At 68.1% G+C, this 41975-nt stretch carries 43 protein-coding genes; 35 read left to right on the top strand and 8 right to left on the bottom strand.

From position 1 onward, the window contains the following. Window positions 1-176: 176 nt before the first annotated feature. The 17 genes from RT051_RS07505 (at window position 177) to RT051_RS07425 (ending at window position 14106) form a co-directional block, all read left to right on the top strand. On the top strand, window positions 177-527 hold the full coding sequence (locus RT051_RS07505) for a head-tail connector protein (RefSeq protein WP_313074463.1): 351 nt from the start codon (window positions 177-179) through the stop codon (window positions 525-527). Window position 528: 1 nt separating this feature from the next. Beyond that, on the top strand, window positions 529-864 hold the full coding sequence (locus tag RT051_RS07500) for a head-tail adaptor protein (RefSeq protein WP_313074460.1): 336 nt from the start codon (window positions 529-531) through the stop codon (window positions 862-864). Next, entirely contained in the window at window positions 857-1411 is a 555-nt protein-coding gene (locus RT051_RS07495; RefSeq protein WP_313074458.1) for an HK97-gp10 family putative phage morphogenesis protein, read from the top strand. The genes RT051_RS07500 and RT051_RS07495 overlap by 8 nt, the downstream gene beginning before the upstream one ends. Then, window positions 1408-1779 carry a hypothetical protein gene (locus RT051_RS07490; protein ID WP_313074455.1) on the top strand — a complete coding sequence of 124 codons (372 nt, stop codon included), beginning with the start codon at window positions 1408-1410 and terminating at the stop codon, window positions 1777-1779. Before RT051_RS07495 ends, RT051_RS07490 begins: the two co-directional genes overlap by 4 nt. A gap of 25 nt (window positions 1780-1804) precedes the next feature. Next, window positions 1805-2011, top strand: coding sequence for a hypothetical protein (locus RT051_RS07485; protein WP_313074452.1), 207 nt, complete (start codon window positions 1805-1807; stop codon window positions 2009-2011). A 33-nt stretch (window positions 2012-2044) separates the two neighbouring features. Then, window positions 2045-2974, top strand: a complete 930-nt coding sequence (locus RT051_RS07480; RefSeq protein WP_313074450.1) for a phage tail tube protein — start codon at window positions 2045-2047, stop codon at window positions 2972-2974. A gap of 85 nt (window positions 2975-3059) precedes the next feature. After that, window positions 3060-3380 (top strand): hypothetical protein, encoded by a 321-nt coding sequence (locus RT051_RS07475; RefSeq protein WP_313074446.1) that lies wholly within the window; start codon window positions 3060-3062, stop codon window positions 3378-3380. A gap of 83 nt (window positions 3381-3463) precedes the next feature. Then, the gene (locus tag RT051_RS07470; protein WP_313074444.1) at window positions 3464-3790 is read left to right on the top strand and encodes a DUF1799 domain-containing protein; all 327 of its coding nucleotides are present in this window, start codon (window positions 3464-3466) and stop codon (window positions 3788-3790) included. A 2-nt stretch (window positions 3791-3792) separates the two neighbouring features. Beyond that, entirely contained in the window at window positions 3793-8748 is a 4956-nt protein-coding gene (locus tag RT051_RS07465; protein WP_313074442.1) for a phage tail length tape measure family protein, read from the top strand. An 11-nt stretch (window positions 8749-8759) separates the two neighbouring features. Beyond that, entirely contained in the window at window positions 8760-9728 is a 969-nt protein-coding gene (locus RT051_RS07460; RefSeq protein ID WP_313074440.1) for a hypothetical protein, read from the top strand. Then, complete coding sequence (locus RT051_RS07455; RefSeq protein ID WP_313074437.1) at window positions 9725-10756, top strand: hypothetical protein; 1032 nt, start codon at window positions 9725-9727, stop codon at window positions 10754-10756. The genes RT051_RS07460 and RT051_RS07455 overlap by 4 nt, the downstream gene beginning before the upstream one ends. Before the next feature lies 1 nt (window position 10757). After that, entirely contained in the window at window positions 10758-11747 is a 990-nt protein-coding gene (locus RT051_RS07450) for a hypothetical protein (RefSeq protein WP_313074435.1), read from the top strand. 7 nt (window positions 11748-11754) lie between these two features. Beyond that, on the top strand, window positions 11755-12276 hold the full coding sequence (locus RT051_RS07445) for a DUF4376 domain-containing protein (protein ID WP_313074432.1): 522 nt from the start codon (window positions 11755-11757) through the stop codon (window positions 12274-12276). Between the two features lie 72 nt (window positions 12277-12348). Continuing rightward, window positions 12349-12762, top strand: coding sequence for a hypothetical protein (locus tag RT051_RS07440; RefSeq protein WP_313074429.1), 414 nt, complete (start codon window positions 12349-12351; stop codon window positions 12760-12762). Next, window positions 12759-13091, top strand: coding sequence for a hypothetical protein (locus tag RT051_RS07435; RefSeq protein ID WP_313074426.1), 333 nt, complete (start codon window positions 12759-12761; stop codon window positions 13089-13091). Before RT051_RS07440 ends, RT051_RS07435 begins: the two co-directional genes overlap by 4 nt. A 5-nt stretch (window positions 13092-13096) precedes the next feature. After that, window positions 13097-13552 carry a D-Ala-D-Ala carboxypeptidase family metallohydrolase gene (locus RT051_RS07430; protein WP_313074424.1) on the top strand — a complete coding sequence of 152 codons (456 nt, stop codon included), beginning with the start codon at window positions 13097-13099 and terminating at the stop codon, window positions 13550-13552. Continuing rightward, the gene (locus tag RT051_RS07425) at window positions 13552-14106 is read left to right on the top strand and encodes a hypothetical protein (protein WP_313074422.1); all 555 of its coding nucleotides are present in this window, start codon (window positions 13552-13554) and stop codon (window positions 14104-14106) included. The genes RT051_RS07430 and RT051_RS07425 overlap by 1 nt, the downstream gene beginning before the upstream one ends. Before the next feature lie 193 nt (window positions 14107-14299). On the opposite strand, the gene gloA is transcribed toward RT051_RS07425, so the two are convergent. Together gloA and RT051_RS07415 are read right to left on the bottom strand one after the other, a co-directional pair. Continuing rightward, window positions 14300-14743: a lactoylglutathione lyase gene (gloA, locus tag RT051_RS07420; protein ID WP_313074419.1), complete on the bottom strand. Its 444-nt coding sequence runs from the start codon at window positions 14741-14743 to the stop codon at window positions 14300-14302. Window positions 14744-15061: 318 nt separating this feature from the next. After that, window positions 15062-15409, bottom strand: coding sequence for a metalloregulator ArsR/SmtB family transcription factor (locus RT051_RS07415; protein ID WP_313074416.1), 348 nt, complete (start codon window positions 15407-15409; stop codon window positions 15062-15064). Window positions 15410-15500: 91 nt separating this feature from the next. Here RT051_RS07415 and RT051_RS07410 point away from each other — a divergent pair, with 91 nt between their 5' ends. From RT051_RS07410 to RT051_RS07365, 10 genes are all read left to right on the top strand, one after another. Beyond that, window positions 15501-16598, top strand: a complete 1098-nt coding sequence (locus RT051_RS07410; protein WP_313074414.1) for an efflux RND transporter periplasmic adaptor subunit — start codon at window positions 15501-15503, stop codon at window positions 16596-16598. Window position 16599: 1 nt separating this feature from the next. Continuing rightward, a complete protein-coding gene (locus RT051_RS07405) occupies window positions 16600-19863 on the top strand; it encodes an efflux RND transporter permease subunit (protein WP_313074411.1) in 3264 nt (1087 codons plus the stop codon). A 76-nt stretch (window positions 19864-19939) separates the two neighbouring features. Next, on the top strand, window positions 19940-20302 hold the full coding sequence (locus RT051_RS07400; RefSeq protein ID WP_313074409.1) for a carboxymuconolactone decarboxylase family protein: 363 nt from the start codon (window positions 19940-19942) through the stop codon (window positions 20300-20302). A 55-nt stretch (window positions 20303-20357) separates the two neighbouring features. Beyond that, window positions 20358-21821 carry a TolC family protein gene (locus tag RT051_RS07395; RefSeq protein ID WP_313074406.1) on the top strand — a complete coding sequence of 488 codons (1464 nt, stop codon included), beginning with the start codon at window positions 20358-20360 and terminating at the stop codon, window positions 21819-21821. Window positions 21822-21912: 91 nt separating this feature from the next. After that, window positions 21913-22512, top strand: coding sequence for a class I SAM-dependent methyltransferase (locus RT051_RS07390; RefSeq protein ID WP_313074403.1), 600 nt, complete (start codon window positions 21913-21915; stop codon window positions 22510-22512). A 47-nt stretch (window positions 22513-22559) separates the two neighbouring features. Next, window positions 22560-23942 (top strand): FAD/NAD(P)-binding oxidoreductase, encoded by a 1383-nt coding sequence (locus RT051_RS07385; RefSeq protein WP_313074400.1) that lies wholly within the window; start codon window positions 22560-22562, stop codon window positions 23940-23942. 43 nt (window positions 23943-23985) lie between these two features. Beyond that, window positions 23986-24348, top strand: coding sequence for a hypothetical protein (locus RT051_RS07380; RefSeq protein ID WP_313074397.1), 363 nt, complete (start codon window positions 23986-23988; stop codon window positions 24346-24348). A gap of 64 nt (window positions 24349-24412) precedes the next feature. Beyond that, complete coding sequence (locus RT051_RS07375) at window positions 24413-24622, top strand: DUF2892 domain-containing protein (protein WP_313074394.1); 210 nt, start codon at window positions 24413-24415, stop codon at window positions 24620-24622. A gap of 30 nt (window positions 24623-24652) precedes the next feature. Beyond that, window positions 24653-25033: a rhodanese-like domain-containing protein gene (locus RT051_RS07370; protein ID WP_313074391.1), complete on the top strand. Its 381-nt coding sequence runs from the start codon at window positions 24653-24655 to the stop codon at window positions 25031-25033. A gap of 47 nt (window positions 25034-25080) precedes the next feature. Continuing rightward, window positions 25081-25287, top strand: coding sequence for a DUF2892 domain-containing protein (locus RT051_RS07365; protein WP_313074388.1), 207 nt, complete (start codon window positions 25081-25083; stop codon window positions 25285-25287). Here the strand turns inward: RT051_RS07365 and bioB are convergent. Continuing rightward, window positions 25262-26314 carry a biotin synthase BioB gene (bioB, locus tag RT051_RS07360; protein ID WP_313074385.1) on the bottom strand — a complete coding sequence of 351 codons (1053 nt, stop codon included), beginning with the start codon at window positions 26312-26314 and terminating at the stop codon, window positions 25262-25264. The genes RT051_RS07365 and bioB overlap by 26 nt on opposite strands. Here bioB and RT051_RS07355 point away from each other — a divergent pair. Further along, window positions 26313-26582, top strand: coding sequence for a hypothetical protein (locus RT051_RS07355; protein WP_313074383.1), 270 nt, complete (start codon window positions 26313-26315; stop codon window positions 26580-26582). The two genes, bioB and RT051_RS07355, sit on opposite strands and share 2 nt — an antisense overlap. Before the next feature lie 116 nt (window positions 26583-26698). Here RT051_RS07355 and RT051_RS07350 read toward each other — a convergent pair whose 3' ends face one another. Then, window positions 26699-28099, bottom strand: a complete 1401-nt coding sequence (locus tag RT051_RS07350) for a PLP-dependent aminotransferase family protein (protein WP_313074381.1) — start codon at window positions 28097-28099, stop codon at window positions 26699-26701. Between the two features lie 293 nt (window positions 28100-28392). Between RT051_RS07350 and gabT the strand changes: the two genes are divergently transcribed. The 7 genes from gabT (at window position 28393) to RT051_RS07315 (ending at window position 37013) form a co-directional block, all read left to right on the top strand. Further along, entirely contained in the window at window positions 28393-29694 is a 1302-nt protein-coding gene (gene gabT / locus RT051_RS07345; RefSeq protein WP_313074378.1) for a 4-aminobutyrate--2-oxoglutarate transaminase, read from the top strand. An 81-nt stretch (window positions 29695-29775) separates the two neighbouring features. Further along, window positions 29776-30852: an ABC transporter ATP-binding protein gene (locus RT051_RS07340; RefSeq protein ID WP_313074376.1), complete on the top strand. Its 1077-nt coding sequence runs from the start codon at window positions 29776-29778 to the stop codon at window positions 30850-30852. Between the two features lie 72 nt (window positions 30853-30924). Beyond that, window positions 30925-31965, top strand: a complete 1041-nt coding sequence (locus RT051_RS07335; RefSeq protein WP_313074373.1) for an ABC transporter substrate-binding protein — start codon at window positions 30925-30927, stop codon at window positions 31963-31965. A 30-nt stretch (window positions 31966-31995) separates the two neighbouring features. Then, a complete protein-coding gene (locus RT051_RS07330) occupies window positions 31996-33255 on the top strand; it encodes an ABC transporter permease (RefSeq protein WP_313074369.1) in 1260 nt (419 codons plus the stop codon). Window positions 33256-33270: 15 nt separating this feature from the next. Then, window positions 33271-34104 carry an ABC transporter permease gene (locus tag RT051_RS07325; RefSeq protein WP_409520569.1) on the top strand — a complete coding sequence of 278 codons (834 nt, stop codon included), beginning with the start codon at window positions 33271-33273 and terminating at the stop codon, window positions 34102-34104. Window positions 34105-34178: 74 nt separating this feature from the next. After that, window positions 34179-35672: an NAD-dependent succinate-semialdehyde dehydrogenase gene (locus tag RT051_RS07320; protein WP_313074367.1), complete on the top strand. Its 1494-nt coding sequence runs from the start codon at window positions 34179-34181 to the stop codon at window positions 35670-35672. 93 nt (window positions 35673-35765) lie between these two features. Then, entirely contained in the window at window positions 35766-37013 is a 1248-nt protein-coding gene (locus RT051_RS07315) for a CaiB/BaiF CoA-transferase family protein (RefSeq protein ID WP_313074364.1), read from the top strand. A gap of 60 nt (window positions 37014-37073) precedes the next feature. On the opposite strand, the gene RT051_RS07310 is transcribed toward RT051_RS07315, so the two are convergent. From RT051_RS07310 to RT051_RS07295, 4 genes are all read right to left on the bottom strand, one after another. Then, window positions 37074-37544 (bottom strand): VOC family protein, encoded by a 471-nt coding sequence (locus RT051_RS07310; protein ID WP_313074362.1) that lies wholly within the window; start codon window positions 37542-37544, stop codon window positions 37074-37076. Between the two features lie 61 nt (window positions 37545-37605). Further along, the gene (locus RT051_RS07305) at window positions 37606-39654 is read right to left on the bottom strand and encodes an acetyl/propionyl/methylcrotonyl-CoA carboxylase subunit alpha (RefSeq protein ID WP_313074360.1); all 2049 of its coding nucleotides are present in this window, start codon (window positions 39652-39654) and stop codon (window positions 37606-37608) included. 28 nt (window positions 39655-39682) lie between these two features. Then, window positions 39683-40540 (bottom strand): restriction endonuclease, encoded by an 858-nt coding sequence (locus RT051_RS07300; protein WP_313074357.1) that lies wholly within the window; start codon window positions 40538-40540, stop codon window positions 39683-39685. Between the two features lie 24 nt (window positions 40541-40564). Beyond that, window positions 40565-41975, bottom strand: a 1411-nt coding sequence (locus RT051_RS07295; protein WP_313074354.1) for an acyl-CoA carboxylase subunit beta, incomplete at its 5' end; no start/stop codon positions are given.

The following is a 41975-nucleotide window of genomic DNA, read 5'->3' as shown; positions in this document are numbered from 1 at the left end:
CAGGCGCCGCAGCACACCGCCAGCGCCGGCCCCGCCGAAGCCGGCGCCGCCGGCCCGCAATCGGCACAGCAGGCCGGCCCGTCCGATGCCCTTGCGCTCGCTGACGCCCAACAGCCCGGGCCCGGCGGCGCCAGTGCCGCGGCTGACCCTGCAGCGCCGGCCGAGGCACCCTGACCATGCCCGCCCCGCAGATCGTCACGCTTGAGCAGGCCAAGGCCCATCTGCGCATCGACGGCACCGACGCCGACGACGACATCCGCCTCAAGCTGTCGGCCGCCACGCAGATCGCCACCACCTACCTCGACCGCGCCGTGTACGCCACCCAGCAGGAGCTGGACGCCGCCGTGCTGGCAGGCACCGCGGGCATCGACCCGCTGGTGGCCACCGACATGGTGCGCGCCGGCATCTTGCTGATCCTGGGCGACCTGGACGCCAACCGCGAGGACGTTGTGGCCGGCACCATCGCCACGCGCCTGCCCACCGGCGCCCGCGCCTGCCTGCTGCCGCTGCGGCGCATGGGGGCGTGACATGCGGGCCGGCAAGCTGCGCGACCGCATCCGCATCGAGGAGCGCACCGTTACCCGCGGCGCCTCCGGCGGCATCAAAACCGCCTGGGCGACGTACTGGCAGTGCTGGGCCCAGCGCCGCGACATGAGCGGCAGCGAGCGCAGCGCCAGCAGCGCCGCCGGTGGCCAGGTGGCCGTGGCGCGCGTCGAGTTCTTGCTGCGCGAGCGTGCCGGCATCTCCACCCAGATGCGCGTCGTGGACGGCACGCAGCTGCTGGGTATCACCCACGTCAAGCCACTGGCCGACTACCCCGGCTGGATGGTCCTCACCTGCGACACAGGGCTCAACGATGGCTAAGACTGAGATCCTCGGCATTGGCGACATGCAGCAGCGCTACGGCCGCGTGCGCGACGCCATACGCACCCGCACCAGCCGGCGCATGCTGGTGGCCGCGGGCAACGTGCTCAAGCGCAAGGCCAAGGCCATCGCCCTGGCCAACGGCTCGCGGCGCACCGGCGCCATGGTCAAGAACATCGCCATCAAGCGCGAGACCGCCGCACCCCCCGGCACCGAGCAGTACCACCTGGGCGTGCGCCACGGCCGCAACCTGAGTGCCAAGGCCCGCAGCAAGGGCGAACGCCTGGCCGTCAACGGGCGCGGTCGCATCGTCAAGCGCTACGCGGACGATCCGTACTACTGGCGCTGGGTCGAGCTGGGCCACAACGTGGTTCCCCGCAAGGCCGCCAACGGCAGCACCAGCCTGCGCCAGCGCCGCAAATCGCCCACGCACACCGTGCCTGCCAAGCCCTTCATCGCGCCGGCGCTGGAGCAGGGCAGGGCCGAAGCCCTGCAGGCCATGAACGAGCGCCTGCAGCAGGACCTGGACAAGGACGCCGGAGGATGAGCACCGCCACGCTGCACCAGCAAATCACCGACGCCCTGGCCGCCGTGTTCGGCAACACCTGGGCCATCGAGCTGCCGCCCGATCCCGCGTACCCCGCCGTCGTGTTCGACGTGGACAGCGAGCCCGAGCCGGCCTGGTGCGCCGGCGGCGGCTACATGCAACACGACATCAACGTGGTCGCCGTGGCGCGCGACCTGGACGAGCTGGACGCGCTGCTGCCCCTCGATGGCGGCGGCACCCTGCGCCCCGCGCTGCAGGCGCTGCCCGCCTATCAGTGGGAGGAGGCCTGCGGCGACGCCGACTACGAGCCCGACCCGCAGCTCTACGCCCGCTTTCTCACCGTGCGCCTGCGCACGCCGCGCTACTAACCCCCCTCTCCACCGAAAGGCCACCATGCCCAAGACCACCACCGCACCCGCGGCGGACGGCGGTGTGCACACGAGTGCACAGCCCGCGCCCGCCGCCGCCAAGCCGGCCCGGCCGGTCAAGCCCGCGCACCACCAGCCCACGCCCCCGCGCCAGCGCGACGAGCACACCGGCCTGGGCGGCAGCTACGTGCGCGACCTCGCCACCGGCCAACGCCGGCGCGCCGCCCCCTGAAGCCCACCACCCAACCGGAAAGGACACCCCGCCATGAAGTCCATGAAAAAGATGCTGCTGCTGGCAGTCATCGAAACCACCAGCGGCGACGACGCCAACCCCACCGCCGCGGCCAACGCCATCATGTGCCGCGCCCTCATGCCCGAGCCCATCACGGCCGAGCAAGTCAGCCGCGACCTGATCCGCCCCTACAAGGGCAACAGCGGCAAGCTGGTGGTGGGCGTGCACCGCAGGCTCACCTGCGAGGTCGAGCTGGCCGGCAGCGGCGCCGCCGGCACCGCGCCCGCCTGGGGCCCGCTGCTGCAGGCCTGCGGCTTTGCCGAGACCGTCACCGCAGGGCAGGATGTGACGTACGACCCCGTGAGCGAGGGGGAACCTACCCTGACCCTGTACGGCTACCTGGACGGCATCCTGTTCAAGCTCACGGGCGTCAAGGGCAACGTTACGTTCACCCTCAACGCCAAGGCCATTCCGGTCATGCAGTTCGAGTTTCTGGGCGCGTACTCCCCCCCCACTGACACGCCGCTGCCCACGGGTGTGGACTACAGCGCCTTCCAGCAACCCAAGACCGTGGGCAAGGCCAACACGCCCACGTTCAGCTTCCACGGCGTGCAGGCCTGCACGTCGGCCTTCTCGATCGCCTGGGGCAACACGCAGGCCTGGCGCGAGCTGATCAACTGCGCCGGCGCACGCAGCCCGGACCGCCAGCCCACCGGCAACGTCACCATGGAGCTGCCCAGCATCGCCACCAAGAACTGGGCCGAGGTGGTGCGCGCAGGCACTACCGGCGCCATGAGCCTGGTGCACGGCGTCACCCCCGGCAACATCATCGAGCTGGCCGCGCCCAACATCCAGTGCAACCCCTTCAGCCTGCAGGACGACCAGGGCATCGCCATGGTCGCCATGCCGTTCGACGTCAACCCGCTGCTCGGCAACGACGAGCTGAGCATCGTCGTTCGCTGACCCCCCGCGCCCCGCGCGCCCTCCCAGGCCCACCCGCAACGGTGGGCCTTTTGTTTTCCGCCATCACCATCGACAGGAGCCATCCATGTTCATCCTCGCCCCTTCCGAAACCTTCAAGGCCAAGGTCACCGTCAACGTCGCCACCAAGTCCGGCACCTGGCGCGAAGAGTCGTTCATCGGCATCTTCAAGCGCTCCGACGATACCGAGCGCAAGCGCCTGCTGGAGCTGCCCAACACCGAGCTGCTGCGCGAAAAAATGGAGGGCTGGGAGATGGTGGACGAGCAGCGCCAGCCCGTGGAGTTCAACGAAGAAAACTTTGAGGCCTTCCTGAAACTGACCGGCGCCGTGCGCGAAGCCGCCACCACTTACTGGAAGCACAACGTAGGCGCCAAGGAAAAAAACTGATCGCGGCGGCGCGCTTCTGGGCTGGCGAGCGCGCCGAGGATGACTCTGCGCGCTTCGCCCCCGACGAAAGCACCTTGCAGGCCATGCAGGCTTTCGGTGCGCCGCAGCACGAGATTGATCGTGTGCGTGCGCAAATCGAGCGCGCCGCCCTGCCCAAGACCGGCGACACCTTCGGCGTGCACGCCGACAACCAGCGTGTCGTGGCCGCGTTCGTCTCCCTGCGGTCGCAATGGAGTTACGCCGGCATGCTGGCCCAGCGCACGGGCCTGCAGTACGCCGGCGTCAGCGCCTGGTTGCGCGAGAGCGTGCGCCGCACCGACCACCGTCGCGAGATCTTCGCCGGCCTGCAACTCATGGAGCATGCCGTGCTCGCTTATGACGCCGAACAACGGCAAAAAGAAGAAGGGTGACCATGTCCGCTCTCGGCTCTCTCGTCGTCAAGCTCGCGCTGGAGCACGCGCAATTCACCCAGGGCCTGGACAAGACCGAGCAGGCCGCCCTGGCCAGCGCCAAGAAGGTGCAGGACGCCTACGACAAGATGTCCAAAATGGTGGAGAAAAGCACCAGCTCCATCAAGTCGGCCATCGTCGGCGTTGTGGCGGGTGCTGCCTCCATCGCCACGCTGGCCGCCTCGTTCAACCGCATTCGCCAGGAGACCGTCAACGCCGAGCGCGAACAGGCCCAGCTGTCTGCCGCCCTGAAGTCCACGGGCGAGGCCGCCGGCTACAGCCAGGACCGCCTCAACGCCATGGCCGCCGACTTGGCCAAGTCCACCACCTACTCGGCCGGCGCCATCAACCAGGCGCAGACCCGCCTGCTCAGCTACACCAACATCGTGGGCGAGCAGTTCCCGCGCGCCCTGCGCGCGGCCATGGACATGGGCACCCGCCTGGGCATGGACCTCAACCAGTCCATGGAGAGCGTGGCCAAGGCCCTGGACAAGCCCAGCACCGGCATGCAGTCGCTGCAGCGCCAGGGCTTCAAGTTCTCCGAGTCGCAGATCGAGATGGCGCGCGCCCTGGAGGCGAGCGGCCGCCTGGCCGAGTCTCAGGCCATCGTGTTTGCCGAGCTGGAGTCCAGCTACGGCGGCGCGGCCGAGGCCGCGCGCAACACGCTAGGGGGTGCGCTGGAGGCGGTGGGCAACACCATCAATGACCTGATGACGGCCGACAGCGCCAGCGTGCCCGCGCTGCGCCAGAGTGTCGAGGACTTCAACACCCTGCTGCAAAGCGAGTCCACGCGCAGCGCCTTTGCGTTCTACGTGCAGCTGATGGTGGACACGGCCGGGGCGGCCGCCAGGCTGGGCGTGGCGCTGGTGGAGCTGCGCAACGGAGGCATGGGCGGCCTGCTGGGCGCCGCCACGTCGGGCAATGCCGCGTCCGAGTTGGTGGACGTGGAGCGCAAGCTAGCGCAGCTGCGCGCCGACTCTGCCACGCTCGATCCCTCGAAGAGCCTGCGCAACAAGATCAACGAGCGGCTGTTTGGTGACCACTTTGACCTGCAGCTTCAGATCGGCTTACTGGAAAGCCAGCGGGATGTGCTGTCGCGCAACGTTGCCGCGGCTGACGGGCTCGCAAACTCGTACGAAGCTCTGGCGACGGAGAACGATGCGTTGCTGGCGTCCCTGTCGGGCACTACCAAAGCCGTCGAGCAGCAAGGCAAGGTCGTCGGCCTGACTGACTCGTACCTCAAGAAGTACGGCACCGCTGCCCAGAAGGCCGCCATCGAGATCGCGGAGTGGAAGGCCAAGCTGGGCGAGGCCTTCACGCCCGAGATGGAGGCCAAGATTCGCGCCGCCTACGCCCAGCAGGGCAAGGGCGCCAAGGACGCCAAGAAGGCCGTGGACGGGCTCATCGAGAGCATCGACAAGCGCGCCGCCCAGTACGCGGCTGAGCTGTCGGCGGGTGAGCGCCTGGCCGAGGGCGAGCGCCTGGCCGTCGACGTACTGGAGCAGCTGCGCAGCGGCAAGGTCAAGGTGACCGCGGCCGAGGCTGAGCTGATCGGTAAACAGCTCGAATCCATGCTCGCGCTGGAGAAGCAGACGCAGGCTCAGCAAGAAGCCATCAAGGTTTCGCAGGCCGCGGCCGCCGCGCGCAAGAAGGAAGCCGACGGCATCGAAGCGTGGATGCGCTCGCAGCAGGAAGCCGCAGCCGCGTCCCTGAAGTCCGTCAAGGACCGCGTCCAGGGCCTGCAGGAAGAAGAGCAGGCAGCCGAAATAGCCCGCTCGCTCAACATCACGTTGGCCGAGGCAATCGAACGCGTCGCCCTGGCGCGCATGAAGGAAAAGCAGGCCGGGTTCTACAAGGACAGCGAGGGCTGGAGAGAGCTGCAGCGCGAGATCGAAGAGCGCGAGAAGCTGATCGGCCTGCTGGGCAAGAAGGGCGTGCGCGAGCGCGAGCAAGCCGCTTGGGTGGACTTATTCACCAGCATCGACCGCACCGCCCACGACGTGTTCGTGGACGTGGCCAATAACGGCGTGGGCGCGTTTGAGCGCGTGGGCAAGACCATCAAGGCCGCGGTGCTGGATGTGTTGTGGCAGCTGGTGGGGCGCCGCTGGCTGATCCAGGTCGGCACGAGCGTCTTCGGCAGCAATTTCGCCACAGCTGCCAACTCGGTCGTCGGGGCGCAGGGTGGCGGCATTCTGGGCCTGGCCAACAACGCACAAAGCGCGTACTCCATGTACGGCGCCCTGTCGGGCTACAGCAGCGGCGTCAATACCCTGGCGGGCTGGATGGGCGCGGGCTCCACTGCGGGCGCCTCTGCTCTGTCGCTGGGCTATGCCAATGCGGTAGGGGCCGTGGGCGGGGATGCCCTGGGCGCGCTGATTGCCGCCAACGGCAGCTGGGGCGGTGTGGCTGCGGGGGGTGCAGCTGCGGGCACGGCAGCGGGCACGGCAGCCGCTGGTGCGGCAGGCGGTGCTGGGGCGGGCAGTGCCCTGATGGCTGCCGCGCCCTACGCCGCGGCGGTGGTGGCCGTGATGGCTGCCTTCGGCTTTTTTGGCGGCACGGAAAAACGCGGCAGCGGCGTCTACGGCACCCTGGGCCGCCCGGGCGGCGTGCACAGCTTTGACCTGATGCGCGAGGACGGCTCCCTGTTTGGTGGCCCGACCTATTACACCGATGACATGGGCGTTGCCCCGCAGGACGAGTACCTGCAGCGCTCCTTCGGGGAAGCCAAAAAACACCTGGGCGGGTTCGCGCAGTCCCTGGGCCTGGCGACCGACTCGCTTGAGGGCTTCACTACCCAATTTGGCAACGACGGCGTGCACCCGGACGTCGGCCTGCGAGGCCTGCGGTTTGACGACTTGTCCGAAGCCGAAGTCGCCAAGAAAATCCACGAGGCCCTGGACACGGCGAGCAACGCCATCGCCCAGCAGCTGATTGGCACGTGGACCACCGTCGTGACCGACACCGCTCGCGAATGGAATGGCAGCGAGGACATTGCCCAATGGTTCGCTGACATCACATCAGGGGCCGCGTACCAGCGCCAGGTCTACACCCCCAGCGAGTACGCCCGCGAAGGCGAGCAAGCCATCGACACGCTCACGCGCCTTGCTACGAGCTTGCAAGCGGCCAACGGCATGCTTGGCATGTTCGGCCAGTCGTTGTACGAAGCGTCCCTTGCCGGCGCCGATGCGGCCAGCCAGCTGGTGGACGCCTTCGGCGGGGCCGAGCAGATGGCCCAGGCCGGGAATATGTACTTCCAGACGGGCTACTACTCGGCAGAAGAGCGGCGTGAATACGCCCGCCGCATGCTTGAGCAGCAGCTGTCCGTCGTCGGCGTGGCGATCCCCGACATCGCCGCCGAGGGCGCGCGGCAGATGTACCGGCAGCTCGTGGAGGCGCAAGACCGGAGCACCGAATCCGGCCGTCGTGCGTACGCGATGCTGCTGCAGCTGTCGGGGGCGTTTTCGGAGATCGTCACCAGCGCTGAGCAGGCTGCAGCAGCCGCGCAGCAGCAAGCCGAGGCAGCAGCAGAGGCTGCACGCCGCCAGGCCGAGGCAGTCATCAACCAGCGCGACGGCCTGCAAGCCCAGCTTGATCGAGCATTGGGCAACACGGCGGCTTTGCGTGCCCGGGAACTCGCTGCGCTCGACGCGAGCAACCGAGGGCTGCAAGAACGTATCTGGGCCGTGGAAGATGCCCGCGCCGGTATCGACCGCGCCATGTCCGCGCTGGAGCGCTCCGTTGCCGCGCGCCGCGAGGTCCTGGAGGAGGCGGCGGGCGAGATGCGGGCCGTCTTTGACGCCGTGCGCTCGGGTGCCAAGTCCTTGCTGGGGGATGTCGAGTCCCTGGCGCGGCACAACCTGCAGTCGGGTGCGGACTACATCGCCCAGGCGCTGGCTGCAGCTGAGCGCACGGGCTACTTGCCCGACGCCGGCGAGCTGGCCGAGGCCATTGACGGCGTGCAGCAGGGCTTGACGAAAGAGGTGTACGCAACCCAGGCCGAAGCGGATTACCAACGCCTCGTCGTGGCCAACCGCCTCAAGGACCTGGAGAGGATCAGCGGTGACCAGCTCACCGAGGCGGAGCGGCAGCTCAAGGCCCTGGACGGCATCCTGGACAACGCCCGCGCGCAGATCGACGCGCTCTACGGTATCGACAGCAGCGTGCAGTCCGTGGAGGCTGCCATCGCACAGCTGGCGCAGGCGCTGACGCAGGCCAAACAACTCGGGATGGGCGGCGCAGGTGCCCTTGGGCCCCTGCAGGAGCGTTACGGCAACGCCATTGCCACGGCCATCGGGGGCGACCCGATGGCCAAGTACAGCATGTACAACGCCATGCTGCACGACGGCGTGGGGCTCAATGACATCCGCGCCGTGGTCGAGAGCATGGCGGGCGTGCAGACGGATGAGGACTGGACGTATTTGGCGCAGGCAGCGGCTGTGGTGTCCACGACCATTGACAGGTTGCCGAAGATTGCCCAAGGCACACCTCAAGACAAGGCGGTGCACTACCAGCATCTGGTCGATGTTGGTCTGACCGATGCGCAGATCCGCGCCAGTGTGGAGTCCACGCTCGGAGCGCAGAGCAGCGCCGACTGGGACTACCTCAAACACCTGGCGGGCGTGCCTGGCTTTGCCAGCGGAGGGCTGCACGCCGGCGGCTTGCGGGTGGTGGGTGAGCGCGGCTGGGAGCTGGAGGCCACGGGCCCTGCGCGCATCTGGAACCAGGAGCAGCTCGCCGGCGCGTTGGGAGGGCGTGACAACTCGCGTATGGAGCGCCTGATCGAAGCCCTCACCGCCGAAGTGCAGCGCCTGTGCGCGCGAGTGGAGGAGGGCAACACCAACACCGGCGATACCGCTGCGCTGCTGGGCAGCGTGGTGCGGGGCAACGCGTTGACCACGCAGCCCGCACCCGTCTTCTAGGACTTCACCGCATGTACTACATCGAACGCATCCCCATCACCGACGCCAGTTTCCTGGCTGGCAGCATTGCCGAGCCAGCGGCCGAGGAGCCGGAATGGGTCAGCGGCGGCACCTACGCCGTGGGTGACGAGCGCTCGCGCTCGGGGCTGCACCGGGTGTACCGCTGCGCCGCGGCGCGCTCGCCCAGCAGCACGCCGCCCAGCAGCACGCCACCCGAGCAGGACCCTGCGGGGTGGGTGGACATGCGCCCCACGCGCCGCTGGCTGCCCTTCGGCCCGATGCTGCGGCCCGATGGCCGGCTGGTGTACCAGAACATCCCGCTGGAAAGCACCACCGAGGACCTGCAATACCGAGTGCGCGCGCGCTACGCCAGCGCCGTGGCACTGTTCGGGCTGCGCGGCGGCGCCTGGCGCGTGGCCGTGCATCGCCCAGGCACGGCAGAGCCGCTGCAGGTGCGCACGGGCTCGCTCAAGGAGCCGGCCACCGGCTACTGGGACTACGGCTTCGGCCAGCGCCGCACGCGCGACAGGGTGCTGATCACCGACCTGCCCATCTACGCGGATGCGGAGATCTGCATCACTGTGCAAGGGGGCACAGGCCAGCTGCGCCGCATGGTGCAGTGCGAGATCGGGCGGTTGCGGTTCATCCCTGGCGTGCACTGGGGCGGCGTGGTGTACGGCCTGCGTCGCAGCCCCAAGGCCTGGACGCACCGCCGCGACGAACCCGATGGCAGCACCTCGGTGTTGATCTACGGCACCGGCTACGACATGTCGGGCACGGTGGAGCTGTCAGGCAAACAAGAGGACAACGCCCTGGTCCAGCTGCGCGCCTTGCTCGGGCGCGGCGCTGCCTACGCCCCGACGCTGGCCACGGGCTATGCCCAAAGCCTGGTGTTCGGCGTACTCAAGAGCGCAGACGTGGCGCGCGAGGGATATATGCACACCACGGCAGATTTTCAGATCGAAGGACTACCCACATGACCGATATTGTCGAGCCCATCCCTATTCCGCCTGGCCCGCCGGTGCCCAATTCCGCCGACGACGAGATCAGCTTCGACCTGCAGTACGAAGCATTTTTAGCGTGGCAGAAGGATGTGCTGCAGCCTGGTGCGAACGTGCTGGCGGCCGCAACCCAGCAAAACGCCGCGGCGACGCACGAGCTGGTGCAAGCCGCCGCGCAGACATTGGCAGACACGCAACAGGTCAAGACACAGGCCCTGGCGCAAACCAAGGCGATTGCCGACCAGGCCGTGGCCGATACCAACGCCATCAAAAACGCCGCAGCGCAATCGGCATCCCAAGCCGCCGACAGTGCCGCTGCAGCGCAGGCCGTGGCCAATTTTGTGGGGCCGTGGTCGGAGTTGTCCGGTGCCGTTGCCAAAGGCTCGACGACCTACCACGCCGGCAGATTCTGGGTGTCGCTGCAGGCCATCCCCAGCGCTTCCGCCGCCGAGCCCGGAGTGTCGCCTGCCTGGGCAAAAACGGGCGGTGGGATTGATTCGCTGGCCTACGACAGTCGCGCCCAGTTTCGCGGCCGTGCGGGCGCCAGCGGCGACCTCGTGCTGGTCGATGGCCTGGGGCTGTTTGCCTGGGAGACGGGCAGTGATGAGCCGGATGACGACGAAAGCTGCTTTGCCGCTGCAGCAGGCCGCTGGCTGCTGGCCGCGGCTCACCCCGACCTGCTGGCCGCCTGGAGTCTGCCCGACGACGAGATCCGCGAGAGCGCGTTCAGCCGCGCCGCCGCTGGACAGCTCTTGCGTGCCACCGCGTCGTGCGCGTTGTCATCGGTAGCTGCCACGGCGCAGGCCCGCTTCCCTGCGTTCTTGCCCGGCGCACTGCCCGGCCAGGCGGTGCTGGCCACGCCCCTGGCCGCGCTCGATGCGCGCCTGGCCGTCACCGCCCGCGTCAGCGCCGCCGATACCGTCACCGTCACTTTGTCCAACCCATCCGCTGCTGCTGCCTCAACGATTGCAGCGCAGTGGCAAATCACCGTTTTCAAGGAGTCCTGACATGCCCCTCGTACGCGCCATGCGCTTGATCAACGCCCTGGAGGCCGGCACGCTCAACAGCGCCGGGCTGCAGGCCCTTCTGACCAGCGACCCCACACGGCTGAGTGAGCTGTCCGTGATGTACGGCATGCGCGGCCAGGCGCGGCGGATCATCAACAGCCATTCGGCGTTTACCACGTTGCTGTCCAGCAGCGCGTCGCTGAATCACCTGCTGGTCCATCCGACGCTGATGGCAGAGATCAAAGCCAATGCATCGGCCTACAACGCTCTACTGTCCAGCGATACAAGTCGCGCTAAGCTGTATGCCGCCCAGGCTGGGCTGGACCCGCAGGCGTATAGCAGCGTGGCAGGACTGTTGGATTGGGCGCTGTCCAGCCCCAGTCAGCTGAGCCAGGCGTTGCGGTCTGAGGGCTTGTTCCTTGATCTGCTCAGGATGCCTGCGCGCATGTCCGTCATCGATGCATCAGCGTCGCTGCGCGCGACGGTGTACGGGGGTGCCCTGGGGGGAGGCTACCTGGGGTGCGTGGTTACGGCAGAGGATGGTCGGTATGCGGTCATCCAGGCACCCAAAATCGGCGGAGAAAACGCCAGCGTGCAATGGAAATTGACCAACACCACCTCTCTTACTTCCAGCAATACCTACTTCGGTTTGCCTATAGCCGAAGCCTTAAACGACGCGCAGCACCCGCTTTTTCAGTGGTCGCGCAGCTTAACGATCGGTGGCTACATCGATTGGGCGCCGCCCACGGCGCCGGTTCTCCAGCTCCTGCTAGACCGGATGCGCCCAAGCGTCGCAGAAAACGCCTTGTTCAAGGTCGGTGGCGCACAAGCGTACGAAGCTGGGAATTACTGGGCTGCATGCCCCGAACGCGATGCCTCCGATTACGTCCAGGGTGGCGCGCCGTTCGTGAACTCATTGTCCGGCGCCTGGAGCTACTCTTCCCGGGATCAGTTGGCTCGGGCTCGCGCAGTTCGCATGATCAAGCTGTGAGGCAGGCATGAAACTCATCATTCAGGGCGATCGCATCGTCGCCACCGCCACCAATGACTATGCGGGCCCGGATGCCTGGGTCCAGGCGCCGGAGGATTTCGACGCCAAGCGCATGGACGAATACCGCGTTGCAGACGGCGTAGCGGCGCTGCCCACGTCACCTGTCCTGGATCTGCAAGGCACAAAGGACGTCTTGACTGCGCGTGCCACAAGTCTGCGCTGGCAGCACGAAACCGGCGGCCTGACGCTGCCCAATGGCGGGCGCGTGGCCACGGGCGTCGAGGACCAAAACCGCATCACGTCGGTGATCGCCAACGCCGAGCTGGCTGGTGTCGCTGAGGTGGATTTCAAGGCGCCGTCCGGGTGGGTCACGCTGACCTTGGCCGAGATCAAGGCCATCGCCGCGGCCATCGCCCTGCATGTGCAGGCATGTTTTTCGGCTGAGCGCGCGCACCACGAGGCCATCGCCATGCTGGCCGATCTGGCGGCTTGCGACGCATACGACGTGAGCGCCGGGTGGCCCGTATGAACGTTTCACGACACCACGCCCTACAGCCCGCGCCAGCGGGTTTTTTTACGCCCATACCAGCCGGAGCTGCCAATGCCTGAGCCCACGACCACAGCCGCCGGCGTGGTCACCGTCGCCACCGCGGCCGTCTCCACTTCGGTGCTGACGGCTTTCGGCGTGCCACTGGGACTGCGGGTGGATCTGCTGGTGGCCGGCTTCGCTGGCTCGCTGGTGGCCATCATCTTGCTCAACACCGTGCCCGGCACGGGCGACACCTGGCCCGTGCTGCTGCGCACCACGTTGCGGCGCATGGCGGTGGCGTTCGCCTCCAGCCTGACGGCGGGCTACCTCACGCCGCTGGCCATGTTGTTGGCGCAGGTGCCCGAGTCATTGCTGCTGGGCGGCGCGTTCGCGGTGGGCGGCGGCGCACAGCAAGTGCTGATGTTTGTCATCCGGCGCCTTGCGGGGCAACCCATGGCGCCCGCCACGGGGGAGGCCTCGCCATGACCGCCTGGCTGCAATTCATTCACGCGCTGGCCGGCCTGGTGGTGTTGGCCGAGGCCCTCAACAAGCTGGAGCGCACCACGCCGTGCCGCCCGGGCCTGGGCGCGCGCGAGCGCACCACCGAGTGGCTCAAGGCCATTGCCTGGTTGCTGCTGGCCCTGGGCGGCGGCGGCGCGCTGGCCTCGCCCCTGCTGCAGCACCTTTCCGCCGCGCCGCGCACTGCTGGCGTGCTGGTGGTGCTGATGCCCTTGCAGGCCCCCACGCTGCAGGACGTCTGCATCGTCCTGGGCTTTGCCGTCCTGATCGTCCGCACCCGCGTCAAAGAGGGATAGACACCATGCAACTGACCCCGCATTTTTCGCTGGCCGAGCTGACGGCCAGCAGCACTGCCCGCCGCCTGGGACTGGACAACACGCCCAGCCCGCAGGCCACCGTGCAGCTGCAGCACCTGGCCGAGCTGCTCGAGCGCGTGCGCGCGCACCTGGGCGCGCCCGTCATCGTCACCAGCGGCTACCGCTCGCAGGCCGTCAACCGAGCCGTGGGCGGCGTGGCCACCAGCGACCACGTGCAAGGCAGGGCGGCCGACGTCGTCGCGCCCGGATACGGAACGCCGCTGCAGATCGCGCGTGGCCTGGCGCCGCTGGTGGGCGCGCTGGGCATCGGCCAGCTCATCTACGAGCACGTGGGCGGCAAGGCCTGGGTGCATCTGTCCACGCGCGTGCCGGACAGGCCTGTCAACCGCGTCATCACCATCAGCAACGCCGGCACGCAGCTGGGCATCCAGGCTGCGTAATGGCCAAGGCCCTCTACACCTACGCGGCCACCGCCCTGGTGACCGCCGCACTGGCCAGCGCCGGCGCCTGGCGCGTGCAGGAATGGCGCTGGCAGGCCAACACCGCGGCCGCCACAAAAGAGCGCCAGGCGGCTGAGGACGAGGCGCGCGAACTGCGCGAATCCGACGCGCGCCAGCAGCGCCAGCTGGCCGCCCGCAAGGTCGGCGAACACGCGGCCGCTCTGGCCGGGCTCAACAACCAACTGGGAGATGCACGTGCGCGCATTGCAAAGCTATCTGATCGCCGCTGCCTCGATGCTGGCACTGTCGGCATGCTCAACGCCATCGGCAAACCTGCCTCGCCAAACTTGGGCCTGCGAGCCCCTGCCGGCCGCGCTGCGGGGTCGGCCGCAGCCGCTGCCGGACCTGCGGACGACGCCGGCGGCTACGCCAGCGAACGCGACGCGGCCGAGCACATCGCCACCTGCCGCGCCCGGTATGCCGAGCTGAGCGGCCAGCTCAATCAGATCCTCGACATTGAGGACGCCCGCGATGCGCGCCGCGCCGCACCCTGAAGGTCGCCAGGTCGCCAGCGGACCCACCAGCGCCCGCCGGTCGCGTCAACTGGACCAGCGCCTGCGGCGAGACCAGCGCGAGCTGGCCCGGCAGCTGCAGAAGAGGGCGGCGCGTGAGTTGTGTCCCATCAACGATGATGGCCCCCTGCCGCGCATCGATTAGCGCGGCGCAAGGGCACGGCGCCAGTTATTCTTATGAGCGCAATGGATCAGATTCGGCGGCGCTTTGGCGGCTACTTTCGTAAGCTGTTGATTCCCTTTGTATTAATTCAATCTTGTAGCCATCGGGGTCGGTGACGAACGCGATCACCGTGCTGCCGCCCTTGACCGGGCCGGCTTCGCGCGTGACGTTACCGCCCGCAGCCTTGATGCGTTCGCAGGCGGCATAGGCGTCGGGCACGCCCAGGGCGATATGGCCATAGGCGCTGCCCATGTCATAGCTCTCGGTGCCCCAGTTGTAGGTCAGCTCGAGCTCGGCCTGGCCGGGGTTGCCGCCGTCGAAACCGAGAAACGCCAGCGAGTATTTGTATTCGGGGTTCTCGGACGTGCGCAGCAACTGCATGCCGAGCACCTGGGTGTAGAAGTCGATGGAGCGCTGGAGATTGCCAACGCGCAGCATGGTGTGGAGAAATCGCATGGAACGCATTATCCCCAGCGCCGCGCACACCCGAAAAAGGCCCGGTTAAAGGCCTGAAAGAGGCCTTTCCCAGGGAAAACAGCGGATTTGACAGGCCCGGGCAAGCCGGGAGGACTGGAATCGTCGGGTTTTGGTGGATATTAGGAATACGATGTATATTATGTAAAATATAAGCCGCGTTTTCTGCTTTCGGTGCCCCTTCGTGCGCCCCGCCCACGCTTGCCGCTCCAGGTTTTCCAGGCGCTGGATGCTGCAGCCCAGAACTTTGACGCCGCAGCCTTGAGCAAGACGCGGCCGTTGACCTCAGCGCATCTTCGTTCACGAAATGTCCGGCCGCGGATGAAACATGGCGCGCTCCTGCGCCTGCTGGGCGAACTTGCGTGCCAGGCTGTCGCAGACCAGGTCGCACAGCGCATAGATCGTCTCGTCGGCAATGCGGTAGTACACGCTGGTGCCGCGGCTTTCGCGCGCCACCAACCCCTGGCCGGCCAGCAAGGCCAAGTGTTTGGAGGTGTTGGCCGTCGTGCAGCCGCAACTGCGGGCCAGCTCCCCCACATTGCGCTCGCCCGCGCGCAGCAGATTGATCAGGTTCAGCCTCGTGGGCTCGGACAAGGCCTGGAAATACGCGGCGACATGCTCCAGGGCTTCTGGTGGAAGTTCCTTCACTCGGCCGCCCTCCTAAATGGATGGATGTGGTGCATGGCAGACATTCTAAAACTTGTTTGACTATTCAACTATTTAGTTAAACAATAGGATCATGCCCTTCCTCATCATGCCCCTGCGCCTGTCCCGAACGCCGCCTCTGATACTGGCCGTCGTGCTCGGCCTGCCGGCTTTGCCGGCCAAGGTGGATGCCTCCGCCGGAGAGTTGGCTTCGGCAGTAGTGCAGCCTGCTGGCTCCGGCAGCCTGCACAGTGCCGACGGCGTGATCGAGCCCGTTCGCGACACATCCCTTGCCGCCCAGGTGTCGGGGGCCGTGGTGCAGCTCCAGGTACGAGTGGGCGACCGTGTGCGAGAAGGCCAGGAGTTGCTGCGCCTGGATGCGCAAACCATCCGCCAGAACGCTGCTGCCCGCGCTGCGCAGGTGGACGCCGCCCGCTCCCAGGCACGGCTGGCCGACAACGAATTGGCGCGCCAGAAGCAGCTGTTCTCCCGTCAGTACGTCAGCCAGGCCGGCCTGGAGCGCGCCCAGGCCCAGGCGCAGGCCGCCCACGCGCAGGTGCGGGCCTTGCAGGCCCAGGCCGGCGCTGCCGCCGCGCAGGCCGGACTGCATATCGTGCGAGCGCCCTACTCCGGTGTGGTCAGCGAGGTGCCTGTGGCCCTGGGCGACATGGCCACTCCCGGCCGCCCCCTGGTGCGGCTGTACGACCCGACGGCATTGCGCATTGCCGCGGCGGCGCCGCAGGCATGGCTGCCGCCGGGCGGCTCCGCCCAGCTGGAAGTTCCCAGCCTGGGAGCTGGCCGCGTGAACGTACCCTTGCAGGAAGTCCAGCGCCTGCCCACGGTGGACCGGACGACGCACACGGTGCAGCTGCGCGTTGCCCTGCCCCCTGGTTTTGCGGCTGCAGCTCCAGGCATGTTCGCGCGCCTGTGGCTGCCCGGTGTACAGCCAGCAGAAGGCGGACGGACTGAATCCACCCTCCTGGCCGTGCCAGCCAGCGCCGTGCTGCGCCGGGGTGAGCTGACCGCTGTCTATGTGCTGGATGAGCAGCAGCGCCCTCGCCTGCGCCAGGTGCGGCTGGGTCAGGCTCCGGCCAGTGCTGCCGACGGCCAAGCACCCATTCCCGTCCTGAGTGGCTTGCGCGCCGGCGAGCGCGTGGCACTCGATCCACAGGCTGCTGCCCGGGTGCGTTGACATGCCACACGCCGCTCCCCAGGCCCGCATGGGCGTCTCAGGCCGCATCGCCGCCCTGTTCCAGTCGGCGCAGATCACCCCGCTGCTGGCACTCGTGGCCTTTTTGCTCGGTGTTTTTGCCGTGCTGGTCACCCCGCGCGAGGAAGAGCCGCAGATCGACGTGACCATGGCCAGCGTGCTGGTGCCCTTCCCCGGGGCCTCGGTGCGTGATGTCGAGCAGATGATTGCCACCCCAGCCGAGCAGTTGCTGGCCGGCATGGAGGGCACGGAGCACGTCATGTCTGTCTCGCGCCCCGGCCTGGCCATGCTCACCGTGCAGTTCAAGGTCGGCGTGCCGCGCAACGTCGCGCTGGTACGCCTGCACGACCAGCTGCGCAGCCATGCCGACCTGTGGCCGCAGGGCCTGGGCGTGCAGGAGCCACTGGTTCGCCCCAAAGGCATCGACGACGTGCCCATTGTCAGCTTCACCCTGCACGCCAGCGACGAGACCGCCGACACCTTCGGCCTGGAGCGCGTGGCCCACACCATCGAGGCCGAGCTGGCCCGTGTGCCCGGCGTGCGCGAGGTGCGTGCCATCGGCGGGCCGGGCCGCGCCGTGGTGGTCGAACTCGATGCTGCGCGCATGGCCAGCACCGGCGTGTCGGTGCGCGAGCTGCGCGCCGCGCTGCAGTCGGCCAACTTCGGCCTGCCGGTGGGCGACTTGCTGGCCGGCGGCCAGAGCGTCGAGCTGCAGGCCGGCCCTTTCCTGGCCTCGGCGCGCGAGGTGGCCGGGCTGGTCGTGGCCACGCGCGCCGGTCGCCCCATCTTCCTGCAGGACGTGGCGCAGGTGCGCGACGGCGCGCCGCCGGCGCAGCGCCTGGTCTGGCTGGGCCAGCGCGGCAAGGATGGCCAGCGCGGCAAGGATGGCGAGGGCGGCCAGGTGCAGGAATGGCCAGCCATCACGCTACAGGTGACCAAGAAGCCCGGCGAGAACGCCATCGACGTGGCCAATGCCCTGTCGGCGCGCATGACGCAGCTCCAGGGCGTGCTGATCCCCGATGACGTGCAGGTGCGCCAGACGCGCAATTACGGCGAGACCGCCAACGACAAGGCGCAAAAGCTGATCCAGAAGCTGCTGTTTGCCACGGCCTCGGTGGTGGCGCTGGTGTTCCTGGCGCTGGGCCGGCGCGAGGCCGCCATCGTCGGGCTGGCGGTGGTGCTGACGCTCACGGCCACGCTGTTCGCCTCCTGGGCCTGGGGCTTCACGCTCAACCGCGTGTCGCTGTTCGCGCTGATTTTCTCCATCGGCATCCTGGTGGACGACGCCATCGTGGTGGTCGAGAACATCCACCGCCATCAGCAGCTCCAGCCCGGCCTGCCGCTGGCGCAGATCATCCCGCGCGCCGTTGATGAGGTCGGCGGGCCGACCATCCTGGCCACCTTCACGGTCATTGCCGCGCTGCTGCCCATGGCCTTTGTCTCCGGCCTGATGGGGCCGTACATGGCGCCCATCCCCATCAACGCCAGCATGGGCATGTTGCTGTCGCTGGCGATTGCCTTCGTCGTCACGCCCTGGCTGGCCCGGCTCTGGATGAAGTCGCACAGCGCCGGCGGCCACACCGGCCTGACCGACCGGCTGGAGCCGTTCTTCGCCCGCACTTTCGCCCCGCTGCTCCATGAACAGCGCGGCGGGCGCAACCGGGCGCTGCTGTGGCTTGCCGTGGCCGCGCTGATCGCGCTGTCGGTGCTGTTGCCGGTGCTGGGCTGGGTGCAGCTCAAGATGCTGCCCTTCGACAACAAGTCCGAGTTCCAGATCGTCGTGGACATGCCCGCCGGCACACCGCTGGAGGACACCGCCGCCGTGCTGCGCGAACTCGGCACGCACCTGGCCAGCGTGCCCGAGGTGCAGGACTGGCAGGCCTACGCCGGCACCGCAGCGCCCATCAATTTCAACGGCCTGGTGCGCCAGTACGAGCTGCGCGCCAGCAGCGAGCTGGGCGACATCCAGGTCAATCTGGTGGATCGGCAGCACCGCAAGGAGCAAAGCCATGCCATCGCCATGCGCGAGCGCGCCGCGCTGCAGGACATTGGCCGGCGCTGGGGCGCCAATGTCAAGGTGGTGGAAGTGCCGCCCGGCCCGCCGGTGCTGGCGCCCATCGTCGCGGAAATCTACGGCCCCGACACCGAAGGCCGCCGCCAGGTGGCGCAGGCCGTGCGCGCAGTCTTCGAATCGACGGCGGGTGTGGTCGATGTGGACTCCACATCCATTGCCCCGGCGCCGCGCACGCTGCTGCTGGTCGATCGGCAAAAGGCCGCGCTGGCCGGCGTGGCGCAGCCGGACATCGTGGCCACGCTGCGCGCCGGCCTGGCCGGCGAGGCCGTGACCTGGCTGCGCGACGCCAGCCGCGCCCCGGTGCCCGTGTGGCTGCAGCTGCCGCCCGAGAGCCACGGCAGCCTGGATGCCCTGCTGCAGCTCGGCGTGCCGGGCGCGGCGGGCCGGCTGGTGCCGCTGCGCGAGCTGGTCAGCGTGAGCAACACGCAGCGCGAGCAGCCGATCTACCACAAGGACTTGCTGCCGGTGGACTTCGTGCAGGGCGACATGGCCGGGCGCGTGGACAGCCCTTTGTATGGCATGTTCGCCATGCGCGGCGCGCTGGCTGGCATCGCCACACCCGGCGGCGGCGCGCTGCAGGAGCTGTTCGTCGAGATGCCGCAGGACGCCCAGCGCGACTACAGCCTGCGCTGGGACGGCGAGTGGCGCATCACCTACGAGACCTTCCGCGACATGGGGGCGGCCTATGCCGTCGGCCTGATCCTGATCTACCTGCTGGTGGTGGCGCAGTTCGGCTCCTACCTCACGCCGCTGATCATCATGGCGCCCATTCCGCTCACCGTCATCGGCGTCATGCCCGGCCATGCCCTGCTGGGCGCGCAGTTCACCGCCACCAGCATGATCGGCATGATCGCCCTGGCCGGCATCATCGTGCGCAACTCCATCTTGCTGGTGGACTTCGTGCGGCTGCAGCAGGCCGGTGGCGTGCCGCTGGCCCGTGCCGTCGTCCACGCCGTGGCCGCGCGCACCCAGCCCATCGTGCTCACCGGCCTGGCGGCCATGATCGGCGCCTTCTTCATCCTGGACGACCCCATCTTCAACGGCCTGGCGATCGCGCTGATCTTCGGCATCCTGGCGTCCACGCTGCTGACCCTGGTGGTCATCCCGACGCTGTACTACGCCGCCTATCGCCGGCGCGCGCCAGGCCAGCAGGAAATGGGCAAAACGGCCTGAAACCATTACCTGGCAAGCGATTTCAGCTATTGAATGGATAGCTTGCTTTTTCACCCTCACGACAAGGAGTCACACCATGTTCCCCAGCTACCAGGAAATCATCAAGGACACCAGCGCCGAGATCGGCAAGCTGCGCGGCGAGATCGGCGACACGCTGCGCGGGTTTTCCGCCATGGCGCAGGCCGCCACCAAGGACGGCGCGCTGGACGTCAAGACCAAGGAGCTGATCGCCATCGCCCTGTCGGTGTCGGTGCGCTGCGACCCCTGCCTGGGCTACCACACGCAGGCCCTGGTCAAGCTCGGCTGCACCCGCGAGGAGCTGACCGAAGCCCTGGGCATGGCCGTCTACATGGGCGGCGGGCCATCGCTGATGTATGCCGCCCGTGCCAGCGCTGCCTTCGACGAGTTCGCCGCCCAGGCCGCCGCCAAGGCTGGCTGAACCCCGCCGGCAGCGCCCCGTCCCCCTTCGCTCTCCACGCAAAGACTGCCCACCCATGCCTGCCTTGCCCCTCTCCTCCAGGGCCTTGAGCGCCCTGGCCCTGGCTGCCGGCCTGACACTTGCCGGGGCCCTGCCGCGCCCTGCCCTGGCAACCGACCTGCTGGCCGCCTGGGCGGGGGCCGAGCAGCACGACCCCGAGCTGGCCGTGGCGCGTGCCGCCCGTGCCGGCGCCCAGCCGCTGCGCGAGCAGGCCGCCGCCCTGTGGCGCCCGGGCGTGCAGCTTGCCGCCAGCGCCGGCGCCGCCAGCCATGACAGCGACACGCGTGGCGCCCACTTTGCCGCGCCCGGCATGGGCCAAAACGACGGGGTGGATTTTTCCACCTCCGTCCACGGCGGCACGGCCACGCGCTGGGCGCTGCAGGCCAGCCAGCCGCTGTACCACCCGCAGCGCCGCGTCCAGCAGCAGCTGCTGCAGCTGCAGGCCGACAGGGCTGAGCTGCAGTGGCAGGCGGCGCACCAGCAGGCCATGCTGCGCACCGCCGAGCGCTACCTGGACGCCGCCCTGGCGCAGCAGGCCCTGCAGCTGACGCGCCAGCAACTGCAGGCCGTGCAACGCGCGCTCGAAGAAGCGCAGGAGCGCTTTCGCATCGGCGACGCGCCCATCACCGACACCCACGAGGCCGGCGCCCGGCTGGCTGCGCTGCAGGCGCAGGAGCTGGCCGCGCAGGTCGCGCTGCAGGTCAAGCAGCGCCTGCTGGCCGACACCACCGGCCTGCCGCCCGAGACCCTGCGCCCGCAGCTGCCCGTCGCCGCGGCTACAGCCGCGAACGCCAGTGCCGCCACCGCCCTGCCCCTGGCGCACTGGCAGCAGCAGGCCGAAGACGCCAACCCCGGCATCCGCCTGCAGCGGCTGGCGCAGGAGCTGGCGCGCGCCGAGGCCGAGCGGCACAGCGCCCGCGCCGCGCCCAGCGTCGAGCTGGTGGCCCAGGCCGGTCAGGAGCGACTGCACGGCAGCGGCGACTTTGGCCGCTCGCGCAGCAGCGCCCGCAGCGCCAGCGTGGGCGTGCAGCTCACCGTGCCGCTGTACACCGGCGGGATGCGCGAGGCCCGTCAGGAGCAGGCCCTGCGCCAGCTCGAACAGGCCCAGGCGCAGGCGGACAGCACGCGCCAGCAGGTCGCCAGCCAGACCCATGCCGCCTGGCTGGGCCTGTCCGCCGGGGCGCAGCGCGTGCAGGCGCTGGAGCACGCGCTCAACGCCAGTCGGTCGCGCCTGGACGCCACGCGCACCGGGCGCGAGGCCGGCGACCGCACGCTGCTGGACTGGCTCAACGCCCAGAACGACGCCGCCGCCGCCGAGCTGGCTTTGAGCCAGGCGCGCGGCGCGCTGCTGCTGGACGGCCTGCGCCTGGCCCTGCTGGCCGGCCAGCTGGACGAACAGCGCCTGCGGGCCGCCAGCCAGGCATTGGCTGCGGCAGCGGCAGATGCCGCCACAGGCAGCGCCCAGAAAGAAAAGGAGTGAAAAAAATGCTGGCCAGCAAGTGTATTTACTCACTTTTCAATAGCTGATGGCGCTTGTCCAGCAAGGGAAAAACAGCAAAAGGAGGCAAAAAATGACATTCTGGGATCAGGCTTTCGACAGCCCGCACTACAAGTACGGCACCGAGCCCAATGCCTTCGTGCGCGAGCAGGCACGGCGGCTGCCCCCGGCGGCCCGCGTGCTGGTGCCCGGCGACGGCGAGGGGCGCAACGGCGTCTGGCTGGCGGCCCAGGGCCACGAGGTGCTGTCCGTCGATGCCTCCGCCGTGGGTCTGGACAAGGCCCGCGCTCTGGCCCGCCAGCAGGGCGTGGCCCTGCAGACCCTGCAAGCCGACCTGGACACCTGGACGCCCGAGCCGGCCAGTTGCGACGCCGTGGTGCTGACCTACGTCCACCTGCCTTCGCAGGTGCGCCCCACCATCCACCGCCGCCTGGCGCGCGCCCTGCGCCCGGGCGGCTGGCTGCTGCTGGAGGCCTTCACCCCGCAGCAACTGGCCTTCGCCAGCGGCGGCCCCAAGGACGTGGACATGCTCTACACCCTGGCCGCGCTGCGCCAGGACTTCGCCGGCCTGCTGCGCGAGGAACTGGGCGCCGAAGTGCTGGCCAACCTGGACGAAGGCCCGGGACACCAGGGGCCGGCGCAGGTCGTGCGCTGGCTGGGACAGGCGCTGTAGCCACGCCGGCACAGACCAGGAAACAACCAGGAAACAGGGAGATGACCATGCCCATGCACCCCCATCCGCAAGGCAGCCCGGCCCCGGCTGGCGCCACCCAATCCTCCACCGCCCTGCCCCTGTCCCGCCGCGCCTGGCTGGGTGCAGCCGCAGGGGCAGGAGCTGCCGCCGGCATCGGCCTGGGGGCCACTGCCGCCCCGGCCCATGCCGCCCGCCTGCCGACCAAGGCGCACATCGTCATCGCCGGCAGCGGCCTGGGCGGCATCGCCGTGGCGCACCGCCTGCAAGGCCTGCTCGATGGCGCGCGCATCACCATCATCGATGCCAAGCAGGCACACCACTACCAGCCCGGCTACACCCTGGTGGCCACGGGCGTATGGCCGGTGGACAAGGTCATCGAGCGCAACGCCGCGCTGCAGCCCGCCGGCGTGCAGTGGGTGCAGGACATGGTGGCCGAGTTCGACCCGGCGGCCAACACGGTGGTCACCGCCAGCGGCCAGCGCATCACCTACGACTACCTGGTCGTGGCCACCGGCACGCACCAGGACTGGGCGCAGATCGAGGGCATGGATATCAAGGCCATCGGTAGCAACGGTCTGGCCAGCGTCTATCCCAGCGCCGAGGCAGCTGTCGCCACCTGGGCCGCCATGGACAGCTTTCGGCAAAAGGGCGGCCAGGCCGTCATGACGCTGCCGGCCACGCCGCTCAAGTGCGCCGGCGCGCCGCTGAAGATGACCTTCATGCTGCGCGACCGGCTGGCGCAGGCCGGCACCCTGGACAAGTCGAGCATCACCTTCTATTCGGCGCTGCAAAACGTCTTTGGCGTGCCGGCGGTCAACGACAGCGTGCTCCAGCGCTGGCAGGCCCTGGGCGTGGGCGTGCAGTACGGGCAAAAGCTCACGGCCATCGACATCGGCGCACGCCGCGCCACCTTCGCCACGCCCGAGGGCGAGACCAGCGAAGTGCCCTACGACTTCATCCACGTCGTGCCGCCCATGCGCGCCGTCGATGCGGTGAAGAATTCGGATCTGGCCTGGCAGGACGGCCCCATGGCCGCCGGCGGCTGGCTGGAGGTGGACAAGAACACCCTGCAGCACCGGCGCTACAAGAACGTCTTCGGCCTGGGCGACACCAATGGCACGCCGCGCGGCAAGACGGCGGCCACCGTCAAGAAGAGCGCGCCCATCGTCGCCCGGCATCTGGTGGAGGTCATCGCCGGGCGCACGCCGGGCGAGGTGTTCGATGGCTACACCTCCTGCCCCATGATCGTGCGCGAGGGTTCGGCCTGGCTGATCGAGTTCGACTACGAGGGCCGGCTCACGCCCTCGCTGCCCATGATCGAGCCGCTGCAGGACAGCTACGCCGCCTGGCTGATGAAGATCCGGATGCTCAAGCCCGCCTACATGGCGGTGCTCAAGGGCCGCGTCTGATGTGCGTGCGATGCTTTGTCGAGACTTTCCAAGGAGACACGTCATGTACGAAATCTGGCTGGTGCTGAACATCCTCTACGAAATCGCCCTGGGCCTGGGGCCGGTGCTGCTGGCGCTGGCCGTGGTCTGGCTGGCGCTGATGGTGCTGGCGCGCTCGCGCCTGAGCCTGCTGGCGCTGCGCCGCGCCCTGTTTCCGGCCAGCTTCGTGGCCGGCCTGCTGTTCTTCACGCTGCCCCACCTGACCCAGTCCTCGTTCGACAACATGGGCTACTGGGTGGACTGGCTCAACCTGCTGGGCATGGCCCTGGGCCTGGGTGCGGCGTTTGCGCTGTTCGCCTGGCCGCTGGTGGCCATGTTCTGCCTGGCCTGTGCCGGCGGCGCCTGCCCGGCCCGGCCAGCCAACTGAGCCGGCCAGGCACAACATCCCGAGTGCCCTGCCTTTTCTTTTCATTCTTCAAGGAGCTGTTCCCATGACTTCCTGGCAAATCGTGCGCCTGCTGGCCGGAACCTTCATCCTGCTGTCGCTGGCCCTGGGCGTCCCTGGCAGCCCGTTGTTCATGAGCCCGTGGTGGCTGGCCTTCACCGCCTTCGTCGGCGCCAACCTGCTGCAAAGCAGTGTCACGAAATGGTGCATGCTGGAGCACGCCCTGAGGAGGCTGGGCGCCCCACCCGGCTGCTGAACCGAATGTTGAACCCTGCAAAGGAAGCCCATGAAAACCGCCCTTGAACTGGTGGCTGAGGCCAAGGCCCGCGTCCACGAACTGTCCGTCGCCGAGGCCGCGCAGGCCGTGGCTGCAGCCGATGTGCTGATCGATGTGCGCGAGCCCGACGAGTACCGCCAGGGCCACCTGCCCGGCGCCGTGAACATGCCGCGCGGCCTGCTGGAGTTCCAGCTCAGCAGCAACCCGGCCTGCCAGAACACCGACCTGAACGTGCTGCTGTACTGCAAGACCAGCGGCCGCGCGGCGCTGGCAGCGTGCGCCATGCAGGACATGGGCTACCGCAACGTCCGCTCTATCGCTGGCGGCTACGACGCCTGGGCCGCCGCCGGCCAGCCGGTGCAGCAATCCAAGCTGCCGCAGTTCGGCTGACCCCCCATCCCGACGTCTGTCTTTTTGCAACCCTGAGGAGAGCTTCCATGAAACTCAACGTTGGCGGCTTCGACCGCATCCTGCGCATCATCGTCGGCCTGGGGCTGATTGCTCTGGCCGTCACGGGCACCATCGGCTGGTGGGGCTACATCGGCATCGTGCCCCTGGTGACCGGGCTGTTTCGCTTCTGCCCAGCCTATGGCCTGCTGGGCATGAGCACCTGCCCCATCAAACAGCAGCCGCCGCGGTCGTAAGACCCGTTGCCGTGGGCCGCAGCCCCAGCCGCGCCAGCAGGCGCTCGTCGTCCTGGGCCTCGGGGTTGCCGGTGACCAGCAGCTGGTCGCCGTAGAAGATGGAATTGGCCCCGGCCAGAAAGCACAGCGCCTGCACCGCATCGCCCAACTGCTGGCGCCCCGCCGACAGGCGCACGCGGGCGCGCGGCATGGTGATGCGCGCGACGGCAATGACGCGCACGAAGTCCAGCGGATCGATCGGCTCGCTGTCGGCCAGGGGCGTGCCGGGCACCGGCACCAGGCTGTTGATGGGCACGGATTCGGGGTACGGGTCGAGGTTGGCCAGCTGCGCCAGCAGGCCGGCGCGGTGCGCCGGCGCCTCGCCCATGCCGATGATGCCGCCGCAGCAGACCTTGACGCCGGCGCCGCGCACGGCCTGCAGGGTGTCCAGTCTGTCCTGGTACTGGCGCGTGCTCACCACGTCCTGGTAGTACTCGGGTGCGGTGTCCAGGTTGTGGTTGTAGTAGTCCAGCCCAGACGCCTTGAGCGCCTGCGCCTGGGTGGGGGTCAGCATGCCCAGCGTGGCGCAGGTTTCCAGCCCCAGCGCCTTGACGGCGGCGATGCGCTCGGCCATTTTTTCGATGTCACGCTCCTTGGGCGCACGCCAGGCCGCGCCCATGCAAAAGCGCGTGGCGCCGGCATTCCGCGCGGCCCGGGCGGCGGCCAGCACCTCATCGAGCGGCAGCAGCTTTTGCGCCGCCACGCCGGTGTCGAACTGCGCCGACTGCGGGCAGTAGCCACAGTTTTCCGGGCAGCCGCCGGTCTTGACCGACAGCAGCGTGGCCAGTTCGATGTCGCCGGCCGGCCAGTGCTGGCGGTGCACGGCCTGGGCCTGCCAGAGCAGGTCCAGGAAGGGCTGGTCGAGCAGAGCTTGGATGCCGGCGACGCTCCAGCACTGGGGCGGGCGGGCGCTGGTGGCCTTCGGGGACAGAAAAGTGAGCGGCCTGGCGACCGCTTCGGGGGCAGAGGGGGACAGGGCTTCGTTCATGGCGGCGCATTGTGGCCGTGCCAGCCGCCTCCTGGCACACCTGCGGCTGCAAATAGTCGGCCCTTGGCAAGAGGTGGCAAAAGATGGCATTTTTCGCCAAATTTGCCATCAGAAAAAGATTTTTCGCGGCACTTTGGCGTCGTTTGTCTGCAATACGGCAAAAATGCGGGAAGCCGCCGCCGAACCACGGCAAAAGACGGCAAAAGCCCCCCGCTGCGCCAAAATAAGACGACAGATCGATGCAAGCACCCTGCCCGGCAAGATTTGATAAAAAACCAGCGCCAAACCCGTACCAGACAAGCGCTGACAGCTATCAAATTTGATATTTTTCGGGTTTTCCCACAACGCTTTTCAAAGCGTGCTCGTGCCCAGCGCAGAGCGCCCTCAATCCAGCTGCGCGCGCAGAAAGGCCAGCACCGCCGGATCGTTGCAGTGCGCCACGTTGAAGCGCAGCCAGGCATTGGGCTGCAAGTCGATGGTGAACAGGTGGCCGGGGCCGAGCAGCATGTCGTGCTCGGCGGCGCGGTAGGCCAGTTCGGTGGAGTCGGCGATGCGCGGGTGCCGCGCCCACAGCAGCATCCCGGCCTTGGGTTCGGCAAACAGCTCGAAGCCCAGGTCGAGCAGCTCCGAGGCCACGCGCTGCTGGGCCACGGCCAGGCGGTCGCGCAGCGCCTTGGTGTGCTTGCGCCAGCGGCCATCGAGCAGGGCGCCGTAGGCCAGGCGCTCTGTGAACTCCGATGAGGTCAGGCCCGAGACCATCTTCAGTCGCGCCAGCTCCTCCAGCAGATCCGGGTGCGCCGCCAGGTAGCCCACGCGGATGTTGGGCGAGATGGTCTTGGAAAAGCTGCTGACATAGACCACGCGGCGCAGTTGATCCAGGCTGGCCAGCGTCGGGCGCGGCTCGGGGTCGAGGTCGGCGTAGATGTCGTTTTCCACAACCACGAAGTCGTATTTCTCGGCCAGCTGCAGCAGCCGGTACAGGTGCGCCACCTGCGCCGTCGAGGCCGTGGGGCTTTGCAGCCGGGGTTGGGTGAACAACACCTTGGGCCGGTGCTGGCGCACGCGCTCCTCCAGCAGCTCCAGGTCGTAGCCCTGGGCGGTGCGCGGCGCACCGATCAGCCGCGCGCCCTGAAAGCGCAGCGCCGACAGCTGGTTGGCATAACCCGGGTCGTCCACCAGCACGGCGTCGCCCGGGCGCAGCAGCTGGCGCGCCACCAGGTCGAGCGCCTGGGTCGAGCCCTGGGTCAGCAGCAGCTGCTCGGCGCTGGCTGCCACCTCGTGCTCGGCCAGCAGGTCGCGCACCAGCTGGCGCAGCGGCAGATAGCCCTTGGGCTCGCCGTAGCCGCCCAGGTCGGCATCCTCGGCGGCCAGCGCGCGCAGGCTGCGGCGCACGCCGTCATGGAACAGCCACTCGCCGGGCAGCCAGCCGCAGCCGGGCTTGAGGCGCAGCGCCCGGTTCTCGAAGATGCGCTGCATGTACCACATGGCATCGAAGCGGTACTGGCCGCTGGACACCGGCTCGGCAGCCGGCTCGGGCTGCAGCGCATCGGCGCGCCTGCGCACGAAAAAACCCGAGTGCGGCCGCGACACGCAATAGCCCTGCGCCACCAGCCGGTCGTAGGCATCGACCACGGTATAGACGCTGATGCCGTGCATGTGGGCGAACTGGCGGATGGAGGGCAGCTTGGCGCCGGGGCGCAGGCTGCCGCTGTCCACCAGTTCGCGAAAGCCCTCGACCACCTGCACGACAAGAGGGGTGGCGGACTGGTGATCGAGCGAGAACATGGCGGCAGGCAGCAAGAGGGGGCAAGGCGGGCGCCCCGAGGCACACGGATGGCGGCAGGGCTGCAGGGCAGGAGCCGGGCGGGTGGGCTGGCCCGGCAAATGCCCAGGGTTTGCCCGCTCAGGGTTTGTCTGGACAGGGTTTTGCTGTACAGGCTGGCCGGGCAGCACAGTGCATTGGCTGTGGCGCGGCAACTGTATATGTTAGTTCCGGCCAGCCCTTCCTACAGTGGCGCGACGACGGCCTCAACGCCTGACCCAAAGCCCGAGCGCACCCCCAGGAAGGACATCCACTCATGCAACGCGAACCCCATCTCGACAACGCCGCCCTGTTTGCCCGCCGCGAGGCCGCCATTGCGCGCGGCGTGGGCCACTCCCACCAGATCTTCATCGACCGGGGCGAGAACGCCGAAATCTGGGACGTGAGCGGTCGGCGCTACATCGATTTTGCCGGCGGCATCGCCGTGCTCAACACCGGGCACCGCCACCCTGCCGTGGTGCAGGCGGTCAAGGAGCAGCTCGACCGCTTCACGCACACCTGCTTTCAGGTACTGGCCTACGAGAGCTATGTCGAGCTGGCCGAGCGCCTGAACGCCAAGGCGCCGGGCGACTTCGCCAAGAAGGCGCTGTTCCTCACCACCGGCGCCGAAGCGGTGGAAAACGCCGTCAAGATCGCCCGCGCCCACACCGGCCGCCCGGGCGTCATCGCCTTCACCGGCGGCTACCACGGCCGCACGCTGATGACCATGGGCCTGACCGGCAAGGTCGTGCCCTACAAGGCGGGCTTCGGCCCCTTCCCGGCGGATATCTTCCATGCGCGCTTTCCCAATGCGCTGCACGGCGTGAGCGTGCAGGACGCCATCGATTCGCTGGAGAGCATCTTCAAGAACGGCATCGAGCCCACGCGCGTGGCTGCCATCATCATCGAGCCGGTGCAGGGCGAGGGCGGCTTCAACGTCGCGCCGCCAGCGCTGCTGCAGCACCTGCGCGCGCTGTGCGACCAGCATGGCATCGTGCTGATCGCCGACGAGGTGCAGACCGGCGCCGGGCGCACCGGCAAATGGTTTGCCATCGAGCATAGCGGCGTGGCCCCGGATCTGATCACCATGGCCAAGTCCATGGCCGGGGGCTTTCCCATCTCCGCCGTCATTGGCCGTGCCGAGATCATGGACGCGCCCAACCCCGGCGGCCTGGGCGGCACCTACGCCGGCAACCCACTGGCCTGCGCCGCCGCACTGGCGGTGCTGGACGTGTTCGAGCAGGAAAACCTGCTGCAGCGCGCCGAGGACGTGGGCCAGCGCCTGATGCTCAATCTGCAGGAGCTGGCGCAGCAGCACGCCTGCATCGCCCAGGTGCGCGGCTTGGGCGCCATGGTGGCCATGGAGCTGTGCCAGGACGGCGATCCGGCCCGCCCCGATGCGCAGCTGGCCAAGAACCTGTGCACCCAGGCGGCCGAGCGCGGCCTGATCCTGCTGTCGTGCGGCACCTACGGCAACGTCATCCGCATCCTGGTGCCGCTCACGGCCAGCGATGCGCTGCTCGACGAGGGCCTGGCCATCGTCGGGCAGTCGCTCCAGGCCGCGCTGGCGGCAGGCTGAGCGCGCGCGGGCGCCGGACAGTCCCGCAACCTCTACAGTTCGGCGCCTGAGCCGTTTCGCACGACAACCGATGGAATTGCCATGACAGCTAGCGATGCCCTCGTCACCTTCCGAGGGGTGCAAAAGACCTATGACGGCACCAGCCTGGTGGTGCGCGACCTGAACCTGGACATCCAGCGCGGCGAATTCCTGTCGCTGCTGGGGCCTTCGGGCTCGGGCAAGACCACCACGCTGATGATGCTCGCTGGATTCGAGTCGCCCACCGCCGGCGAGATCAGCCTGGACGGCGTGCCGATCACGCGCACGCCGCCGCACAGGCGAAATTTCGGCATGGTGTTCCAGAACTACGCGCTGTTTCCGCACATGACGGTGGCCGACAACATTGCCTACCCGCTGCGCGTGCGCAAGCTGCCGGCGCACGAGCGTGAGTCGCGCGTGCGCCGGGCGCTGGAGATGGTGCAGATGGACACCATGGGCGCGCGCTACCCGGCGCAGATGTCGGGCGGCCAGCAGCAGCGCGTGGCGCTGGCGCGCGCGCTGGTGTTCGACCCGCAACTGGTGCTGATGGACGAGCCGCTGGGCGCGCTGGACAAGCAGCTGCGCGAGCACATGCAGCTCGAACTCAAGGCGCTGCACCGGCGCCTCGGGGTGACCTTCGTCTATGTCACGCACGACCAGTCCGAGGCGCTCACCATGTCCGATCGCGTGGCCGTCTTCAACGACGGGCGCATCCAGCAGATCGATGCGGTCGATCAGCTCTACGAGCGCCCGGTCAACCGCTTCGTGGCCGGCTTCGTGGGCGACAACGCCGCTCTCAAGGCGCGCATCCAGGCCCTGGACGGCGAGGACTGCGAAGTGGTGCTGGACGACGGCGCGCGCCTGCGCGGCATCAACGTCAACCGCGCCGCCGTGGGCGATGCCGTGCAGTGCTGCGTGCGCCCCGAGCGCATCGCTCTGGCCGGCGCCGCCGGCGCCAACACCCTGCCCGGCACGGTGCTGGACATCATCTATTTCGGCGACCACCTGCGCCTGCGCTGCCGCATGGCCGGCGACGCCGAGGTCATGGTCAAGCTGCCGCTGGGCCACGAAGCCCTGCCCCGGCCCGGCCACGAAGTGCATCTGCACGCCCCGGCGCAGCACATGCGCGTCTATCGCTGACGGCAGGCCAGCGCGCTGGCCCGGCCCTTGTTCACCCCATCACGACAACACCATCCCCGAGGAGACATCACCATGATCCGTTCCACCGCCCGCACCGCACTGCTGGCCGCTGCCGCCGCCCTGGCCCTGCCCGCCCTGGCGCAGCAGGCCATCACCGTGGTCAATTTCGGCGGCGCCAATGGCGCAGCACAGAAAAAAGCCTATTTCGATGCCTACGAGAAAGCCACGGGCGGCAAGGTCACGCAGGTGGAATACAACGGCGAGCAGGCGCGCATCAAGGCCATGGTCGAGGCCAAGAAGGTGACCTGGGACGTGGTCGAGGTCGAAGGCCCGGACATCAGCCGGGGCTGCGACGAGGGCCTGTTCGAGACCATGGACTGGAGCCGCATCGGCAACAAGGCCGACTTCCTGCCCGCTGCCGTGCATGAGTGCGGCGTGGGCACCTTCGTGTGGTCCACCGTGCTGGCCTACAACGCCGACCGGCTCAAGACCGCGCCCACCGGCTGGGCGGACTTCTGGGACGTGAAGAAATTCCCCGGCAAGCGCGGCCTGCGCAAGGGCGCGCGCTACAACCTGGAGTTCGCCCTGATGGCCGATGGCGTCAAGGCCGCCGACGTGTACAAGCTGCTGTCGAGCAAGGAAGGGGCCGACCGCGCCTTCAGAAAGCTGACCGAGCTCAAGCCGCACATCCAGTGGTGGGAGGCCGGCGCGCTGCCGCCGCAGTTCCTGGTGGCCGGCGACGTGGCCATGACCAGCGCCTTCAGCGGCCGCATCGACGCCGCGCAACGCGAGGGCCAGAACCTGCAGATCACCTGGGCCGGCGGCATCTACGACCTGGACTTCTGGGTCATGCCCAAGGGCGTCGTCAACAAGGACGCGGCCATGAAATTCATTGCCCTGGCCAGCAGCGCCGAGACGCAGGCCGAGTACGCGCGCCACATTTCCTACGGCCCGACCAACACCCGGGCCATGGCCAGGATCGACGCCAAGACGCAGGCGCTGCTGCCGACCTCGCCGGCCAACAGCCGCGATGCGTTGCGCTTTGACGTGGCCTTCTGGGCCGACCAGGGCGAGGCCCTGGAAAAGCGCTTCGCCGCCTGGGCCGCCCAGTAAGCGCGCGCCGTCCACGCCAGCGCTTCGACCATGCAAGCCACCACCCTGACCCTGCCTCCGGGCCGCGCCGCCCCGGCGGATCTGCGCCAGCAACTGCGCGCCAGCGAGCGTCGCCGGCGCCTGCGCTCGATCGCGCTCACGCTGCCCTTGCTGGCTTTTTTGCTGGCCGTGTTCGTCGTGCCCCTGGCCGCGCTGATGATCCGCGCCGTGGAAAACCCCGAGGTGGCGGGCACCCTGAGCGCCACCGGCAGCGTGCTGGCCGACTGGGACGGGCGCAGCGCCCCGCCCGAGGCCGCCTACGGCGCGCTGGTGCGCGACCTGTCCGGGCTGCAGGAGACGGCGCAGGCCGGAGCGCTGGCGCGCCGCCTCAACAGCGAGGTCAGCGGGGCGCGCTCGCTCATCATGGGCACCTACCGCGCCCTGCCGCTGGAGCCGGGCCTGAGCGACGCCCAGGTGCGCGAGCAGCTGCTGCAGCTGGATGCGCGCTGGGCCGAGCTGCCCTACTGGCAGGCGATCGCCAAGAACTCGGCGCGCTGGACGCCCGACTACCTGCTGGCCTCGGTCGATCTGCGGCGCAATTCGCAGGGCGAGATCGTCGCCGTGCCCGCCGAGGCGGCGGCCTTCCGCGACATCCTGGTGCGCACCTTCGAGATGAGCGCCACGGTGACGCTGATCGCCATCTTGCTGGGCTACCCGCTGGCCTACTGGCTCAGCCTGCTGCCCGAGCGGCGCGCCAATCTGATGATGATCCTGGTGCTGGTGCCGTTCTGGACATCGGTGCTGGTGCGCATCGCCGCCTGGATCGTGCTGCTGCAAAACAACGGCCTGCTCAACCGCGCGCTGATGGGCCTAGGCCTGACCGAAGCGCCGGTGGCGCTGCTATTCAACCGCCTGGGCGTGGTCATCGCCATGGTGCATATCCTGCTGCCCTTTCTGATCCTGCCGCTGTACAGCGTCATGAAGACCGTGCCGCCCAACTACCTGCGCGCCGCCATCTCGCTGGGCAGCACGCCGCTGGCGGCCTTCTTCAAGGTGTATGTGCCGCAGACCTACCCGGGCGTGGCGGCGGGCGGGCTGCTGGTGTTCATCACCTCCATCGGCTACTACGTCACCCCGGCGCTGCTGGGCGGGCCAAGCGACCAGATGCTGAGCTACTACGTTGCCCAATACACCAACGTGGAAGTCAACTGGGGCATGGCGGCAGCGCTGGGCTCGGTGCTGCTGGTGACCACGCTGGCGCTGTACGCCGTCTATCGCAAGTTCGGCAAGGCCGAGCTGGGCATGGGCTGAATCCACAATAGCACCATGACGCAAGGCACCGCCATGAGACCCTCCCGCTTTCCCGCCCACTACACGCTGGCCGACAAGCTCGGCTGGCTGGGCCTGCGCGCCTTCGGCAGCGCCGTGCTGCTGTTTTTGCTGCTGCCCATCTTCGTGATCGTGCCGTTGTCGTTTTCCAGCGGCTCCTTCCTGGCCTATCCGCTGCCGGGCTGGTCGCTGCAGTGGTACCGCGAGCTGTTCGGCTCGCCCGAGTGGGCGCGCGCGGCGCGCAACAGCTTCATCGTGGCGCCGCTGGCCACGCTTCTGGCCACCACGCTGGGCACACTGGCCGCCATGGGCCTGGCGCGCGCGCAGTTCGCCGGCAAGGGACTGCTCAGCGCGCTGCTGATCTCGCCCATGGTGGTGCCCATCGTGGTAGTGGCCGTCAGCACCTACCTGTTCTTTGCCCGCATCGGCCTGAGCGAGAGCTACCTGGGCCTGGTGCTCGTCCATGCGGCGCTGGGCGCGCCCTTCGTCGTGACCACGGTGCTGGCCACGCTGCAGGGCTTCAACCAGAACCTGGTCAAGGCCAGCCTGAGCCTGGGCGCCGGGCCGGTGCAGACGTTTTTCCGCATCACGCTGCCGGTGATTGCGCCGGGCGTCATCTCGGGCGCGCTGTTTGCCTTTGCCGCGTCCTTCGACGAGGTGGTGGTCACGCTGTTCCTGGCCGGGCCGGAGCAGGTCACGCTGCCGCGCCAGATGTTCACCGGCATCCGCGAGAACATCTCGCCGGTCATCGCCGCCGTGGCCACGCTGCTGACCCTGTTCACCACGGCACTGATGATGACGCTGGAGTGGCTGCGCGGGCGGCGCAAATAACTCCTGCAGTTCCAGTCAAAACCCCTCGAAACCCTTGCCAGGCAAGGGCAAGCCACTCTTTATCCAATAGCACCATGACCTCTGCCCAACCCAGTCCCCTGGCCCAGCTTCGCGACCCGGCGCTGCTCAAGAGCGATGCCCTGATCGACGGCCAGTGGGTCTGCGGCGCCAGCCGCTTTGCCGTCCACGACCCGGCCACGGGCGCGCACCTGGCCGATGTGGCCAACCTGGGGCCGCAGGACGCGCAGGCCGCCATCGCGGCCGCGCACGCCGCCTGGCCGGCCTGGAAGGCGCTCACCGCCAAGGAGCGCTCCATCGTGCTGCGCCGCTGGTTCGACCTGCTGATGGCGCACCAGGACGACCTGGCGCGCATCATGACCGCCGAACAGGGCAAGCCCCTGGCCGAGGCGCGCGGCGAGGTCGCCTACGGCGCCAGCTTCGTCGAGTGGTATGCCGAGGAGGCCAAGCGCGTCAACGGCGAGACGCTGCCGCAGTTCGACAACAACCGCCGGCTGCTGGTGCTGCGCCAGCCGATCGGCGTGTGCGCGGCCATCACGCCGTGGAACTTCCCGCTGGCCATGATCACGCGCAAGGTGGCGCCGGCGCTGGCGGCGGGCTGCCCGGTGGTCATCAAGCCGGCGGAGCTGACGCCGCTCACCGCCCTGGCCGCCGCCGAGCTGGCGCAGCGCGCCGGCATCCCTGCCGGGGTGCTGAACATGCTGTGCGCCGACGCTGCGCAGTCGGTGGCCATCGGCAAGGTGCTGTGCGAAAGCCCCACGGTGCGCCACATCAGCTTCACCGGCTCAACCGAGGTGGGCCGCATCCTGATGGCCCAGTCGGCGCCCACGGTCAAGAAGATGTCGCTGGAGCTGGGCGGCAACGCGCCCTTCATCGTCTTCGACGATGCCGACCTGGACAGCGCCGTGGAGGGCGCCTTTGCCAGCAAGTACCGCAACGCCGGCCAAACCTGTGTGTGCTCCAACCGCTTCTATGTGCAGGACGGGGTGTATGAGGAATTCGTCCAGCGCTTCGTCGCCAAGGTGCGCACGGCCCGGGTGGGCAACGGCTTCGAGGACGGCGTCAACCAGGGGCCGCTGATCGAGGAGGCAGCGCTGGCCAAGGTGCAGCGCCATGTGGACGATGCCCTGGCGCGCGGCGCTCGGGTGCTCACCGGCGGGCGGCGGCTGCCGGGCCTGGGTAGCGGCCAGTTCTACGAGCCCACGGTGGTGGCCGACGCCACGCCCGACATGCTGTGCGCGCGTGAGGAGACCTTCGGCCCGTTTGCCCCGGTGTTCCGCTTCAAGACCGAGGCCGAGGCCATCGCGGCGGCCAACAACACCGAGTTCGGCCTGGCCAGCTACTTCTACAGCCGCGACGTGGGCCGCATCTTCCGCGTCGGCGAGGCGCTGGAGTACGGCATGGTGGGCATCAACGTCGGCATCCTGGCCACCGAGCACGTGCCCTTTGGCGGCGTCAAGCAGTCCGGCCTGGGCCGCGAAGGCTCGCACCACGGCATGGATGACTACGTGGAACTCAAATACCTGTGCGTGGGCGACATCGCCCGCTGAGGCAGGCTTGCGGATCTGTTGCTGCACGTCGTTTTGATAGCTGTCAGCGCTTGTCCAGCAAGGGTTTGAGCCGATTTTGACCATATTTTCATCATGACTGACATCTCCTCCAGGCCCGCCGCCTTGGCCGGCATCCGTGTGCTCGACCTCTCGCGCGTGCTGGCCGGCCCGTGGTGTACGCAGGTGCTGGCCGACCTGGGCGCGGACGTGATCAAGGTCGAGCGCCCCGGCGCCGGCGACGACACGCGCCACTGGGGGCCGCCCTTTCTGCGCGACGCCCAGGGGCACGAGACCGACCAGGCAAGTTATTTCACCGCCTGCAATCGCAACAAGCGCTCGGTCACCATCGACATGGCGACGCCCGAGGGCCAGCAGCTCATCCGCCAGATGGCGCAGGACTGCGACGTGCTGGTGGAGAACTTCAAGGTAGGCGGCCTGGCGCGCTATGGCCTGGACTGGGAGAGCCTGCGCGCCCTCAACCCGCGGCTGATCTACTGTTCGGTCACCGGTTTCGGCCAGGACGGGCCGTATGCCGAGCGCGCCGGCTACGACCTCATGGTGCAGGCCATGACCGGCATGATGAGCATCACCGGCCGCAGCGATGACGCGCCTGGCGGCGGGCCGCTGCGCGTGGGCGTGGCGGTGATCGACCTGTTCACCGGGCTGTATGCCAGCAACGCCATCCTGGCGGCGCTGCACGTGCGCGAACGCACCGGGGCGGGCCAGCACATCGACATGGCGCTGCTCGATGTCGGCATGGCGGTGCTGGCGAATCAGGCCGCCGGCTTTCTGGCCACGGGGGTGGCGCCCGGCAGGCAGGGCAACACGCATCCGAGCCTGGCGCCCTACCAGGACTTCCCGACCCGCGACGGCGCCATGCTGCTGGCCATCGGCAACGACGGGCAGTTCGCGCGCTTTTGCGCCGCTGCCGGCCGGCCCGAGTGGGCGCAGGATGCGCGCTTTGCCAGCAACACGCTGCGCGTGCGGCACCGCGAGGCGCTGATCCCTGCCATGGAGGCGGTGACGCGCACGCGCACAACTGCCGAGTGGATTGCACTGCTGGAGGACAAGGCCGTGCCCTGCGGCCCCATCAACACCATTGCCGAGGCCTTCGACGATGCCCAGGTGCGCGCCCGTGGCCTGCGCGTGGAGCTGCCGCGCGATGCGGGCGACGGCGTGGCGCGCATCGCCACCGTGGCCAGCCCGCTGCGCCTGTCGGCCACGCCGCCGGTGCTGCATCGTGCGCCGCCGGCGCTGGGGCAGCACACGGATGAGGTGCTGCGCGAGTGGGGGGTGGATGATGTGCGCCTGGCCGAACTGCGCGCGCGCGGGGTGGTTTGACGAGCAAAAACCGCCCTCACCCCAACCCTCTCCCGCACGCGGGAGAGGGAGCCGCCAGATTCAGCCCAGCGCCGCAATCACCTCCGGCGGCGCCTGCACCAGCTCGACCAGGACGCCCTCGCCGGCGATCGGAAATTCCTCGCTGGCCTTGGGGTGCAGGAACGTGATGTCGTGCCCCGCCGCGCCCCGGCGGATGCCGCCCGGAGCAAAACGCACGCCCTGGCTGGTCAGCCACTCCACCGCCCGGGGCAGGTCGTCGATCCACAGGCCGATGTGGTTCAGCGGCGTGGCGTGTACGGCCGGCTTTTTCTCGATGTCCAGGGGCTGCATGATGTCCACCTCGACCGTGTGCGCGCCGCGCCCCACGGCCAGGATGTCCTCGTCCACGTTCTCGCGCTCGCTCACGAAGGTGCCGGTGTGAGTCAGGCCCAGCATGTCCACCCAGAGCCGCTTCATGCGCTCCTTGTCGGTGCCGCCGATGGCGACCTGCTGGATGCCCAGCACGCGGAATGGGCGTGGCTGTGTGCTCATGTCATAGACTTTCAAACTTGATAGCTACAAGCCCTTGACCAGCAAGGGCTGGGGCAGGTTTTCATTCAAATTCCAGGATGACCTGATCCACGGACAGGGACGCTCCCTTGTCCGCTGCCACCTTGGCCACCACGCCGTCCTGCGCGGCAAAGAGGACGTTTTCCATCTTCATTGCCTCGATGACGGCCAGGCGCTCGCCCGCCTGCACCTTCTGGCCAGGCTGCACCGCCACATCGACCAGCAGGCCGGGCATGGGCGAGAGCAGGAACCTGGACAGATCCGGCGGCGCCTTGTAGGGCATCAGTTTGAACAGCTCGGCGCGGCGCGGCGTCAGCACGATGGCGTCGATCTGCGCGCCGTTGTGCGAGATGCGCAGCACCAGGGGGTTCTTGGGCGTGCCGCGCTCGATCTGCGCCGTGAAGCCCTGGCCGTTGCACGCGCCCAGCACGCAGATGCTGCCCAGGTGCGCGCTGCTGGTGATGCGGTAGCTCTTGCCGCCGACCTGCACCGTGCTGGCGCCCGACTGACTCTCGTAATCCGTCACTTCGACGTTGTGATACTGCTGCTCGCCGCCCTGGCCCAGGGTGACCACGACGAACGCCTCGCCCACCTGCACGCCGTGCCCGGCCAGCTGTCCGCTGATGCCGCTGGCGCGGGCGCGGTAGCGCCGGTGCATGTAGGCAGCCAGGGCGACCAGAAATTGCGGGTCGTCGTGCTGCACGTCCTCGGACGCAAAGCCGTGCGGGTAGTGCTCGGCGATGAAGCCGGTGTTGAAATTGCCCGAGACGAAATCCGGGTGCGCCAGCAGCGCCGCCTGGAAGGGGATGTTGCTGCTGATGCCGCGGATCACGAAGCCGTTGAGCGCGGCGCGCATCTTTTGGATAGCGTCGTCGCGGTCCGTGCCGTGCACGATGAGCTTGGCGATCATCGAGTCATAGAACATCGGGATCTCGCCGCCCTCATAGACGCCGGTGTCCACGCGCACGCCGTAGCGCCCATCGGTCTCGCCCTGGAACAGGTTCTGCTCGGGCGGGGCAAAGCGCACCAGCCGGCCCGTGGAGGGCAGGAAGTTGCGGAAGGGGTCTTCGGCGTTGATGCGGCACTCGATGGCCCAGCCGTCGCGCTTGACGTCCTGCTGCGCCAGCGGCAGCTTCTCGCCGGCGGCCACGCGGATCATCAGCTCGACCAGATCCAGGCCGGTGATGCACTCGGTCACCGGGTGCTCGACCTGCAATCGGGTGTTCATTTCCAGGAAGTAGAAATCCTGGTCCTTGCCGACGACAAATTCCACGGTGCCGGCGGACTGGTACTTCACCGCCTTGGCAAGCTGCACGGCCTGCTCGCCCATGGCCTTGCGGGTGGCGTCCGAGATGAAAGGCGACGGGGCTTCTTCGATCACCTTCTGGTGGCGGCGCTGGATGGAGCACTCGCGCTCGTTCAGATAAATCACATTGCCATGCGCGTCACCCAGCACCTGGATCTCGATGTGGCGCGGCTCCTGCACGAATTTCTCGATGAAGATGCGATCGTCGCCAAAGCTGTTGCGCGCCTCGCTCTGGCAGCTGGCAAAGCCCTCGTGCGCTTCCTTGTCGTTGAAAGCCACGCGCAGGCCCTTGCCGCCACCACCGGCGCTGGCCTTGATCATGACGGGGTAGCCGATGCTGCGGGCGATCTCCACCGCCTGGTCGGGGCCGGCGATGGCGTCGTTGTAGCCGGGGATGGTGCTGACCCCAGCTTCGCCGGCCAGCTTCTTGGAGGCGATCTTGTCGCCCATGGCGGCAATGGAGTGCGCCTTGGGGCCGATGAAGGCGATGCCCTCTTCCTCGCAGCGGCGTGCGAAGGCCTCGTTTTCCGACAGGAAGCCGTAGCCGGGGTGGATGGCCTGGGCGCCGGTCTGCCTGGCGGCTGCAATGATGCGGTCGGCCTGCAAATAGGACTCGCGGCTGGGCGCGGCGCCGATGTGCACGGCCTCGTCGGCCAGCTTGACGTGGCGCGCGCTGGCGTCAGCGTCGGAATACACCGCCACGGTGGCGATGCCCATTTTCTTGGCCGTGGCGATCACGCGGCAGGCGATCTCACCGCGGTTGGCGATCAGAATTTTGGTGAACATGACAACTTCCTTTTGAATCTTCCGGCAATCAAGGCGTATCCCAAGCAGCGTCGAAATAATCGCTATCAACGTGCTGAATAACGAGGGTCTTCGTGGTGGCTACACCCACTCCATGCTCCACCATCAGTCGAGCCAGTTGTGTGCCGTCGATTAACGCCACCTTTTGGTTTTGCAGACGTCCCGCAAATTCACGTGCGTCGCGAGTAAAGCCAGCGCTTGTGATGAAAACGCCCTTGGTAGCGCCAGCCCCCGTCAACGCACCCAAGAATTGCTGGACCTCAGGTCGCCCAACGCTGTTCTCTGTGTAACGCTTGGCTTGGATGTAAATGGAACTTAGGCCAAGCTTGTCTTCGTGTACGAGGCCATCGATACCGCCATCTCCGCTAAAGCGAGTGACATGACCAGATGACACATCAAACCCGTAACCCATTGCAAGTAATACATCGACCACCAACCGCTCGAATTGCTGCGGCAATACCTGCCTTACGCGATCCAGGACATCTGACCGTAATTGAGTGGTCAATTGCTCCATTGCGAGGTCCAGCGCTTCGTCTGGAGATTGTGAAATCGCAGGGAGCTCCGCAGTGCGAAACAGTGGCTCGTCGAAGCCACCAATATTCCGGCGCTGCGTTCCCTGCTCAGTGATTTGCACGACGCCCCGTGCAGGCGTCTGGATTGTTCCATCGTCTTTCAGGTGCTGGCGCGCCCATCGCACGAGGTTCTCGAACTTGAGCGCGCCGCTCGCGTGGCGCGTTGCCAAGTCCTCGGGTGTAAGTTCGAATTTGCGGGCCAACACCGGCACCAGTTCGCGCAGCAAATGCGGCTGTCCGTCTTGGAGTTCGTCCAGCAGCGCCGCCTTGATGGCGTTGAATTTCGGGATGGTCATGAGGCGTCTGAGCTCACGACGGAATCAAAGCGGGATGTTGCCGTGCTTGCGCCACGGGTTCTCGAGCTTCTTCTCGCGCAGCATGACCAGACTGCGGCAGATGCGCTTGCGGGTCTCGTGCGGCAGGATCACGTCGTCGATGTAGCCGCGCGCGCCGGCGACGAAGGGGTTGGCGAAGCGCTCCTTGTATTCCGCCTCGCGGGCGGCGAGCTTCACCGGGTCGTTCTTGTCCTCGCGGAAGATGATCTCCACCGCGCCCTTGGCGCCCATCACGGCGATCTCGGCGTGGGGCCAGGCCAGGTTCACGTCGCCGCGCAGGTGCTTGGAGCTCATCACGTCGTACGCGCCGCCATAGGCCTTGCGCGTGATGACGGTGATCTTGGGCACGGTGCACTCGGCATAGGCATACAGCAGCTTGGCGCCGTGGCGGATGATGCCGCCGTACTCCTGGGCGGTGCCGGGCATGAAGCCGGGCACGTCGACAAAGGTGACGACGGGGATGTTGAAGGCATCGCAAAAGCGCACGAAGCGCGCCGCCTTGATGCTGGAGCGGATGTCCAGGCAGCCGGCCAGCACCAGCGGCTGGTTGGCGACGATGCCCACCGTCTGCCCTTCCATGCGCGCCAGTCCAATGATGATGTTCTTGGCGTAGTCGGGCTGCAGCTCGAAGAAGTCGCCGTCGTCCACGGTTTTCTGGATCAGCTCCTTCATGTCGTAGGGCTGATTGGGGTTGGCCGGCACCAGCGTGTCCAGACTCAGGTCCTTGCGATCGGCCGGGTCCTGGCTGGGGCGCACGGGCGGCTTTTCGCGGTTGTTGAGCGGCAGGTAGTTGTACAGGCGGCGCAGCATGAGCAGCGCCTCGACGTCGTTCTCGAACGCCATGTCGGCCACGCCGCTCTTCGTGGTGTGGGTGATGGCGCCGCCCAGCTCCTCGGCCGTGACTTCCTCGTGCGTCACCGTTTTCACGACTTCGGGGCCGGTCACGAACATGTAGGAGCTGTCCTTGACCATGAAGATGAAGTCGGTCATGGCGGGCGAATACACGGCACCGCCGGCGCACGGGCCCATGATCATGCTGATCTGCGGGATGACGCCCGAGGCCATGACGTTGCGCTGGAACACCTCGGCGTAGCCGCCGAGCGACGCCACGCCCTCCTGGATGCGCGCGCCGCCCGAGTCGTTCAGGCCGATGACCGGGGCGCCGACCTTCATGGCCTGGTCCATCACTTTGCAGATCTTCTCGGCATGCGCCTCGGACAGCGCCCCGCCGAACACGGTGAAGTCCTGGCTAAACACGAACACCAGGCGGCCGTTGATCATGCCGTAGCCCGTCACCACGCCGTCGCCCGGAATCTTGTTGTCCTGCATGCCGAAGTCGGCGCAGCGGTGCTCGACGAACATGTCCCATTCCTCGAACGTGCCGTCATCGAGCAGC

The organism is Melaminivora sp. (assembly GCF_032059615.1).
Taxonomy (GTDB): domain Bacteria; phylum Pseudomonadota; class Gammaproteobacteria; order Burkholderiales; family Burkholderiaceae_C; genus Melaminivora.
This window is presented reverse-complemented; position numbering and strand designations above follow the sequence as displayed.

Coding starts and splice junctions, on each gene's coding strand:
- RT051_RS07505 (WP_313074463.1), top strand. CDS start 177: ATGCCCGCCCCGCAGATCGTCACGCTTGAGCAGGCCAAGGCCCATCTG.
- RT051_RS07500 (WP_313074460.1), top strand. CDS start 529: ATGCGGGCCGGCAAGCTGCGCGACCGCATCCGCATCGAGGAGCGCACC.
- RT051_RS07495 (WP_313074458.1), top strand. CDS start 857: ATGGCTAAGACTGAGATCCTCGGCATTGGCGACATGCAGCAGCGCTAC.
- RT051_RS07490 (WP_313074455.1), top strand. CDS start 1,408: ATGAGCACCGCCACGCTGCACCAGCAAATCACCGACGCCCTGGCCGCC.
- RT051_RS07485 (WP_313074452.1), top strand. CDS start 1,805: ATGCCCAAGACCACCACCGCACCCGCGGCGGACGGCGGTGTGCACACG.
- RT051_RS07480 (WP_313074450.1), top strand. CDS start 2,045: ATGAAGTCCATGAAAAAGATGCTGCTGCTGGCAGTCATCGAAACCACC.
- RT051_RS07475 (WP_313074446.1), top strand. CDS start 3,060: ATGTTCATCCTCGCCCCTTCCGAAACCTTCAAGGCCAAGGTCACCGTC.
- RT051_RS07470 (WP_313074444.1), top strand. CDS start 3,464: ATGCAGGCTTTCGGTGCGCCGCAGCACGAGATTGATCGTGTGCGTGCG.
- RT051_RS07465 (WP_313074442.1), top strand. CDS start 3,793: ATGTCCGCTCTCGGCTCTCTCGTCGTCAAGCTCGCGCTGGAGCACGCG.
- RT051_RS07460 (WP_313074440.1), top strand. CDS start 8,760: ATGTACTACATCGAACGCATCCCCATCACCGACGCCAGTTTCCTGGCT.
- RT051_RS07455 (WP_313074437.1), top strand. CDS start 9,725: ATGACCGATATTGTCGAGCCCATCCCTATTCCGCCTGGCCCGCCGGTG.
- RT051_RS07450 (WP_313074435.1), top strand. CDS start 10,758: ATGCCCCTCGTACGCGCCATGCGCTTGATCAACGCCCTGGAGGCCGGC.
- RT051_RS07445 (WP_313074432.1), top strand. CDS start 11,755: ATGAAACTCATCATTCAGGGCGATCGCATCGTCGCCACCGCCACCAAT.
- RT051_RS07440 (WP_313074429.1), top strand. CDS start 12,349: ATGCCTGAGCCCACGACCACAGCCGCCGGCGTGGTCACCGTCGCCACC.
- RT051_RS07435 (WP_313074426.1), top strand. CDS start 12,759: ATGACCGCCTGGCTGCAATTCATTCACGCGCTGGCCGGCCTGGTGGTG.
- RT051_RS07430 (WP_313074424.1), top strand. CDS start 13,097: ATGCAACTGACCCCGCATTTTTCGCTGGCCGAGCTGACGGCCAGCAGC.
- RT051_RS07425 (WP_313074422.1), top strand. CDS start 13,552: ATGGCCAAGGCCCTCTACACCTACGCGGCCACCGCCCTGGTGACCGCC.
- gloA (WP_313074419.1), bottom strand. CDS start 14,743: ATGCGATTTCTCCACACCATGCTGCGCGTTGGCAATCTCCAGCGCTCC.
- RT051_RS07410 (WP_313074414.1), top strand. CDS start 15,501: ATGCCCTTCCTCATCATGCCCCTGCGCCTGTCCCGAACGCCGCCTCTG.
- RT051_RS07405 (WP_313074411.1), top strand. CDS start 16,600: ATGCCACACGCCGCTCCCCAGGCCCGCATGGGCGTCTCAGGCCGCATC.
- RT051_RS07400 (WP_313074409.1), top strand. CDS start 19,940: ATGTTCCCCAGCTACCAGGAAATCATCAAGGACACCAGCGCCGAGATC.
- RT051_RS07395 (WP_313074406.1), top strand. CDS start 20,358: ATGCCTGCCTTGCCCCTCTCCTCCAGGGCCTTGAGCGCCCTGGCCCTG.
- RT051_RS07390 (WP_313074403.1), top strand. CDS start 21,913: ATGACATTCTGGGATCAGGCTTTCGACAGCCCGCACTACAAGTACGGC.
- RT051_RS07385 (WP_313074400.1), top strand. CDS start 22,560: ATGCCCATGCACCCCCATCCGCAAGGCAGCCCGGCCCCGGCTGGCGCC.
- RT051_RS07380 (WP_313074397.1), top strand. CDS start 23,986: ATGTACGAAATCTGGCTGGTGCTGAACATCCTCTACGAAATCGCCCTG.
- RT051_RS07375 (WP_313074394.1), top strand. CDS start 24,413: ATGACTTCCTGGCAAATCGTGCGCCTGCTGGCCGGAACCTTCATCCTG.
- RT051_RS07370 (WP_313074391.1), top strand. CDS start 24,653: ATGAAAACCGCCCTTGAACTGGTGGCTGAGGCCAAGGCCCGCGTCCAC.
- RT051_RS07365 (WP_313074388.1), top strand. CDS start 25,081: ATGAAACTCAACGTTGGCGGCTTCGACCGCATCCTGCGCATCATCGTC.
- RT051_RS07355 (WP_313074383.1), top strand. CDS start 26,313: ATGGCGGCGCATTGTGGCCGTGCCAGCCGCCTCCTGGCACACCTGCGG.
- bioB (WP_313074385.1), bottom strand. CDS start 26,314: ATGAACGAAGCCCTGTCCCCCTCTGCCCCCGAAGCGGTCGCCAGGCCG.
- RT051_RS07350 (WP_313074381.1), bottom strand. CDS start 28,099: ATGTTCTCGCTCGATCACCAGTCCGCCACCCCTCTTGTCGTGCAGGTG.
- gabT (WP_313074378.1), top strand. CDS start 28,393: ATGCAACGCGAACCCCATCTCGACAACGCCGCCCTGTTTGCCCGCCGC.
- RT051_RS07340 (WP_313074376.1), top strand. CDS start 29,776: ATGACAGCTAGCGATGCCCTCGTCACCTTCCGAGGGGTGCAAAAGACC.
- RT051_RS07335 (WP_313074373.1), top strand. CDS start 30,925: ATGATCCGTTCCACCGCCCGCACCGCACTGCTGGCCGCTGCCGCCGCC.
- RT051_RS07330 (WP_313074369.1), top strand. CDS start 31,996: ATGCAAGCCACCACCCTGACCCTGCCTCCGGGCCGCGCCGCCCCGGCG.
- RT051_RS07325 (WP_409520569.1), top strand. CDS start 33,271: ATGACGCAAGGCACCGCCATGAGACCCTCCCGCTTTCCCGCCCACTAC.
- RT051_RS07320 (WP_313074367.1), top strand. CDS start 34,179: ATGACCTCTGCCCAACCCAGTCCCCTGGCCCAGCTTCGCGACCCGGCG.
- RT051_RS07315 (WP_313074364.1), top strand. CDS start 35,766: ATGACTGACATCTCCTCCAGGCCCGCCGCCTTGGCCGGCATCCGTGTG.
- RT051_RS07310 (WP_313074362.1), bottom strand. CDS start 37,544: ATGAGCACACAGCCACGCCCATTCCGCGTGCTGGGCATCCAGCAGGTC.
- RT051_RS07305 (WP_313074360.1), bottom strand. CDS start 39,654: ATGTTCACCAAAATTCTGATCGCCAACCGCGGTGAGATCGCCTGCCGC.
- RT051_RS07300 (WP_313074357.1), bottom strand. CDS start 40,540: ATGACCATCCCGAAATTCAACGCCATCAAGGCGGCGCTGCTGGACGAA.